We start from the raw sequence: 52,429 nt of genomic DNA, 5'->3' as shown, positions 1-52,429 counted from the left end.
ATTGCTTGCGCTTCATCGCCAACCTCCCGTTCCTATTGGGAAAATTGCCTCCGAAACACTAACACTCATTTGTGTCCAGGATTTCTAGAGCAGATCACTCCTTGGCAGTGAACTCTTTCACGAACGACCTTGTCGATCTTGATGCAATCGACGGGCAGCCGTGCGAGGTATGTGATGCTGAAGTAGTCGGTGCCGAAATCGTCGAGCGAGACGGTCACGCCGAGCTCTCGTACAGCCGAGAGCGCGCGCGACGCGGCGGCGAAGTCACTCATTACGACTGTCACCGTCACCTCGATGTCGAGTGCGGAAGCGCATACACCGGCCGCCTCCGAAACCAGTGCGGCGAGATCGCACTTCTGGATCGTCGTGGCTGAGAGGTTGACGGTGACCTTGAACCCCATGCGGTTCGCTGCCTGCCATTTCGCCGCTTGGCGCGGTGCGAGGCGAATCAGCCAGTCGCCCGTCGCCTCGTCTGCAGTCGATTCAAGCAGCACGTCGCGGAAATCGGCCGGCGTGAGCACACCCAGTTGTGGATGGTTCCAGCGCAGCAACGCCTCGGCCCCGTAGACGCGGCTAGTATGCAGGTGCAGTTGTGGCTGGTAGTGCAGTTCGAACTGACGCGCGACGCTCGCACTTTCCCTATGTTCGGACACAGGCGAAACCGTCGGCGTAGCGGTCACCTTCCTCGACGCTGCGAGCTTCAGTGGTCCTGGCGCCTCAATGCCCTCAAATTAGCAGGCGCGCCTGGTCGTGCACCAATCACCCCAGAGCAGCGCGCTGCATAGGTGCGACAGTTCAAGCACTGCCCTCATTCGTTTCCTGCGATCGGCGAACCCGCAAAATTGTCTGTCGTGATGTGTTCAAGGCGCGGGCAACTTCCGAGACCGTGCTTCCTGCTGCTAGCGCTGCGAGCGCTTCACGCCGCAATTCCGCGCTCAGCGAACCAGGGCGCCCAAGTTTCGCTCCGCGGTCACTCAACCGCCGAGAGGCGTCTCTCGCTCGTATTGTCCGGATTTTTCGATCCATGTCCGCAACCAAGGTGAGAGCGGCAACCAACGTTTCGTGTCGAACGATCGTCCATCCTGCATCTGTCCGGCTGAGGCAGGCAACCGCCGCGCTCTTCTCCGCGACCATCCGTAACGTATCTAGAACATCGGAGTAGCCGTTGCCTAGGGACGCCAGATCGAAAACGAGCACCATGTCGTTCGGCCATAGTCGATCAATTACGCACCGCAACGTCGGCCTTTCGCGCGCTGGGGTCGTCACTGATGAAGCGCCCACGAATACATCATCCGCGCACACTTCGAGGTCGACAGCGCGTAGGGCTTGGGCTGCGTACCCGTGCCCGACACTTCCCTCATTCCCAAACACAATGATCATGTCATTGTTGATCAACGACCAGCACAATCTCAGTCGGGCCTGTCAGCCCGCGGCCGCTCCGGCGCGACGCCATCATTAGCAGGAAGAAGGCGCACGTCCATGTCAGGACCCACCGATCGCGCTAAGGCGAGCGCCTCCTGCTCCGTATTCACTGTCGTAATACGGATCCCCTCAGAGGACGGAACCTCGACCTGCCATCCGCCACCGGTGCGCGGCCGGACGATTATTTCGGCTTCGTCAGCGCCCTCTCGCGTCAGCATTCGAACCCTCGCCGGTGTAATTCCGTTGACGACATTTTAGTACGTTTCCAGAAGGGGTCTTATACGGACGCCCCGCTTCTCGGCCGTTACGTCAAAAATGCGCCTTTGGGCCAACGTATGCGGTTCACAACGAAAACTCGACCTTCGCCATGATTGCGACAATCGCAGCGCATCGAGCAGCGCCGAACGGTGACCCGCATCTTCACTTTTTCACTTTCGACGTGGACGGAGGTCGAATCTTGCGTTCGCATCAACTGTGGGTGCGCACCGCTCGAGTTTTCGCCCGCGAACTTGCCAGCCGCACGACGCTTGACGAACTGATGCGGGCTCACGGCCGAGCCGAAGACGTACGATGCGCTGGTCGGTCGCCAGTTCAACGATCTCCGATGTGAGAGAGCAAGTTCGGCAAATCCGTGATTGCTACGTAGAGATGAACCTCGCCAAACGTCCGCACGGGGCCGAGGAGCGCGCACCAGTGCGGCGGTTTCTGAAGACTACCGGTCGTTCGAACGACCACCGTATGGCCGATGCCAATGGCCGAAACTGGCCGACTCCGGAAGTTCCACGAGGTTGCCATCACAGCGATCCGGAGCCGCTTCCGCTTTGCACGGGGCCGCAACCGACTGCATCATCAAGACACGGCTAATGGGATAAGGCAACAGCTCTTAATAGCCGTTTTCTGGCTGGGCGGGTTCTACGGGCGGATTGTGACCCACCGATGGGTCCGCTGCTGCGCTGGCCAAGCGGGAGCGGGCGTTGAGCCACTCGGCTTCTTGCGTGAGCGTTGCGGGTGCTCATGCACGCCAATGTCGTCTCGCTGACTTTGGTGCCCGAGGACGTGGCAAAGCGAACCCTTTTGCCCAATCCGGCTCGTGCTACGCGTCGAGAACAGCGCGGCTTTGAACGGCAGACAAAGGATGGAGCGCAACGACGCGGTTCCCGCGTAAGCAGCCCCACGGCACAGTCGCCGCCAGGTGCCGGTGGCCCTTCGGCGCATTGCGCCGCATTCTATTTTTGAGTTTGAAGGGCGCCGTCAGGCGCCCGCCTCGGTTGGCGGGTTTGCTGCTTTCAACTTGGAAAGAGTTTTGAGTTGGTCGCGTTTTCGCGTCTATGCTGCGCCCGCTGACACTGGATTGTGTAGCTGCAGACGCAGCGTCAGTCGATGAGCGCGGGTTCTGCCTCTTCGGGTCCGCCGGGGTCGTCTTTGCGCGGCGGTGGCTTTAGCCCTGCGAGCGCACGCTGACGGAGGGCCTGTTCATTGAGCAACAGCCGGATCTTTTCAAGGGCCACGAGCTGACCGAGATTTTCCTCAATCCATACCTTGTGCAGGCAATTGAAGTATTCGCCGAGCTCGAGCATCACGGCGCGCGACTGTGCAATCTCAAGCAACATGCGCTCTACGTCGGCGTTGCCGCGATACTTCCGCCAAAGCGCACGCCCCTCGTCCAGTCCGACGGGCTCAAAGCGCGGTAGTTTGCGAGCCATCGAGCGCGGCAGCCGTGAGAATAAGCACGTATATGTACCGCGCATGCGCGCGCGCAGGACCGACGGCACGAAGGCCGGTCAATCCATAGTGAAGTTGCACTCCATCGGTGTGTGCGCGATCGGCTGGTGTTGGCTTACGGCAGATGCCCATCACGGCTCCGAAGATGTCTTTCGCGACATGCTATTGAGAATCAGGACAACCGGCGTCTGCTTTCGTGGCAAATTCAACAATTCGCGCAAGAAGGCAACATCTCTGGGCGGACAAGCATGGTTGCTCACGGTCATATGACAGCCGTGTGGCCCGGCATTCTCGGAATTGAGGCGCGACTGCCCTCTAAATCGGACAATCGCTCAAGCTGAGCTTCGCCTATGATGAACCTGTCTCCTCGCTCCGTCTCGACGATGAGCGATTCGGCGTCATGGGTGCGAGAGCCCATGACGCCTTTTTTCTTCGAACCTCGCGCTGTCCCCGATGCCAGGCGCCGTCACCATCAACGCGCTCGCTCATCCGATCGGCGGTTGGCAGATCAGCGAGGTGCGAGCATCGTCCCTCGGCACTTCCGCGCGTCGCATCGACCAGAGTAGGCGGCCTTCAGCGCCGCAGTCCTGCGCCCTTCGACCTCAAGGCTATAGTCGATGAATATCTCCGTGCCGATAGGGATATCACGAAGCGCGCGAATGAACACGCGGCTCCCATCTTCTTCGGCCTCAGCATTGGGGCGACAACTGTGGTTGATCCAGCGCGCGGAATTGCCACCGTGAGCGCCGTCGATCACGCTTCCGTCGGCCAGGCCAAAGAAAAATGTGTGTCCGTCCTCTGCCGAGCTGCGCTCGAACCTGCGCTGCGCTTCCTTTCCTGATATGACCTGCCCGGCATACTCGATGATCAAGTCGCCTGCGCCGATGCTTTTGAGTGTGAATACGCCTCGGCCATGAACCGGTGATGTACGAACTGCGATGCGACGCATGAGAACCTTGAGACTGAAAGTCGGTTGAGTCGAATGGAGGCCGTCGACGATCCTCTGATCGACGTTGCATCTTCTCATGGATCAAGGCATCGCAATCACTTCGGAATGTCCGTTGCGACGGATATTGCTTTAGCGCGAGGGATTGTTACGCGGTCGAGAAGACTGAATGTCATCGGCCGACACTCCGCTGATCGCGGTTGGCGCCTATCAGTTCTCGGCGGTCTGGCGGTCTCCGATGTGCCGCTCGATGCCCATCAGCGCGCTGCTTGCGAGGGTGGTGCACATGAGCACCGCGGACATAAAAAAGCCCAGTGCGCTGCACCGGGCAAGCCATCGATTCGATCGGTGGCGGAGGTTCGAAAATGCAAACTGGCCGTCTATCTCTCCCGATAGCGGCCAGCATGTTGTACTTGAGGACGAGGCCTTCGCAGCGCATGGACCGGCCCGGCGGCAACTGCCGCGCCAAACCACTTCGATCAGCCCCGACCGAGATTAATGACCGAAGTAGACCGGGGCCACGCTGTTGCCCGTGTGTGCCGGAGCACCGCCCGAGGCCGACGAGCCGTCTGCCACACCACCGTAGCTTTGGCCGTTTTGAGCGGCAACCTTAGCTTCCGCCGCTTGGATCTCGGCCGGATAAGTCGTCCGATCCATACTCGGGTTGTATCCAGCGCGTTCAAGTTGCACGAGCTGCGCCTTCACTTCAGCACGAGTCGACGGTTGGTTCGATTGTGCGAACGAGGAAACTGCCGGGATTGCGAGCGCAGCGGCGACGATGATGGATGCGAGTTTCATGGTGCTTACCTCCGAGTCTTTGTTTCGCAAACAGCCCTGTTTGCGTTTCAGTGATTCCAGTCTAAGCAAACTGATCTCTAGGGTTAACCACTAATGCAACAAAGCATTATTGTCGGTTCGCGCAATAAAGGCCGACCGTCACTACGCTGTCGGGCACCCGGCACCGCCGTCAGGCAAATATCTCTGTTTGAGCGCGGCACCTCTCGGTCACGCGCTCAAGAACGCGACCGCCTCAGAGGCCGGACTTGCACAAGATGGCGGACCCCGCGCGGTCCCGCGGTCCGTGCATCCCAACGCTGAAGAAGCGCGCGCCGAGCACTCACCGCGAACGGAGCCGCCGTGCACATTGCACGCAGTCGCGACCCTTTTAATTCGAAATTATCACGCCTCGTTAGGTTGTCCGGACCGGCCACCAACGGACCGCTTGATTCCAGATCAAGGTGCTCAGTACGATGTCGTGGATGCGAGCTGATGCTCGACCATACTGGGGAGGAAAAGTCATGACGCCATCCGATACGGCGAGCGAATGGCGACGAGCGAACGAGTATGTCGGCCGCGGTGGCGTGGTCATTGTGTTTCGGGGCAAGGTGCAGAGCTGGGTGAACAGTCTTCGCAATCCCGAGCACTGGCAGCCGGGATGCATCGCAGTCGATGAAGAGGGTCACACGTGGACGACCGTCGCTGGCGATGAACGCAAAGGCGCGCTGTTGTGGCTGCCGAATGACCCGCTGTGACGCTGCATCGCGCGTGAAAGACTTCTATGAAGCGAGTCGATTTCGTCACACGGTCGGTCGCGAGCATTGCGACCAAGGCGGGTGCTTGCCAATGCCCGGCTATTCGTGATCGCGAAGGTTGGAGAGCGCATCTTCGAGGACTTCTGCTGCCTCGAAGTGAAGGTCGACGCCGGCATCATCGAGCGGTTCACCGGACGGCATACGGCGACATTCTGCCGAGTCGCGCAGAACGTTGATCGCCGCGCGTAGTGCAAGTGCGGTTGTCAGTTCAGTCATGCGATTTCCTCGTTGTTTCGTTCTGTGCGATCGGAGCACGAACACCTTCCGCGCATGTGCATCTATGCAGCAAGTCGATGCTCGTAATATGGCCGGTCTCGATCATCGAGAATGGCGTACAAGGCATCTAGATTAAGCGCATCGGGGTTCAACCACGCTTCGACGTTCTCCGGCTTGATCGGAATGATGCAACGATCATGTCCCGCGGCCTCGATCTCTGGCGGAGGCTCGTCCGTGATCGCGGCGAAAGAAAGTAAGTCGGGTTGGCCGGGCGCGCTCCAGTGCGACCACAGACACGCGACGTACATCAGCTGACCGTTGCTCGGGCGAAACTCCAGGACGAGGTTTTCGTCTTGCTCGTGCGTCTCAAGAGGTGTGTTCTCGTACCGTGCTCGCTTGACGTTCTCGTAGAAGACGTCGACCAGCATCAAACCATGCGACACGCCAAAGCATGGCTTCCAAAAGCCCTCGAGATTGTCGCGTCGCGCGTTGTACGTGCCAGGAAACCGCGTGTCATAGTTGGCGGGCTTGCCTGCAATGCGACACTGATAGCGCATCGGCTTCACCACGTACTTGCCATCTTCAACGACGAGCACCGGCGCATAATGCCCAGGAAAGATCCGCGAGTCGCGATCCTTGGGTGCCGTTCGACGCAGATCGTCGAGTCGACGCAAAGCAGAGTCGATCTTGTCGGTGGCGATACGCCGACTTTCGGTCGCGGCTTTTGTCACCTTCGTCTGCAGCGCACGCTCGGCGTCGGCGAGGCGCTTGCGCTGCTTAAAGAGATCCTGTTCGAGTGTGTTCGCCTGCTCGGCGTTGACCCAACAGACCGCCTCTGCCGGTAACGCGCCCAACAACAATTCACAGCGATGAAGAGCCTGATCGAACTTTCAGCCAGCAGTGATCTGATGTCTTTACGGAACCCAGCAACAAGCGACCTTTTCCTGTATGTCATGCAGAATGCCCACGGGCTCATCAAGATCGGACGTAGCGACAATCCGCAACGACGAGTTTTGGAAGCCTTTGATCGAGAAGTGCAAGGATCGGATCGAGAAATTCCTTGGGATCTTGCGGAAGACCCAGTTGCCCGTAAAGATTGTTGCGTTTGGCGATCCACTCGCCCATCGGAATCAACATGCGCGTTCGACTACGGAACGCGAAACTATGCTCCACATAGACGGATCCGTTGCGAAGCGCGACGCGCAGGGCGAACAACGTGGCCCATTCGAACGCCTTCATGGCTTTGATTCGGTCGAATCCGTCGATCGCTTCGCGCCACGCGCGACCCAGACGAATATTCAACCCATCGGGCAGTAAGTAAGCGTGACGGCGATAAAGATCTCGAAGCAGAACGATCGCGTCGAGTACGGGCTGAGTGGAATCAGCCTCGAAGGGCAGTTGCACTATCCGCATCAATAGGTTCCGTGCCGAGTGTCGCTTGCCGATTAGATGCTGCCGCATGAGGCTGCGGCGGCTTTGCGGTGGGCAGAGAACCTTGTCGGCCAGTTCACAGAGCGCGCTACCAAGCTGTTCGCGCGACAGGGACTCGTCAATCGCCAACGCCTTCACAGCCAGGGCGAACTCGCGAAGCTGATCGTCAAGCTTGTTCTTCGCCGCGTCGAGCGCGCGAGATGCATCATTCACGACTTTCTGCACCCAGCGCCGGAGCATCGTGAGTACGTGATCGGTCGCCGTGCACAGCGAATAACGCATGAAACAGGCGGCCTCGAGCCTCCGGCTTTGCGGCGCGATCCGTTTGCTGATGGATGGAGAGCGGTTGGCACAGCGACGAGCGTAGTAGCGAACAATTGCATCGTTGCATGCGCGTGGCCATGGGGATGCGACGCCGTGCATGGTAAGGAGATTAATCTTGTCCAGCATTTCACCCATCTGCTGAGTCGAACCACGGAGCGGCACAGCCCAAAGCCAGCCCTGCAGGCTCACGTACTCCTTGTGTGGCTGGGGTAAAAGGCGTGCCCAGCTGTCCAATTTCTCCGGGCCGAAGGTTCGCTGAAATTCCTCGTGGAGCGAACTCTCGATATCGCGAACTGCTTGGACGATGAACTGTCGGATTGTCCGTTCGTTGGGTATGACGATCCGATGTTCGTAGAACCATTGCTTCAGGTCGTTGCCCAATTGGCCGCGCTCTGGGCGACCCGTCAATTGTTCTTTCAGCCAACGGATCACGTATCGACGTTGGTGCTCTGAGATCGTGCGGAAGTTCGCGATGATTTGAGCAAATCGTTGATGGTCGGACAGCGTATCGAAGCGTCCGTCGTAGATCGAGCGCAGCGTTCCGAGATCGGGCGGCTGGACATGCAGTTGTCGACCGAGGTGCCGCCACAGCATCGCAGGTATCTGGCGATATGAATCCAGCGATCGGCCGGACATTCGTATGAACCCGACGTGCAACGCAACGGCGAGACGATATAAATCAGATCGCCGCGTCTCGATGAGCGCGATCTCTTGCTTCGAGAACGTGAAGAAAGTGTTGAGCTCAAACTCGCTCAGATCGCGGGGTACTTGACGGATCCCAAGATAGCCTGTTCGCCAGCTTTCCATCGTCTGTGCTCCGCGGCGATCACGAAGCGATCCAGCCTAGCGGCGCAAAATCGGCGGCGCTACGGTACAAATCGGGATGCCGACCTGGCATCGGCTGTCCAGCCGACAGCACCAGCGGCGATTCGTGGGAATTGACATAACGTGACGCGTAACGAGCCTGGTCAGCAGATGGTCCTTAACATAAGGCCTCTCGAAATTAAAATGCGATAAGGTTATGTCAAATCAAGGTGCTCATTAGTGACTGTGTACGGCTCCGCGGCGAGCCTACGATCAAGCAATAAGACGCGCAGTTGTTCAGTCGATAGACCCATCTGCTCAAGAAAACGGGTTTATCACGGTCAGCTGGTCGAAGATGACTTGACCGTGGTGCATGTCTTCGCTGTAGAGCACTTCGCAATCCGCGAGCAATGCGAAAGCAATAATGCAGGAGTCGTAAAACCTGAATCCGTAGTGCGCTGCAATCCGACGTGCTTCTTTATGAACTTCAAGTGTCAGCGGCACGACTTCGCAAAACACTTCGACATCGTCCAAGATGTGCTCGATCTCAGGCCACGATAAGCCCATCTTCCGGCTCATCACAAGCGTGACCTCGTTCATCACCTGAGTACTGATGACTGGCCTGAAATTTCCGCTAGCCACCAATGCCTCAGCCCTGTCAGCCTTCGCGGCATCGTCCGAAAACAGATAGACGAGTATGTTGCTATCGACGGCGAACCGAGTCGGTGCGGCCACTGTCATTCGGCGTTATCCCCGGTCGCTGAGCGATTCCCGATCAAACTTGAAGTCCGCGGGCAGACGTCCCCGATACTTGCGCAGGCGCTCAATCCGCTCGGCAACGGTCGGCTTTTTGCTGACCGAGAACGCGCCAGAATCGGCAGCGAAAATTTCAATATCGTCGCCCTCCTTCAAGCCCAGCGCATCGACGACACTTGCGGGCAACCGCACGGCAAGGCTATTACCCCATTTCGCGACCTGCATGATCACTCCCATGGCATGGATACACATTAATATAATTGTATATCCGATCCGGGGTGGTATCAAGTCCAAGCCCGTGGTGACCTCCTGACCAGCGAACACTTACCCTGCGAGCGCGGTTTTCAACACACCGCCGATGCTCGTCGGCTCTCCCGCATACACCCGTCTTAAGATCGGGTCGAGTCAGTGCGCATCGCCGGGCAGAAAAGGACCGACCTCCCGTGACGACCGTGGCAGCGATCAGAACTTTCGGCCGGTCGGAAGAACGTCGAAAAAAATAGGAATGTTGACCGAGATGCTGATCGCTGATTCTGCTTCAAGTCCATTAAAGGTCGTACACGGCCGACGCCTGCAGGCCCGACGTATGCTTGCACGGAATGATTCGTTTCTCAGAGTGCATCACAAACGCAACTCATCGAGCGACGGCCAACGGCGGGCACGGATTTGCATAGAGAAATACTTTACTGGTCGATCCGACCACGGAACTCAATGCGGCCACACGCGTTCGTGATCGCCGATTTGAGCGCCTTTTCCTCGGACAAGTCTCCCGCAATAACGGGATACGGCTCCACGCATGAATAAATCACGACTCCAGTAGCAACATGCCGAATCGTCACGTCGATCCAGACGTTATTCGTCTCTCGAAGCGGCTGCACAATGTCGAGCAAAACTTCATAATCCCCGTGCACAATGGTCTTCGCCAATGTGTCTCTCCTCTAATCGGGATGCAAGCGAGGCTGACAGACCGAGCGCGAACCGAGCCCTTCCCTCAAACTCCTGCGCGCATTCCGTGGTTGCCCCGATGCTCCATTGCTCCATTGCCCCGTTGCCCCGTTGCCCCGTTGCCCCGTTGCCCCGTTGCCCCGTTGTCCTCGGAGCCTACCACTTTCTTCTTCGACACTTAAACCTATCTTAAGTCGCTTTGGCGTTTAAGCGCCGTGGACCTTTGGACGTCGATTCACTTCGAACAGCCAGCCGATGAACGGCTAATTGGTGTATGCCGAAAGCGGTTTCAACATACGCTCAGCACGCTTTGCGTGCGCGAGCATTTCAAGCATGCCACATCGGTTGACGTCGCAAAAAGGGCCTTGTCGCAGCGGGCGCCCTGGCGGGCCATCGAACTTTTACGACTAATTAATTTACGGAACTCTTGCATCGTTGTACAGACAGACTGTAAGTGACAGTAACGATAAGAGGAGAAGTTACCGATGCAATGGTTCAGTTCGGCAAAATGGTTCGATCTCGGAGCGGTGTTCGGCATACCGCCTGTCGAATGGCTCTACGCAGCAGTCGCCGTTGTGGCGAGCTACCTGATCTTGTCAGGACTGCTTCGCATTTGCGTCGCGCGTCTTGGCAGGATCGCGGCGAAGACGTCAACTCACTTTGATGACATCGTTGTTGATGTGCTTGACCGAACACACCGATTGACGATTGTGATGGCCTCACTGCTGATCGGCACCGAGTTCATTGATCTGTCGGCGAAGTGGGATAGTCGAATCAGCCATTTGTGGTTTCTCGTCGTTGGTTTCCAGCTGGCGCTCTGGGTTAATCACGGCGTCTCGGTCTGGACCCACCGGCGCCTCACCAGCGCTGCGGCAACGGCTCACAATCCGGTCATCACGACAATGATGTCATGGATGCTCCGAGCGCTGCTGTGGTCTGTTCTTCTGCTCGCCGTTCTCGCCAACATGGGCGTGAATATCACCGCGTTCGTCGCCAGTTTGGGCGTCGGCGGTGTTGCCGTCGCACTGGCCGTCCAGAGCATTCTCAGCGATCTGTTCGCATCCTTGGCAATCGGCCTGGACAAGCCGTTCGAGATAGGCGATTTCATCGTGTTCAATGACGTCGCTGGAAGCATCGAGCACATCGGCCTCAAAACCACCCGCATTCGCAGCCTGAGCGGCGAGCAGATCGTCTGCAGCAACACGGAACTGCTCAAAAACACGATACACAACTATAAGAGAATGTCGGAGCGTCGCATCGTGTTTGCCTTCGGAGTGACCTATGACGCTAAACCCGAGCAACTGAAAGAGGTCCCGCAGATAGTGAAGGCGGCCGTCGAATCCGCGGGGAACACACGTTTTGACCGCGCGCATTTTAAGCAATTCGGTGAGAGTTCCTTGGACTTCGAAGTGGTGTACTACGTCACCGATCCTAGCTTCAATCTGTACATGGATATTCAGCAGACAATCAATCTGGATCTCATGACCGGGTTAGCGGAGCGCGGCATGGATTTCGCGTTCCCCACACGTACGCTCTACGTTGTCGGCGACGCTGCAGAACAGGCGCAAGAAGACGAACCAAGCAAATCTACTCGGCCACGCGTGCGCGCTGTTGGCACCGCCTCGACGCCGCTCAAACGTTAGGCCGCGCGGCTCTGGCGAGCACTGCACCGCACTTGTGCGCCTGCCCCGCTTTTAACCTCGTACAGAACCTGCGTAAAGAGGATCGACAGTGCTCGACATCGTCGCAATCAGCATCTCGATGACCGCGGTATTGGCCTACTTGAATCATCGATTCATCAGACTCCCGACAACCATTGGCGTCATGGCGACATCGCTGGGGGTGACGTTCTTGCTCGTGGTGCTCGATGGGCTCGGATGGGACCTGCTTGGGTTCGTCCATCGTCTGAAACTTGCCGAAGCGGGCTTCCTTCACTCTGTTGACTTCAGTCAGTTGCTCTTGCAGGGCATGTTGTCGCTTCTGCTTTTTGCGGGCGCCATGCATGTTGACTTTGCCAGACTTGCGAACTATCGCTGGCAAGTCCTGGCGCTCGCCATCGTGAGCACGAGCGTCTCAACCGCCGTGGTCGGGGTCGCGATATGGCTGTTGCTGCCGCTTCTCGACATGCGACTGTCTCTGCCCTATTGTTTGGTGTTTGGCGCGCTGATTTCCCCGACCGATCCAATTGCAGTCATGGGCATTCTAAGATCCGCCGGCGCGCCACGTAATCTGGAAATTGTCATTACTGGGGAGTCTCTTTTCAACGATGGCGTGGGGGTCGTGCTTTTTTCGTTGATGCTCGCCCTCGCAACAAGCGGTGACGCACCGAGCGTTTCGAGCGCTTCGCTCATCCTGCTGCGTGAAGCTGGCGGCGGAATTGCTTTTGGGTGGGTATTAGGATATGCCTTATATCGACTCCTCGCATCAGTCGACCATTACCAGATTGAGGTCTTGCTCACCCTGGCAGCCGTCCTTGGGGGTTATTCGCTGGCCAGTCACCTTGAGATCTCTGGTCCGCTTGCGATGGTTATTGCCGGTGTGATGACCGGCAACCGTAGTCGCGAGCATGCAATGTCTGAGACAACGCGCCACTATGTCGACATGTTCTGGGAACTCATCGACGAGATTCTTAACGCCTTGCTCTTCGTACTAATTGGCATGCAGGCCCTGATCGTCCCATTCACCTCGAGGATGATACTTGCCGGCGTTGTCGCTTATGTCATTGCGCTAGCTGCTCGGCTTCTAACGGTAGGTGCTCCAATTGCCTTTTTCCGGCGCGCCGCAGGACTGCCGCGCGGCTCATGGCTGGTTTTGACGTGGGGTGGCTTGCGTGGAGGCATTTCCGTCGCGCTCGCCCTCTCACTTCCGAGCGGCGATGCACGGGAAGTCATTTTGGCCATGACCTACCTCGTGGTCATGGTCTCAATCTTCGGACAGGGACTGACTATTGGGCACATCGTACGTAAGTCCGTCTGCCAAGGAGAGGCGGCGCAACCGATGCAGACCGATGCTAGAACCTGACCGCCGAATTGCCGACGAGCATCTGAGACTTGTCCGGCTACGCGCGAGGCGACATCCCTTCTCAACGGCCCACTCCTCCGGAGACGTCGAATGCAAATATTTGGTCTTCAACTGAACAAGCCTTCATTCTGGGATATCACGCTCACAATGGCCGGCTGTTCGCTCTTGATTCTCATCGTTTTTGCATGTTGTTTGGCGCTCGGTTACTTTCCCGACCTCGTCACGAAGCTACTGTTCACTGTATCCTTGATGTGGGGCGCGTTGTGCAGTCTCTTTGGAGTGCGACCGTATTCAGGACGCCGCCATGTTGTACTCTTCATAGGAGGCTGGGTCCTTCTGGGTACGCTGTCACTTTTTGCGGCGCAAGCAGCAACCGTCTAGAGAGGACAATTTCACCTGATCGGACGCTGAAACGAGCGTCGCTAGAACGCCCAGACAGATGCCGAAGGCGCAGCGCGGAGAAAGCAGTGGACCTGCAATCGACTAGCAAGTCGATCGGCCGGCTGAAACGTTGCCGTGCACGAGCGCCTTGTCGATCAATGATGCAAATACAAGCGCTTTCGCTGAGCCTTGGGATGCCTTGAGGACGACGAGGCCCACAATCCGCCATACGTGAAACCGTAGCCCGACAGCTTTGGTCCGGGTACAAACGTATTCCAGTCTGACAACCCCTCTGCTTGCAGCTTCGGATGAAACAGTCCGAAAGTATCTGCTTGCGCACCTGCCCCCCTGCGATCCCCCGCGCCTTGCGTCGCGTTCTTGTCAGAGGCGAACGACGCAGCAGAAACCAAAAAAGCGATGAAAAGTGCAGCGGTCAAAAGGCGTCTCATTGTGTCTCCTGCGTTTGTTCTGCGTCTCTCATGTTAGGTCGATCAAATTGAAGTCCCACGGTTCCCATCAAGGAGCAGGTCTTGCGCAGTACAGTGTCCGATCCGCTTTGCTGATCATCAGTGACGCTACTGTCGAGTGCTACCCGCACGCGAGGTCCCGGCGCCTTGCAGGCCTGTGAGATCTTGCTCAGCGCAGCCTTAAGACAGGTTATCAACTTGACCGCTACCTGGTCTCAAATGACAACCGTGCTCCTGTCCGCTCAACAGAGACGTGCTACGCTTACGCCTCACCTTATCGAGGTGCGATACAGATCGCGAGCCGACTAGTAATGCGTCATTGTCGGCAGGCACGTGGCACCACCTTCGGTGGCGTTTATTTTACGCAGCAACAATCGGCTTGTCAGCGTTATTAAAGTCATGGGTGTGAATGCGATCATCGCCAAAAATCTCGAAGACGCAGCAGCGTCTGGCCCTCATGCTAGCCCTCAGCCTGACCCTGTTCGCTTGCTCCCGTGAGGACGGTCCCTTTGCCATGTCTCCGCTCTTATCGGCGCACACAGACGCGTCCGCCGCAATGGTGGCTACTTGTATCGAGTCTCGCTGGGCCGACGCGACGCGCAATGTGCGCATTGCCGTGGCGAAACATTCTATCCGACTGAGTGCGAAAACCTTCTTCGCCGGCGTCCGAATCGGTGCACGCTTAACAGAAGAGTCCGATCACACAACAGTTGAGTATTTTGAAAGGCGGCTTGCCGATCGTCGCTATTTGGCTATGGTGCGGGCGTGCCTACATCCAGAAATGCTGGGCAGACCCTAGTAGAGTGACTCTGCATCCGCACCATGAGCCGCAATTTACTGAATTCTACAAATAACTTACTCAACGGCACGCACCTTCAGAGCCAGCCGCCGCAATTGAATTTTATCCTCCTCAAGGTCGAGCGCAATCTCGGCTCGCTTCAGCGCGAGCGCAGCGTGACGCACAGCCGCCAACTCGAACGAAGTGTCCCCATTCCGAGCAAGCAACGCCAATGATTTCTGCAACCGGATGCCTACTTCCAGCATGCTTGCTGCGTCGCGGGACAATGGACCGAAGAAGTCGTCGAAGAGATCAGCAAGGGATAGACCAGGGACGAAAACTTGGTCGCAGCCCTGCAACGGCTCCTCATTTAACTCCGATCGCCGGTCCCACCGTGAAAGGATGCGTACCCCTCTTCCAATGACGTCGATCGCGGTGCCGGGATCATTGATAGCCGGAGAAAGCGCACGCGACGCAATCTCAGAAAGAACCGATATGCCGAAACGCGGATCCTGATCGAACGAGCGCCGCACGCCGACTGTGAACGCGGCCCGAATGGACTCGACATCCCCGCCATCCAATCTTTCGACGTGGGTCAGAACAGTGTGCTCATCGACGAAGCTTCCCGGAAGGACACGAAGGGCGATAGCGGTGGACGACGCTTGACTGATTTCACCGAGAGCCTTAATGTCAATATGCTCAATGTAACCGATCGAATTAGAATACACAGCGCGGCCGGATGTTAGAAACTCATCGCCCGGAAACGGACTGCCGCCTAGATAGGGATGCTTGAGTCGCTGATCAAGCGCGGCGATTGCCGCTGCCTCGACGCGATCGGACGTTTCACCAAGTCTGCCCAGACGGGCAAGATGGTCAATCCATCGTAGGAGTGTATAAACGATCAACACGATGACCGCAATTGTCACTGCAAACAACACGACCCGGCCGTTCCTGCCATAAAGGCCGGTACTTAAGGCGATGATGCCCACCAGGCTAAACAAGAACGAACCGATGAACGTGGCCAGGACATTCTGAGTCGTGGTGTCTTCAACAAGCAGTGGCGTGGCCCGGGGCGTCACATTTGTAGTCGCAGACCCATAGGCCGACACCATAATGTTCAGAGAGAATGTCGTCGCAGCCAGCATGCTTGAAGCGATGATGCCGAGAATATTGTCGACTGCATCGGCGCCGACGCGTGCGGAGAGGTCGTCTGGAATATAAGGCTTGACTGCCAGCGCTAGCAAAGCCGTTGCGACGCCCAACACCGAGAAAAGTCCTGTCCGGAACCACAATCGCTTGCTGATCCTTTTCAACACCCACTGCCATCGAGCGATCATAACGAGACACCCCTGAATTCTGCTTAACGTTAGGATATCCCGAAGGCCTGAGTCCTTTCCATCGGCGGAGTAAGTTCACACGAGATGTGAGGCGCGAGGTCGATATTCTCTGCTTCTCTGATGCAGCGACGACCGCGACGACCTTGTCGTTGAGCGGCATAACCTGCTTCTTTTCTAAACGTTCGCGGAGATTTCTAACGTTCCAGCGACGATCGGCGTCGATAGCGTGATTTTGAACAATCGGCGCGCCCACGAATTTAAGTGCCATGTTGCGTCGACTCGGCGCCCGATGCACCGCATCGCCGGCCGCTCCGGCCCTGCAACGCAACAGGTTCGGTACTGCCGTGATCGCGTCTTCGGCCGATTGCAAGCCCAAATCGTAGCCGATCACGAGCCGCTTTTCGATTGCCTAGAGACAACATCAACGCCTCACGAGCAGATCGTCTATCGGCGCTGAAAATAGAACGGCTGACACAAGAATATCGTGAAGGATTGTAGTGAGAGACGATTTGAGATCGATGATTGTTGCGAGGACAGTCGGCCGCCGCACGAGAAGACGAAGGAGGCAAGGTCGCTTGCAACGTGGCCGAAGATCTCGATGTACGGGTAGCTTGCCGATCGCTCCGCAACATCTCGCTGTGCGTGGCCCTTCGGTCGCTGGTGAACGTCAATTGTAGCGCTCGGCGCGCGTTGCCTCGATCAGCGTCAAGAGCGATGGTAGGATTGGCTCGTCAGAACCTTCCATTCTTCAACCACCCTCCTCAATGGTGCGCTCCCATTGCTGCGCAGATACGCCGAGAGCATTTATTACGAAGGATTCCTCAGATGCACGCGCCAGGTTCCGAGCTCCGCATTACAGGTGCACCACCGGGTTTCCAGGAAGCCAGGCGCGAACTGAGTCGCCCGCCCCCGCCAGCGCATTTCGCCCCCACGCCACCCGGTAGGTCAACGTTTCGTAAAAGCGATTCACCTGGAATCGAGACTGGACGATTGCCTCACCGGCTCCGGTGTCACCCTCGAACAGCCGCAAATGCACGACGGCACCATTATTGGCCTTTCCTGTATAAATGACCGTATGGTCGTAGCCATCGGCGTGACAAACACTCGACAACAGTAGAGTCGAAATCGACAGTAGCGCGGAAGTTCTGACCATGCTTAAAAACTGGATTCACTACAAGCCGCCGATCACGGATCGTTTTCGAAGGGATGAATGGCGGAAGGAGCAGAATAGCCCAGCGCTGTCAGCGCGCAGCTTCCGCCGCCAAATCTTACTCGCTGCATAAAGGTCGCGCCGGCACCGTACAAAGTTGCGTCATCCAGCGAGGCAGAACGGTCCGGACCGATTGCACTCGCCGGACGAGCGTGCTCGACAGTCACGAAAAGGTCGCGATGCTGAAGGTCGTATGTCGAAAAGTAACGTCGGCTTGCCGATGCTTGGTCATTCAGCTGCGCCACTTCGTCACAAGTCAATGCTCCGTGGATGAGTCCCGGGGCAGTGTTGGCGACTTCAACAAAGCCACACAAAGCGTCGACGATCCATAGCTTCGGCAACCAAGAAAGGTACTTCATCGAGATCCTCGCCAAAGCATTATCGGTCGTTTCCGCAGGTATCGGGCGTTTTCCGCATCCATTAGGCTTCTATGCCGTGTACGACCGTGACGCACAATGTTGATATAGCACAGTGTGCCATATCTACCTGTACGGGTGATATTGGGGTTTGCTCCATCGCAGCTAGAAGTGGGAGATGTGAGGCGCACCGTCGTAGCTACGACACCAGCGGGACCTGATCACCCCTGCGAGCAGTTTTGTCAAGCGCGGCAGCGGTGCAACGGTCCGCAGGGCCTCGGCCTCGGCTCCACGCTCTTTCAGCGCCATCGCGCACCGGTGCAAGTTCCTCGGAGTCGCCTTACCTCTTTCTGCTATTCCAGTGGGAGCCAGTGTCGGTGTTCCGGGGCGGCTCGAAACGGAATAGGTCGACAGAAATGTTGTCTTGAGCTCTCATGTTTCGACTGTTTGGCGAGCCCCAGCGACTGCGCCGCCGAACCTCCCGTCGGGAGGCCACTACTTATGAATCTCCGAGCGAAGCCGCTCGACCTGTCGGTCGGAGACCGGCGCCGCATGATTTCCCCATGTGCTCCGGATGAAGCTGATCACCTCCGCAATCTCGTGCGACGTCAGCTCGTGATGGAAGGCAGGCATTTTCTGCGCTGCGGGGCCGGTTTCGGTGGCAGGGCTTTTACTGCCTTCAATGACGATGCGCATGATTGAGGTCGGATCTTCAGCCAGAACGAGAGGGGCGCCGGCCAAGGCCGCCACTTTGCCTGGTTCGCCGCGCCCGTCGGGCTGATGGCAACGGGCGCAGAACGACAGGTATATACCTGCGCCAGGCCGTTCGTTTTCTCCAGTCTCAAGGCTGCGCGCAGTTTGTAGCTTGGCACGCGCGTCGTTGTCGTAGGCACCGTACGCTTGCTGCGGGGGGAGCGATTTGAGATACTCGCCAATGGCGTTAAGGTCCAAATCGGTAAGATACTGGGTACTGTCCTCCACGGCGGGCGCCATCGCGCCGAACGCGATCGTGCCAGCGCCGTGGCCCGTGCGCAAGAAGTTGACGATGTCTTGCCGTGACCAGCGCCCTAATCCGCTTCCCGGATCGCCGGTGAGGTTGGGTGCTAACCAATGGTCGACCACCCCACCGGTTAGGTATAACGGCGACGCCTCGCTATATCCGAGTTCGTTATACGCTGGGCCACGCGGCGTGTGACAGGCGCCGCAATGCCCGAGCCCTTGGACTAAGTACGCGCCGCGATTCCACTGAGCACTTTGTTTGGGATCAGGTGAAAACTCATCGCGGTTACCGAAAGCGAAAGTCCAGAACAGCATACCCCAGCGTTGATTGAACGGGAACGGCAAGTGCGTCCGCGGCGCGCGTTTCGCTGCGGGCGTCACGCCATGCATCAGGTACGCATACAGCGCCGTCACGTCAGCGTCGGTCATTTTCGCGAACGACGCGTACGGCATTGCTGGATAAAGGCGCTTTCCATCGCGGCGCTTGCCGTAGCGCAGGGCATCGGAAAATTCCTTCAACGAGTAGCGGCCGATGCCGAATGTGGGATCAGGCGTGATGTTACTCGCATAGATCGGGCCGAAAGGCGAGTTGACGGGCAGGCCTCCACCCAGCGGGGTATGGTCAGCCGCGTCGTGGCATGCGCTGCAGTCGCCCGCCTTTGCAAGATATTCGCCACGCGCAACGAGCTTCGGATCGCTAGTCGCGGGCGACTGCGCGGTGACGGCAGTCGGCAAATGATCATCAGCGCTTCCGCTACACGCGCCAACGGCGAGTGCCACAAGTAGCAACAGCAGGACGGTGGTCGGCTTCGAGCTTCTTGGCGCGTTCATATCAGTGCCATTGACTGCAAGAATCGAGGAACACTTCCGCGAGGATCGTGAACACTAGTCCCACCACAAATCCACAACCGATCAATGCGCTGCATAGCGCGATGAATCGTTTTCGACTAATCTCTTCCTGTTCGCGCCGCGGTTGCTCCTTCAGTTCGTTAGGATCGCCCTGCGCTCTGATACTGTTTTGCCTCGCGTGCAAGAGAGCGAAGCCGTACGTGGACAGTGCCGCGCATACGATCGAAATCGCAAGTGCCAGGGCCGATGTCGCGTACAACCATGTGTGCATATGGGTGACACCCGGCGACCGGAGCGGTGTTGTCGTTGCATCGCACGTCTGCGCGGAAACGGTCTCAGAAACGATGACCTGCAAGAGCCATGCACCCGGTGAGATAAAGAATCCCGCACCAGCATAAATCCATAGGCGGCGTTTCTCCACCTGTGTCAGTCCTTCGTCTGTGGGGACGTGCGGATGCATCACTGACCCCTGAGCCAAATCGGCGTCACGTAGAGCGCGGTGAAAATGAACAGCCACACCACGTCGACAAAGTGCCAGTAAAGGCCGCCGATGCGCATCGGCGCATTGCGCGCTTCGTCGAAATAGCCCAACGCGATCCATATTGCCAACAAGATCAGGATTACCAGTCCCACTAGAACGTGCGCCAAGTGAAAGCCGGTGATGGTGAAGTAAAGCGAACCGTAGAGGTGCGCAGTCAATCCATACGGATGGTTGTGCCATTCCTTCAGTTGTACGCCGACGAAAAGAGTCCCGAGTACGATTGCGACCAGCAACCATGCGAAAGCCCACCATCGCTTGTTCTTCTTGAGCGTGCGCTCGGAGAACCACGTGAACACGCTGCTCAAGACAAGCACGCCGGTACTCAGCGCGCCAACGCCGATCTTCGGTATGCCCTCGGGGGGCCATGGCAGCTGCGTTTGGGATTGCGAGTAAAAGTAACTAAAGAGCAGATAACCGAAGAGGCTTGCCTCTGTGGCGACAAGCGCGAGAACACCCCACCACCCGCCGGAGTGTTCGCCGGCGCTGCCCACGGGAAGTGCATCATCCTTTAGCGCACTCGGCGCCGCAGTCACCTGTTTGGGCGTGGGCGGTTCGCGCTGCGCCAATGACCGACGCGGCCACATCCACGCAATCAGCGTCGCGCCGCTCGCGGCGAAAGAGATGATCGTGAATGAAGGTGAACGCAGCAGCAATGCGAGGAACATGAATGCGGCGAAGACGCCAAGGAGGAAAGGGGACCATGCGTCATCCGGCATCTTCAAGATGACGTCTGGCTTGCCGCTGAACGGATGGACGCCCAACGCCTCCCGGCCGTGATGCAGCAGGTACCCTTCCTTCAGATGCGAACGCCGGCCAGTCGGTTGAATTCGATCTTCCCACATGGGATGGCGTGATTCAATGATCGGAAGCATGGCGAAGTTATAGGGCGGCGGCGGCGACGAGACGGACCACTCAAGACCTGAGGCGTCCCACGGGTTGGGCGGGGCTTTACTTCCGCGGCGGGCTGAGAGCAACGCATTGATGGCAAATAGCACAATGCCTATACCGAGCAAAAATGAGCCAATGGTCGTGACGAGATTGGATGTGTCCCACCCCATTCCTTCGGGATAGGTATAGACGCGTCGGGGCATGCCAAGCAAACCCGATATGTGCATCGGGAAAAAGCCCACGTTAAAGCCAATGAATACGATCCAAAAGGCGATCTTCCCGAATCGCTCATTCATGAGGCGCCCGGTGAATTTGGGGAACCAGTAGGTAATGCCACCGAGCACGGGGAAGACATTGATACCGAGCAAGACGTAGTGCAAGTGCGCCACAATGAAGTACGTTTCGTTCAGCTGCCAGTCGAGCGGCACGGCGGCAGTCATCACGCCGGAGACACCACCTATCACGAACATCAGGACAAAGCTCGCGAAGTAAAGAAATGGGACCGTAAAAACTGGGCGGCCCATCCATATCGTCGCGATCCACGCGAACACCGCCACCGCACTCGGAATCGAAATGAGCACGCTTGCCGCGCCGAAGAACGCCAGTGCGAGCGGCGCGATGCCTGTCGCAAACATGTGATGAATCCACACCTCGAAGCCGATTATCATCGTGGCGACTGTTGACATTGCCACGGCGGCGTACGCAACCAGCGGCCGCCTGCAAAAGGTTGGCAATGCATCGGAGACGATGCCCATCGCCGGGAGCACGACGACGTACACCCAAGGGTGCGCGAACATCCAGAACAAGTGCTGCCAAAGGAGCGGTCGGCCGTCGGCGGCGACGTCAAAGAAGTGCGTGCCGACATTGCGATCCATCCACAGCAATAGAAATGCAAGACTCACGGACGGCACGGCGAAAAGATTGGCAAACGAGATCGTGAGCGTTCCCCACACGATGATCGGCAGGCGATCAACTGACATGCCGACCGCACGCATGCGAAAGAGTGTAACCACGAAGTTCACCGCGCCTACCGTCGTCGATATGCCTAGCAGGACCATACCGAGCGAGTACACATCGATATTGGGTCCGCGGTTATATTCGAGCGAGGAGAACGGCACGTAGTTGAACCACCCCGCATTCGGAGCCTCGCCGAACGGAAAGCTGCAATAGAGGAAAAGTCCCGCAAACAAGAACAACCAGTAGGACAGCGCGTTCAGGCGCGGGAACGCCATGTCACGTGAACCGAGCATGAGCGGCCAGAGGAAGTTAGCGAAGCCGCTCAGCACCGGCAGGGCGTAAAGAAATATCATCGTCACGCCGTGCATAGTGAAAAGCTGCGCATACTGCTCAGGCGACAGGAGCGTCTCGTTCGGTCGCGCCAGTTGCAGGCGCATCAGCAAGGCCTCGACCCCACCGATAAGAAGAAAGGCAAAAGCTGTAACGATGTACCGCAAGCCGATTTTCTTATGATCCACCGTCGTAAAAAATCCGCGCCAGCCAGACTCGCCTTCCCAAGTTTCACGCAGACGTTTTTCCGCGTCCGAACCCTCGGGCACGCTGCCGTATTCCGGTTCTCGCCGGAAAGCCACCCGCCCCGACTGCACCACGCTGCGATCACTCGTCGCGGACATCGTTATTCCTTACCTGAGAGTAGCGAGATAGGCCGAAAGATCGCCCGCTTCCGCAGGCGAAAGCTTCATGTCCGGCATGAGCGCACCGGGCTTGATTTCCTGCACGTGCTGCACCCACTGCATCAAACTTTCCGGCGAATTAGCGACCGTACCGGCGGCGATCAATCGGCGGGACAGCACATGTGTGAGATCGGGCGCTTGTACGCCAGCGGAACGGGTGCCACGAACCGTATGGCAGCCCGCGCAACGCTTCTCAAACAGCGTGGCTCCCCTCGCCGCTTGAGCATTGGCCGGGACGGGCGCCGGCATTCGCTGCGCTGCTATCCAATGCTCAAAGTCCGTGTGCGGCTGGGCGTACACTTCGAAGGCCATATGCGCGTGCTGCAGGCCGCAGTACTGGGTACATTGCCCTCGGAATACGCCGGGGCGGTCCGCCTGAATCCACTGACGGTTGGTCACGCCAGGTATGGCTTGCGTCTTGCCTGATAGCTCGGGCACCCAGAAGGCGTGGATGACGTCCGCGCTTTTCAGCAGGATGAGCACCGGCACGCCCACTGGAATATGCAGTTCGTTCGCGCTCGAGAAATGACTTGGACCATCGCCGTAGTCGACTTTCCACCACCAGTCGTAAGCCGTGACAGTGACAGTCATCGCCGGTTCGTTCGGTGGTTGGGCGACACGTGCGAGCACGACGAGCATATACACCGTAATGCCTAGGAGGGCGACTGTGGAGATTGCCGTGCCAACATAAACGAAGCTCGTGCCTCCTTCGGTGCTCAGCGACCTTGGATCTTCAGGCTTACGGCGCCGAAACATCCCGATGATCAGCATAACGGTAATGATCGCGCACACGGCGGTGCAGATGGTCGCGAGTATCCATCCTAGGTAAAGGACCGGCTCGGTCGCAGGACCTTTGCTGTGAAGGAAGTAAGCGAGCGGTGTTTGTGTGCCGGCAAGGGACGTCGCCACATGGGCCGTCGCGTCAAATCCCGCCCGAGCCTTGTCGTGAGCTAGCGCAATCGTCAGCGCCAATCCACAACGGGCGGACCGAGCAGTGAGGCGAGGTGCGCTGCTCACATCTTCTCCTTCACGCCACGCTTGATCAGCCAGTAATTGACCGGATAGGTCGTGACGAAACCTGCGACCATTGCCACTTGCATGCGCACCCAATATGCAGCGCTCGTCGGCTCCAGCGACGCGGCCCATTCGGAGAAAGCAATCATGCAACCGAACATACCGATTTCGTAAGCGAGCAGGGAAAGCGTATCTGCCTTGACAGCCGCAACGATGCCGTCGCGCAGTCCCAAGCTACGCATCGGTGCAATAGAGAAATACTGGAAAGCGATGCCAAGCAGGTAGGCGAGCGCGAAGGCCAACGCTAGTTTCCCAGCCAACGCGGAGCCGGCAATAGTCACTGCGAACCCAAACGCGAGCCATTCGCCTATGAAGTCGCCCAGGGCACATCCGGCGCCACAGTGGGTCGCGCCGAGAAAGGTGGCCTGCCACATCGGAGGTTCAGCTTTCTCAGCACCCGGCGTTGACCGCCCAAACCAAAAATAAAAGATCAGGCCAACAGGACCCCAGTAAAGCATCGTCAACGGCCAGACGACGGACATAATGACCATCGGCTGCCGGTGTCCGCCTAGCCATACGTCGAAAGCGACGATAATGGCCGATAGCACGGATAGCGCAAGCCATATCGACGCCGCGGCGGGCGATCCGTATATTGGCATCGAAGGTTCTCCCGTGCACATGAGACCAGACGAAGGTGACGCTAAGGTCTCCAACGCTCGCTTGCCCTGCACACCCAACGGGTCCGCATCAGGGTGCAAACACGCAGCAAGCGGTGTTCCGCGTACGTAGTCTTGGAAGCCATAGGGAGCCGGCGGGGGCGGCCGTGCAAGACGGTAGGCTCGCTACATGTCACATCGTGCCGCTTTCACTTGCGCTCTTAAGCGGTATGCTCGATAAAGGTCGGGCTCTGCTAACATGTGGCCAGTTGAACGACCGGGAGCCATTGTTTCCGCCATCTCGAAACGAGACTTACCCTCATGAATCAGCGAAAGAGTCGCGCTCAGGGCGGCCTTCTTACCAAACGAGACCTCGAGTCGATGTCCAATTTCCGGTATCAGCTCCGGAAATTTCTCCGATACTCCGAGGAGATCACTCACGCAGCCGGCATTACACCGCTCCAGTATCAACTGCTTCTGCATGTGCAGGGCCTTCCGGGAAAGAGCTGGGCGACTGTTGGCGAGATTGCAGAACGCCTCCAAGCAGCGCCCAACGGCACCGCAGCGCTAGTCAATCGATGCGAGGCAGCGGGACTCGTGCTTCGCAAGCCCGGTGAAGCCGACCGGCGGCTAGTTGAAGTTCACCTCACACCGAAAGGCGAACGCTGCCTGCTGGAGCTGGCCTCCTTGCATTTCGCCGAGTACCGCGCGTTTGGCTGGTTAGCCAGCAGCGTCGAGGCACAGGGGTAGGCCCGCTCGAGGCTCGGGGCGTCTTTGGCGATCCTTTACGGCCCCTCGCGACACCATCAGCCTGCCGACTCATACTTTTGAGCGAGCGCTTCATAAAGCGGCGGAGCAAAAAACTTCGAGACCTGGCTAGATATCAACGCAGTTGCCATCAGAGAGATGACCAGTGCGTGGCCATTAATCATCTCGATAACGATGATAAATGCAGTGATCGGGCTCTGTGTAACGGCAGCCAGATAACCCACCATGCCCAAAGCCACTAGCATCGGCAGCTGCATCTGTCCGAAAAGCAGATGCAGTGCATTGCCAATCCCGGCGCCGATAGCAAGCGATGGAGCGAAGAGTCCGCCTGGAGCGCCAGGCAGGTAGGAACCGATCATCGAAGCCATTTTGAGGATCGGATACTCGACGCCCAACTGCACCCTCCCCTCGAGCATGCCGCGTGCTTCCGCATAACCACTGCCAAAGGTATGGTTCGCTGTTGCGACGCCGATGACCGCAATGACCAGGCCGCAAAGCCCCCCGAAGAGCACAGGGTAGCTTGCCCGCCAGGCGAGGTGCGCCTCGGGCATCCACCGGCGCGTATTGAGCAATAGCCAACAGAAGACGCCACCCAAGACACCGGCGAGCACGCCGATGAGAACCACCGCCGCGGCTAGCAGATCCGGAAAGTGGCTACCCACATCGATCGAGCCGAAATACGTATAGTTGCCCTGCAGCCCAAGGGACACGATGCCGGCAAAAATGATTGCGGTAATCAAGACGCCGCTGGTGCGCTGCTCGAAGCTGCGCGTGAGCTCTTCAATGGCAAAAACAACCCCGGCAAGGGGTGCATTGAACGCGGCAGAGAGCCCTGCGGCGGCGCCTGCGAGCGCCAGCCTGCGCTCAAGACTTGCCCCGCCCATGCGTCGCAGGCGCGCCGGATAGAGGCATCGAAGCGTGAACATCAGTGAAGCACCCACGTGAATAGTCGGCCCCTCACGTCCGATCGTGAGCCCACCCAGAATCGAGAGAAACGACACGGCGATCTTGCCGACGAGGATGCGAAGATTGAGCAGGCGCGGACCCATCTCACGCCCTGCGTGAAGTGTGGCGATCACCTGAGGAATTCCGCTACCTTCGGCGCCTTGGAACCACTTACGCGTGATCCAGACCCCCGTAGCAGCCATCGTTGGCGTCAATACGAGCGGCAGCCACCAGAATTGCTGCGTATAACGCAGAAATGTGTCGTAGCCGAAATCGATCACGCGCGCATAGAGCACAGCGAGCAGCCCCGTCGCTACCGCTCCGAGCCAGAACACCCCGTAGTGGAGCCAGAGTCGCCTGCCGTGCAGTATCGTTCTTCGGTCTATCCAGCGCGGGAATTTCATTGCAACCTGCGGTTTGAGATTCTGCGCAGATTGTGACACAAATGGCCTTCTCACGACACCGCGCGAACCACGGCCCCGTTACAACACGATATGTCACAACATGCCTGATTTACAAACGTTTGGAAGTTTTGCAAAGGCGTCGCCGGACACATTATCGATCGCCGCGTCAGGTGGATCGACGTTACTCGTGAGCCGGTCATCAAGCTTTCTCGAATGAGAGGGAAAAATGCTCGCGCGGTGACGCGCGACGGCATAGGTATTGCGTCAAAGAGACCGTCGTGCCTACGCTCTCTGATCGTTATGCAGTTGTAGGCCAATTACCGAGGCGATTTTTGGAGAAAGCGATGGCTGCGACTGTGGGCGACTTCCTTGTCGATCGTTTGCATGCCTGGGGCGTGCGTCGCATTTACGGTTATCCCGGCGACGGCATCAACGGCGTATTCGGCGCGCTCAGTCGCGCTAAAGGCAAGATCGAATTCATTCAGGCGCGTCATGAAGAGATGGCTGCATTCATGGCGTCGGCGCATGCGAAGTTCACGGGTGAGCTGGGCGTGTGCATCGCGACATCGGGTCCGGGCGCGGCGCATCTCGTCACCGGTCTCTACGATGCGCGTCTCGATCACATGCCCGTCCTCGCCATCGCGGGCCAGCAGGCGCGCGCGGCATTGGGCGGACACTATCAGCAGGAAGTCGATCTGCCCGCGATGTTTAAGGACGTCGCCGGCGCCTTCGTTCAACAGGCGAGCGTGCCTTCGCAGATTCGTCACCTCGTCGATCGCGCGGTGCGCATCGCGCTATCGGAGCGCAAGGTAACGGCGCTCGTACTGCCCAACGACCTGCAGGACCTCGATTACGAGCCGCCAGGCCGCAAGCACGGCACGCTGCATTCGGGCGTCGGGTATCGCGCGCCGAAGACCGTGCCGCAGGACGACGACCTGCAACGCGCCGCTGACGTGCTCAACGACGGCAAGAAGGTCGCGATACTCGTCGGGGCGGGCGCGCTGCACGCAACAGATGAAGTCATCGCGATAGCAGAAAAGCTCGGCGCGGGCGTCGCGAAGGCGCTGCTCGGCAAGGCTGTGCTACCCGACGACCTGCCCTTCGTCACCGGTTCTATCGGTCTGCTCGGCACCGAGCCGAGCTATAAGATGATGACCGAATGCGACACGCTGCTCATGATCGGCTCGGGCTTTCCCTATTCCGAATTCCTGCCGAAGGAAGGCGCGGCGCGCGGCGTGCAGATCGACATCAAGGCGGACATGCTGTCGATCCGCTATCCGATGGAGGTCAATCTCGTCGGCGACAGCGCGGAGACCTTGCGCGCGCTCCTGCCGCTTCTGCAACAGAAGACCGATCACGCGTGGCGCGAGGACATCGAAAGCTGGATCGGCGACTGGTGGAAGAAGCTGGAAAAGCGCGCGATAGAGCCCGCGAAAGGCGGCGTGAATCCGCAGCGCACGGTGTGGGAACTGTCGCCGCGCGTGCCCGCGAACGCAATCGTTACGAGCGATTCCGGATCGGTCGCGAACTGGTACGCGCGCGATCTGAAGGTCAAGCGCGGCATGATGTGCTCGCTCTCGGGCGGCCTCGCATCGATGGGCGCGGCCGTGCCTTACGCGATCGCGGCGAAATTCGCGCACCCTGCGCGGCCGGTGATCGCGCTCGTCGGCGATGGCGCGATGCAGATGAACAACATGGCCGAGCTCATCACGGTCGCGAAGTACTGGAAGCAATGGTCGGATCCGCGCTGGATCTGCATGGTCCTCAACAACGAAGACCTGAATCAGGTCACGTGGGAACAGCGCGTGATGGAAGGCGATCCGAAGTTCGAGGCATCGCAGGACATTCCGTCGGTGCCTTATCACAAGTTCGCGGAACTGATCGGGCTGAAGGGCTTTTATGTCGACGATGACGAACGCATCGCCGCCGTGTGGGACGAAGCGCTCGCGGCGGACCGTCCCGTCGTGATCGAAGTGAAGGCCGATCCGAACGTGCCGCCGCTGCCGCCGCATATCACGATCGCGCAGGCGAAGGCGTTCGCGACCACGCTCATGAAGGGCGATCCGAGCCAGAGCCATGTGATCGTCGATACGGCGAAGCAGGTGCTGGGCGCAGTGCTGCCGGGCCACAAGGAAAAGTGATCGTTCATGCATCTGTCCAAGCGCGAGGCGCCGATCGAAACGATTCGAACGCGCGCCTACACCATTCCCACCGACAAGCCCGAAGCTGACGGCACCTTCGCATGGAATTCGACGACGCTCGTCATCGTCGAGATTGTCGCGGCGGGCAAGACAGGCATCGGCTATACGTACAGCGATGCGAGCGTCGCGAAGTTCATTGAGGCGACGCTCGGCTCCCTGCTCATCGGCGAAGACGCCTGGCATATCGACGCGCTCTGGCTGCGCCTGCAACAGCGCGTGCGCAACATCGGCCGCTCGGGATTCGCGGCCACGGCGATCTCCGCGATCGATTGCGCGCTGTGGGACGCGAAAGCGCGTCTGCTCGACATGCCGCTCGCGCGGCTGCTCGGCATCGTGCGCGCGCGCGTGCCGCTCTATGGCAGCGGCGGCTTCACGACCTATACCGACGACGACATGCGCGATCAGCTCGCGCATTGGGTACACGAAAACGGCTGTCGCTGGGTCAAGATCAAAATCGGCAGCGAACCTTCGCGCGATCCGGACCGCGTGCTTGTCGCGCGTGAAGTGATCGGCCGCGATGCGGGACTCTTCGTCGATGCGAATGGCGCGCTCGATCGAAAGCAGGCGCTCCATTACGCGGCCTTGTTCGCGGAACACGACGTCATGTGGTTCGAAGAGCCCGTTTCATCCGATGACATCGCCGGACTCGCATCGATAAAAAATGCGTTGCCCGCGCACATGGAACTCGCGGCGGGCGAATACGGCTACACGCTCGACGACTTCCGCGCGCTGCTCGCGAATCAAGCGATCGATGTGCTGCAGGCCGACGTCACGCGTTGCGGCGGCATCACCGGATTTCTGCGCGTCGCGGCACTGTGCGATGCGTTTCATGTGCCGCTCTCCGCGCATTGCGCGCCCGCGATGCATTTGCATGTCGCGTGCGCCGCGCCTCGCTTGCGGCATCAGGAATGGTTTCACGATCACGTCCGCATCGAGCAGATGCTGTTCGACGGCGCGCCCCGCGCGATCGATGGCGCCATTGCGCCGGACCTCTCTCGGCCCGGCTGCGGACTCGATTTCAAACACGCGGACGCGCAACGCTTCGCCGCGTAGACGACAACGGAATGATCGATGAAGCACATCACGTCAGGGAACATCGCGATTGCCTGCGGCATCGCCGCTGCGGGCGCGGCCTTGATCGGCAGAAAAACGCGCACGCATGAAACGCCGATGGGGACGCATATCGATACGGCGCGCACCTTCAATCGCAGCTCCGCGCTGCTCGCGCTTTCCGTGCTCGCGGATAGCGCGATGGAGCACTACCGCGGCTCCTTCGACAACCCCGCGATGTTCACGCCGCTCGTCGCCTCCACTCTCTCCCTGCTGGCGGGCCTGCACGGCGGACGCGATCACGAGACGCAGCGCCATCTGGTACGCGATTCGGTCTATCTCGGCGCGGCGCTCGCGGGCGTGGCTGGCACCGGATTTCATCTCTACAACATCACGAAGCGTCCCGGTGGATGGAGCTGGCATAACCTCTTCTATGCCGCCCCGATCGGCGCCCCAATGGCCTTGCTGCTTTCGGGCGCGCTGGGTGCCGTCGCCGAAAGACTGCGCGACGAGCCCGCGCATGAGCCACGAATGTTCGGCATGCCGGCGGGACAGGCGCTCGCGCTGATGACGAGCGCGGGCATCGCCGGCACGCTCGGCGAAGTCGCATTGCTGCATTTTCGCGGCGCGTTCCAGAATCCGGTGATGTATGCCCCCATCGTGATTCCGCCGGTGGCGTCCGCGTTGCTCGTGAACGCCGCGATCGCGGCACCGCGCGAGCGCTGGTTCACGCGGCTCTGGCTGCGCATGACGACGGCGCTCGGTTTCATCGGCGTGGGCTTTCATGCGCGCGGCATTGCGCGCAATCAGGGCGGCTGGCGCAACTGGAGCCAGAATCTCTTCAACGGTCCGCCCTTGCCCGCGCCGCCGAGCTTTTCGGCGCTCGCGCTCGCGGCCCTCGCCGCATTGCGCCTGCGGGAGACCGAGCGATGACGCTGCCTCGCTATCCCGGCTACGACGTCACGAAGAAACGCGATACGCCCTCATGGGACGACATCACGCGCAAGGTCATCGACGAACGTCTCGCGACGCCGGAAGAAGCGCGCTTCTTCGATGCCGTCGAATGGATCGCGTTGCGTGCGCTGTGCGCGTGCATCGTGCCGCAGGACGACGAGCGCGAGCCCGTGCCATTGCCCGCATTGCTCGATGCCAAGCTCGTGAAAGACACCGGCGACGGATATCGCGATACGCGTCTTCCACCGATGCGCGAAGCATGGCGCATCGGCCTTGCCGCACTCGATGCCGAAAGCCGCGCGCGTCATAAACTGCCCTTTGCGAGCATCGGCAAGGAAGCGCAGAACGCGCTGCTGCGCGACATGCAGCAAGGCACGTTGAATCACGGTGCATGGCGCCGCATGCCGCCCGCGCTCTTCTTCTCGATGCGCGTGCTGCGCGACATCTGCGGTGCGTATTACTCGCATCCGCGCGCGTGGAGCGAGATCGGTTTCGGCGGACCGGCGAATCCGCGCGGCTATGTCCGCATGGTGTTCGATCGCCGCGATCCGTGGGACGCGGTCGAAGCGAAGCCAGGCGACGAAGCACGCGCCAAGAAGGAGAACCAGCGTGTCCGATGATCCGCAACATGCGCCGCGCGGCAAGCACGGACGCGCGCCCGATGTCTTCCATCATGGCGCGTGGCTGCCGATGCGCGAATACGACGAAGACGATGCGGTCGATTTCGCGATCGTCGGCACGGGCGCGGGCGGCGGCACGCTCGCATGCCGTCTCGCGGAGAAAGGCTTTCGCGTTGTCGCGTTCGATGCGGGCGCATGGTGGCGTCCCCTCGAAGAGTTCGCATCGGACGAGACGCATCAATCGAAACTCTTCTGGACCGACGAGCGCATCTGCGACGGCGACGATCCGCTCAAGCTCGGCAACAACAATAGCGGCAAGGCAGTTGGCGGCAGCACCGTGCACTTCGCGATGGTGTCGCTGCGCTTTCGTCCCGAGTGGTTCAAGTCGCGGACCTTGCTCGGTTATGGCGCGGACTGGCCGCTCGACTGGCGCGAGATGTGGCGCTACTACGCGCAAGTCGAGAATGCGCTGAAGATCGCGGGACCGGTCACGTATCCGTGGGGACCGAAAAGGCCGCGTTATCCGTATCGTCCGCATGAGCTGAACGCGGCTGCGCTCGTGCTCGCGCGCGGCTGCGAAGCGCTCGGCATCGACTGGACGCCGACGCCGCTCGCGACCGTATCCGCGCCGCGCGGCGAAGCGCATCCGTGCGTCTATCGCGGATTTTGCGTGTCGGGTTGCGCGACCAACGCGAAGCAAAGCGCGCTCGTCACATGGATACCGCGTGCAGTGCGCGCCGGTGCCGAGATTCGCGATCTCGCGATGGTCGGCCGCATCGTCATGGGCGACGATGGCCGCGCGACCGGCGTCGAATACTTCCGCGAAGGACGATGGCGCTTCCAGCGTGCGCGCAATGTCGTCGTCGCGGGCTATGCGATCGAAACGCCGCGTCTCTTGCTGATGTCCGCGACGGACCGCTATCGCGATGGCCTCGCGAACAGCTCCGGCCTCGTCGGAAAAAATCTGATGGTGCAGTTGAATCAGGCCGCGTGGGGCACGATGGAAGAAGAAGTGCGCTGGTACAAGGGGCCGCCGTCGCTTTCGATGACCGAGCACTGGAATTACGAAGACAAGGGCAAGGACTTCTTCGGCGGCTATTGCTACATGAGCCAGGGGCCGCTGCCGGTCGCTTGGGCCGCCGTGCAGAACGGGCGCGGATTGTGGGGCCAGGCGCTCGTCGACGAGATGCGCAAGTACAACCATCAGGCGGGCTTGAAGATCGTCGGCGAAACGATGCCGCAGGAGCGCAACCGCGTGACGCTCGCCGACGAGAAGGATCAGTACGGCCTGCCGGTCGCGCGCGTCACCTATTCGCTATGCGACAACGACAGGCGTCTCGTGAAGCATTCGCTCGATTACATGAGCATGGCGCTCGATGCAGCCGGCGCGCGCGACGTATGGCGTCAGGACGACGATACGTGTCATCTGAACGGCACCGCGCGCATGGGCGACGATCCCGCGACGAGCGTCGTCGATGCGGACTGCCGGAGCTGGGACATCGACAATCTGTGGATCTGCGACGGCTCTGTGTTTCCGACCGTCGGCGGTGTGAATCCTTCTCTCACCATTCAGGCGATCGCGATGCGTACCGCGGATCGCATCGAGGCGTTAGCGGCAAGGGGCGAACTCTAGGACGAGGTTATTATGAAGAAGGTAGTCGTTGTGACGGGGGCAGGCGCGGGAGTAGGACGAGCCTCGGCCGAAGAGTTCGCCCGTCATGGTTTCGATGTCGCGCTGCTGTCGCGCGACGCCGGGCGGCTCGAACGCGCAGCCAAGGAACTCCGCAACGCCTACGGCGTGCGCGCACTGCCCATTTCAACTGACGTAGCCGATGCAGGCGCGGTCGATGCCGCGGCAACAGAAGTTGAAGAGACACTCGGGCCGATAAGCGTCTGGGTGAACGTCGCGATGGCGACTGCCTTTGCGCCGGTGTCCTTGTTGACCCCCGAAGAAATCGAACGCGCCACCAAAGTCACCTATCTCGGACAGGTGCACGGCATGATGGCCGCACTTTCACGCATGCGTGTGCGCAATCGAGGCACGATCGTGAACGTCGGTTCTGCCCTAGGGTACAGGTCGGTTCCCCTTCAATCGGCCTACTGCGGCGCAAAATTCGCCATTCGCGGTTTCACCGATTCGTTACGATCTGAAATCATTCACGACCGGCTGAACGTTCATCTGACCATGGTCGACCTGCCTGCCGTGAACACCCCCCAGTTCGACTGGGCGCTCAACAAAATGGGCAAGCGTGCGCGGCCCGTCGCTCCTATTTTCCAGCCTGAAGTCGCCGCGCGCGCCATTTACTTCGCCGCGACTCACCGTCGGCGCGAGGTCTGGGTGGGCTTCCCGACAGTCAAGGCGATCCTCGCCAACCGTGTCGCGCCTGCGCTCATTGATCGCTATCTTGCGAAAAGCGGTTACAGCGGTCAGCTGACCGCCGAATCATTAGTGCCGGGTTCGCCCAACAATCTCTTCGAACCGGTACCTGGAGACTTCAGCGCACACGGACGCTTCGATGAGCAGGCCAAGCAGCAGAGCTGGGAAATGTTCACGGAACGCCATCGCACGTTGTTCTGGTCGCTTGCTTGCCTTGGCGCCGTGGGTTTGGTGAGTCTTTTGCGGCGCTCGGGGTCCTCGAAATGACCCGCCAGATCGAAGACTACGCACTGCTCGGCGACGGAAGCACGGCGGCCCTACTGAGCCGCGACGGCTCGATCGACTGGCTTTGCTGGCCGCGCTTTGATGACGATGCGTGCTTCGCAGCGTTACTTGGCACCCCCGAGAACGGCTCCTGGTCTCTAGCACCGGACGAGGCAGTGGTCCGGCAAGACCGCCGCTACCAGCCTGACACCGTCATCGTCGAAACCGACTTTGAAACGCTTGGCGGCCATGTCCGCATCATTGACTTCATGCCGGTCGGCAACTTCCCCAGTTCGGTAGTACGCATCGTCGTCGGATTGCGAGGGACCGTCACGATGCGTTCTACTTTGCGTCTGCGCTTCGACTATGGGCGCCTCTCGCCTTGGGCGGAGCGGATCGACCGTACGCTACAGGCTAGCATCGGACCTGACCAGGTCGTCTTGCGCACCGATGTGCAACTGTCATTAGCCGACGACATCATCCAAGCTGTATTCGACGTTGCCGCCGGTGCCCGTATCTCTTTCGTCATGAGCTACGGTAGGTCGCATCAGCCGCTACCGCGCGCCGTCAATGCAGAGGCCGCGCTTCTCGATACGCAAACTTATTGGCGTGGCTGGATCGGCAAGTTCGATACCGCGCGCACCGAGTGGCCTGGCGCCGTGAAACGCTCGCTCCTCACCTTGAAAGCGTTGACTCACCATGGTACCGGCGCGATCGTTGCTGCGCCCACCACATCGCTACCTGAGGCGCCCGCGGCCGAACTCAACTGGGATTACCGATATAGCTGGCTGCGAGATACAAGCTTTGCCATGGTCGCGCTCCTGAATGCCGGCTTCGATGCAGAGGCATACGCGTGGCGCAATTGGGTATTGCGCACCATTGCCGGCTCGCCGGAGCACATCCAGGTCCTGTACCGCGTCGATGGTGGGCGGCACGTGCATGAATGGAACGTTGACTGGCTACAGGGCTTCCGTTACGCCCGCCCCGTACGCATCGGCAATGCCGCTGCGGGTCAGCACCAGGTGGATGTCCTCGGCGAAGTCATAGACTGCCTCGACGTGGCACGTCGCGCGGGCATGCCGCCGTCAAGCCAGGATGATATTGTGCAACGGCGCATTGTCGAGCATCTTGAGTCCGTCTGGAACACACCCGGTTCGGGGATCTGGGAGTCGCGCGCCAAACCACGTCACTTCACCTACTCTCGGGTGATGGCATGGGTCGCGTTTGATCGGTTCGTCGAACATCGATCCTCGATCGAAGGCGTAGACGCCCATCTCATCGCGCGGTTCACCGCATTGCGTGAGACCATCCACGCGGAGATCTGCCGTGAAGGCTGGAACGACGGACTCGGCGCCTTCACCCAGTTCTACGGAGGTGAGGAGTTGGATGCAAGTCTGCTTTTGATGCCGCTCGTCGGCTTCCTACCTGCCGACGATGCTCGCATGGCCTCGACCATCGAAAGAATTCGCTGTGACTTGGATGAGAAGGGTTTGATACGTCGGCACAAGAAGGCTTCGTCCGAACCGAACGAAGGCGCTTTTTTGGCGTGTTCGTGTTGGATGGCCGATTGTCTGCAAATGCAAGGGCGCACAGCGCAAGCTAAGATGCAGTTCGAACGCGTACTCTCCGTTGCAAACGATCTTGGCCTACTTTCAGAGCAGTACAACGTCCCGAGCAGGCAACTCGCTGGAAACTTCCCACAAGCCCTCACACACCTCGCTATCGTCAACACCGCGTTAGGACTCTGCGGGCCGACTTTGCAACGAGGCGGCGGCTAAGAGAGAGCATCCATCGGTGCAAGCCGCCTTCACATTACCATACGCCCCGAAGCGGTAGGCAAAATCGGTACGTCGAGTCCGACCGGTTGACCATCGCGGATAGCGGCCCGCAACGCAGTCGTTTGCGCTGGCGGTAGGCTTCTGACGAAGGCCGCGACGCTACGACGGTTGCTCAACTGGTTCGCTCGACGCACACCATGTGCACACGCGTCTAGTAGGCAGCGCTCAGGAACTCGACGTTCCAACTCCTCACCCAATAGTTCACGGGTTCATTTGGAACCTGAATCAGAATCGCCGCCGGGTCAGCCACACCGTCGTCGGTAACGATACATGCGAGAGTTCCATCCGGAAGCATTTTGACCTGCTGCGCAGCGATGAACGATGGAAGCTTTCGCGCATCGACTGGTCGACTCGCCTTGAAAACGTCGTAGCTAATCGCGGCAGGCGCATCACCGACGATGCGTACCTCTTGCGTTTCACTACAAGTAGCGGCGTGCGCGCACACTGGACCGACAAGACACAGCAACGCAAGCAGCTGGCGCGCGCTCACTCTTGTTTCCTGAAGCTTTCTCCGAAATGGTATATGCATATGCCGTGGCGTAAATCAGGTGGGTCTACTTCATGTTAAGGCGTCGAGCAACCTCCCGGTGCGACCGTCATGTCGCTCGCCGACCAGTGAGTGGCGCTACATCGTGGCCTGGACGCCTGCCTTCTTCCCGGTGGACTTGTCTGGCGCGACATTCAAGACTTGCATCGCTTGCGTTGCGATCGTGACAAATGGCGGCCCAGCAACGGCGCCGCCGAAATGTGATCCATGCAGTGGCCGGTCAATCGATACCGCAATCACCACTCTTGGCCGCTTAGCAGGCACGATTCCGATGAACGAAGCCCGATATTGCTGACGGTCGTAGCCCTTTGTCGTCCATTTGTACGCGGTTCCCGTCTTACCGGCCACGGAGTAACCTGGCACGGCGGCCTGCGGCGCAGTACCGTCGGCGGAAACCACATTCTCCATCATCCCAAGCACTTGTCGTGCAACCCGTTCCGAATAGACGCGCCGTCCCACGGGCATCGATAGTCCTGAATCTCGGCGATAGATTGTCGCGGGCACAATCCGCCCGCCATTCGCGAAGCTCGTATAAGCTTGGGCAAGCTGCAGCAGCGAGGCGGAAAGTCCGTATCCGTAAGCCATCGTCGCCTGCTCGATCCGGTGCCAGTGGCGATAAGGGCGCACCCTTCCTGCCGCCGCGCCGGGAAGTCCAGCACGAGGCGCATGACCGAGCCCCAGCTCGTGAAAGTTTCCGTACATGTCAGCAGCCGAGAGCAGCAAGGCAATCTTGGTCGTGCCCACGTTACTCGATTTCTCAACGACCCCTGCGGTGGTGAGAGTGCCGAAGTTCTTGTCGTCGTGAATGGTTCGCCCATCGAGTCGAAGTTTCCCACCGTCGGTAGGGACGATTGTGTTGGGCGCAATTCGTCCTCGCTGCAACGCGAGCGCAATAGTCAGCGGCTTCATCACCGAGCCTGGCTCGAAGACGTCCGTCACGGCGCGATTGCGCACTTCCATGCCACTTCGTGCATCGTGCTGATTCGGATCGTAGCTCGGCCAGTTGGCCATGGCAAGAACTTCGCCGGTGTGTGCATCCAGTACGATAGCGGAACCTGATCTCGCATGTGATTGCGTCACCGCGTCGCGCAAAGCGCCGAACGCAGCATACTGCAATGAACGATCAATCGCGAGCGCGAGGTCGCGGCCGTTGCGGGGAGCTTGAACGCTGAGGGTGTCAATCACCTGTCCGCGCGCATTGCGAAGCACTCGTCGATGTCCGTCCGCTCCGCGCAGGCGCTCTTCAGCGAAACGCTCCATCCCTTCCTGCCCGCTTCCATCCTGGCCCGTAAAGCCGGTGATCTGGGCGGCGATCTCGCCTTCCGGGTACGACCGTCGATAGTCATCCTGCGCAAAGAGTCCGGGAAGGCCGAGACGCAGCGCACGTTCGGCGACATCAGGTGGCACTTCCCGCCTCAGATACGCGAATCCGCGATGTGCCGCGTAAATCTGCTCGATCGCAGTCGGCTCTACGTCTATAAGTCGAGCGAGCGCGTCGATCTGCTGTCGCGAAACGCGCTCGTCGGTGCCTGATGCGTCCACGCAGAGCGAACGAGTTGGACTGCTGATGGCAAGCGCCAATCCGTTACGATCAAGAATCCTACCGCGTGAAGCATGCGTTGGCCAGTCGCGCACCTGCCGCAATTCTCCCTGTTGGCGGTAAAACGCATCGTTAATGCCTTGTACCCAAAATGCGCGTGCGATCAGTGCTACGAACAAAACGGCAAAGCCGCCGCTGAGCACGCTCGATCGCCAACGTTCAAGCACATTCGGATCAAGGGTGTGGCTGGACAAGCGCACGATTTTTCTGGACGTTCTCATAACTTGGACACAACACGATTGCGATCGCCTGTCGATTAATGCCTTGAGAAGAAGAGTTGTTTGCTCTGTTGCGCAAAGCTCGCGGGAAGCCACAACGTTACCAAAGTAACCCTAAGGGAAACTACACGCGAGTTGAGATCGGCTAACAGGCATTGCGAGCACCAGCCTTCAGAAGAAGCACATTGTGCCATAAATGCCTAGGGCCGCTTTTCGCGTCCGGAGTGACGGGTTCGCAATCCCGAGCTATCCAGCCAAAGCCACTCACGCGGATCTTAGAGACGCGACACGTTCCGCCCGCTCACCTCGCTGTTGCTTGCACGTTGATCGCAATTGAGGTTGCCAGCGGCGAGGTTGTGCGCGTTGTAGGCGCGGTCAATAGCAGATGCTAGCCGATACCGTATTGGCACGGGTCCGCTTCCTCCACGATCGCCGCATCAGTGACGTTGTAGCCCTGAGAAAGAGGTAACAACGCGTTGATAGCTCCTCTTGGGTATCGCCGCTCGTGTCACGAACTGCCTCAATGGACTGGCGCCCGTCCGCTTTCCGCGGTGAATGGTTGTTGTAAGATATGAATACAATGAACTCGCGGGTTCGCTTCCGCACGCGCTTTCCACCAATGCCTCATTTCATTGAAATTGCTGCCGCTGTCATTTTCGCACTCGCACTCATCCATACTTTCGCCGTAGCGCGAATCGAGACACTTGGCCGGCGCTTTCCTAAGCACTCAGGTCTCTTCCACTTTCTTGCAGAGGTCGAGGTCATCTTTGGCTTTTGGGCGCTTGTGCTGTGTCTTGTCATGTGGGTGCTTGTTGGGGCCGAGGCGACCGTCGGCTACTTAGAGCATCGCGAGTTCACAGAGGCGCTCTTTGTCTTTGTGATCATGGTCATGGCGGCGAGCCGGCCGATTTTGGTGCTCGTCACGAATGCGGTGATTGGGCTGTCTCGTTTCCTTCCGGTGCGCACGGAAGTGGCGATCGTCTGGTTCTCCTTGTCTGTCATCCCGCTTCTCGGTTCCTTCGTAACGGAGCCGGCTGCTATGACGCTCGCTGCGCTCTTGCTACGTGACCGGTTGTTCGTTGCTCAGACGCCGGAGCGCGTCAAATATTTTGGCCTTGCGTTGCTCTTCGTTAATGTTTCGATCGGCGGCGTTATAACTGCATATGCGGCCCCGCCAGTATTAATGGTTGCAAATGCGTGGGGATGGAACACCGCGTTCATGGCGGCGACATTTGGCTGGAAAGCGGCGGCCGCTGTGCTTCTTAATGCGACTGTCTTCGTTGGGCTAACCGCGAAAAGCATACCGAGGCTACAGGTCAGCAAAGACGATGAGACTTCGGGACTGAAGCGCGTCCCTGTCGGCGTGACACTTGTCCATCTAGGATTTCTTGCGCTGGTCGTCGTCAATTCACATCATGCGGTCGTTTTCATCGGAGCATTTCTCTTTTTCCTTGGATATACCCAGGCTTACGAGCACCATCAATCGCCGCTCATGCTTCGTGAAAGCCTCCTGGTTGCATTCTTCCTCGGCGGCTTGATTGTGCTCGGCGGACTGCAACAATGGTGGCTGGGGCCTGTCGTGGGTTCTATGGATGCGCTGACTCTCTTTTTTGGCGCTACCGGGCTGACCGCGGTGATGGATAATGCCGCCATCACTTATCTGGGGTCACTATTATCTGGTTTGTCTGACAGCGCAAAGTATCTGCTCGTGGCAGGAGCTGTTACTGGGGGCGGATTGACCGTAATTGCTAACGCGCCCAACCCGGCCGGCTTGGCGATAGTGGGACATCGGTTCTCTGGAGGCGCGGTAAGCCCCCTGAGATTGCTCGGCGCCGCGCTCGCACCAACCATCACCGCAGGCGCGGCATTCCTCTTTCTTTAAAGACGGGCAATCCGCGGCTGCGGCGCTCGGCAACGGCGGTCTTTCATCCCGATCCACATCCGCTCTGAGGCTTCAACAGTCCGTCCTTCCGATTTTGATGCCAGCTTTCGCGACGATGCCTGTGGTTCGCCGGTTAATTCATGCGAACGGCTTGGGAAAACATGAGGTACGAATACATTGGGCCAAGTCTGCGGCATCAGAAGAAAGGTCGGACGCGCAGCAAACAAGCGCGAGCTCAACCGCCCGTCCTGAAATTGCGCGATTCACAACACCCGTCGCACAAGTCCCGGCGCACCGCATGCCGCCACGAAGCAAGCATCGGCAGGAAGCCGCAGTTCCTGTATCCGCTTGCGACGAGACCAATACGTACGCGCCTGTCGCCATCGACATCGAGCCGGCTGCCAATCCGGCCTGGCCGGTCAGCACCAGATGGCCGTGTTCGGCATGCGCGGACGCGACGCCGATTATCAGACTTGCCGTCGAAATGATGCCGTCGTTCGCGCCAAGGACCGCAGCGCGTAGCCACCCGATCGCCTTGATTCGATGCGGTTCCTTGTGAGTGTTAGGCATTGGCGGACCCTAGCGGTCTCGACCCTGATCAGGCGACGGCCTTGCGTGGGGCAGCATCCTTTGCAGCACATGGTCCTTCAGGACAAAGCGGTGGAACAGCGCTGCGACGACATGCAGACCTATCAACGCGAAGAGCACCCATGCGAGGATGCCGTGCACATCCCCCATCGCGTGCCCGAAGGCCGAGCCCGGTTCGCTCAGCGCCGGATAGGACACCACGCCCGGCAAGCGGACCGTCCAGCCTCGTGAGGACGCGTTGATCCAGCCGAGCAGCGGCACCAGCACCAGGGCGGCGTAGAGGAGAACATGCGTTATGCGCGAAACGACGCTGAGTAGCGGTGGCAGTTCATCCGGCGTGGGCCAATGCGTCAATCGCCAGATCACCCGGATTGCAATGACGGCGACGAGCGTCGCGCCCACCCCAAGATGCCACGCGATCAGATCAACCGGCTGCGTGTCTTTGTGAACGTCCGGCATCGTCCAGCCGATCACAAATTGCATTGCGACCAACAGGACGGTTAGCCAGTGCAGTGTGCGTGCGACCGCGTCATATGCCGGACGCTGCATTTTGTAGACCTTCGCCATTCTTGCTCCTCAAGTTGTCACGACTTGATGAATTGATGGGGATGCGCAGCCTGCGAATCTTGAGTTGATGGCCTGAAAAAAGCACTACGCAAATCCGATAGATGCTAGCGACTTTATCTTAAGGAAAGCTGACGCCGGGGAGGAGCGATTCGGATGCTCGACTCCGCTGCTGTTCCCGCACGACCGCCAACGGGGGTCAGCACGACCGAAGCCGGGAGCCCGAGGTTTTCCACTTGAATCACGGAATAGTTTGCGCATTTAACAGGCAACGTCATGGCCGGTTTATTGCTGTTCGTCCCGTGCACCGTCGATTAACGCTCTTCACTCGGAACCTACATGCGCCTGCTAAACCGTCTGGCTATTTCACTGGTTTTGCCGCTGGCCTCTTGTGCGATTGGGCCATCAGCTTCAAGCAACGCCGGCTTCGGCTCGTCGCCCGTCATGCCGGCTCCGGAATCGTCCTTGATTCCGATGGTCAACATCGCGCCTGTTCAGGCGCGCCCCGACGGTTTCACGCCCACTGCTCCCGCAGGCTTTCGCGTCACGGAGTTTGCCGGTGGCCTCGCCCACCCGCGCTGGCTTTACACGCTGCCCAATGGTGACGTGCTGGTCGCGGAAAGCGACGCGCCAAAAGAACACGATAAAGGCAGCGGCCTGTTCGGCTGGCTCAGAAAGCAGGTCATGAAGCGCGCCGGCGCCGGTGTGCCGAGCCCCGATCGCATTGTGCTGTTGCGCGATGTGGATGGCAGCGGCGTCGCGAGGACTCAGACCGTGTTTCTGGGTGGCCTCCACTCGCCGTTCGGGATGGCGCTCATCGGCAATCACTCTATGTTGCCGATACGGACGCTCTGCTGCGTTTCAACTATGTGACGGGCACCACCCAGATAACAAGCCCCGGGGTCAAGGTTGCCGACTTGCCGGCAGGGCCGATCAACCATCACTGGACCAAGAACATCCTGGCCGATCGGTCCGGCAAGCATCTGTACATCACGGTGGGATCGAACAGCAACGCGGGGGAAAATGGAGTCGACGCCGAAGAAGGTCGAGCGCGCATCCTCGTGTTCAACATCGACACCGGTCATGTGCGGCCCTATGCGACTGGATTGCGTAACGCCAACGGACTTGCCTGGCAACCGGACAGCGGCGCGTTGTGGACGGCAGTCAATGAGCGAGACGATCTCGGCAACAATCTTGTCCCCGACTACATGACCGCCGTGAAAGATGGCGCTTTCTATGGCTTTCCCTACAGCTATTACGGCCAGCACATTGACACCCGCGTCAAACCGCAATGCCCCGATCTGGTTGCAAAGGCCATCGTGCCGGACTATGCGCTCGGCAATCATACGGCTTCGCTCGGTCTGGTCTTTTACGACCGGACGCTTTTTCCGCTTCATTATCGTGGAGGTGCATTTGTTGGCCAGCATGGATCATGGAACCGTAAACCGCGTACCGGCTACAAGGTGGTGTTCGTGCCATTTGTTGATGGAAAACCTGCTGGCTTGCCTGAGGATTTCCTGAGCGGCTTTCTGACGGCAAACGGCCACGCGGTGGGCCGACCCGTTGGCGTCGCACTGGACGCGCATGGTGCCTTGCTTGTGGCTGACGACGTCGGCAACGCGGTATGGCGAGTAGCGACGCGTACCGACGACGATCAGCTGACGTCGCGCCGACAGGTAAATGACACAGCCCTGGCCGGTTTGATCGGCAACCGGGCGACCGCAAGGTTACCGTGCCGATTAGAACCGCTCCATCAGTCAGAGCAGCACGCCCGTGGCGTCACTTCAAAAGACGGAGACCCGGAACTGGGTCCCGGTGACGCTCTGCATTAAAGAGCCAGCGTTGTCGTGATTCGGCAGTTTGTGGTGATTGATCGGACATCCGCCTCGCTGCGTGAGCGATCTCTCTGAACGAAGGCTGGTTGGGCGCCTCCCCGTCCGGTTGGAGGCACACAATCGACCGAAAGCGGAGCTCCTGTAAAGTTGAGACATCAGTAGTACTGATTTGAGGAGAAACGGAAAGATCGGTGGCGAGGGGGCGCACAATCATGAGGTACTTCCTGAAAGCGTTGAACCACGCGCCGGCCTGGTGTTCTCGACGCCACGCCAGGCAAGCACTGCATCAAACAGCATTGAGCGGGATCTTGAGGTAACGGATTCCGTTTTCTTCCGGCGGAGGAAGGTCGCCCGCCCGGACGTTGACCTGTACCGCCGGCAATATCAGCGTGGGCATCGCCAAGGTCGCATCGCGTGCCTGACGCATCTCCACGAACTGCTCCTCACTCACGCCCTCATGCACATGGATGTTGCCATCGCGCTGCGCACCCACTGTCGTTTCCCATGTGGGTTCGCGCCCCACGGGCGGATAGTCGTGGCACATGAAGAGCCGTGTGTGCGACGGCAGGTCCAGCAGTTTGCGTATGGAGCGATAGAGCTCGTGCGCATCGCCGCCCGGAAAGTCACAACGAGCAGTGCCCACGTCCGGCATGAAGAGCGTATCGCCGACGAATACGGCGTCGCCGATCCGGTAGGCAATGTCAGCTGGCGTGTGACCCGGCACATGCATCGCCTTTCCTGTCAAGCCTCCGATGGCAAACGTTTCGCCATCGGCGAAAAGATGGTCGAACTGCGACCCATCGAGGCGAAACTCAGGCTCCAGGTTGAAAAGCTTCTTGAACACGCCTTGCACTCGGCAGATGTTCTTGCCGATCGCGATGTGGCCACCGACTTCTCGCTTGAGATACGTGGCGGCGGAGAGATGGTCGGCGTGCGCATGGGTCTCCAGAATCCACTCGACACGCAGCCCGCGCTCGCGCACGAAAGCAATCACCTTGTCGGCACTTGCCGTAGACGTGCGGCCCGATTTCGGGTCGTAATCCAGCACTGAGTCAATAATCGCGCACGCTGAATCACCTTCCTCGTAAACCACGTAGGTCACGGTCCAGGTCGCTGAGTCGAAGAACGGGTGAATGATGGGCTTCATGTGTAGCTCCTTGGATGCGCCCATTCTATTCACAAACATTATGTTTTGCAATATAATATGTTCAGATAGATCGTGAACATTTTATGAAACCCTCCAATCCCAATCCGACGCTCGATTTGGCCACGATGCAGGCCGGCGCCGCAAATGCATGCGCCCTGTTGAAGGTTCTCGCCAACCCGGACCGCCTGCTCCTGATGTGCCAGCTTTCCCAAGGAGAGCTGTCCGTCGGCGAAGTGGAGCAACTGCTCGGCATCCGGCAACCCACCCTCTCGCAGCAGTTGGGCGTGTTGCGGGAAAGCGGCCTGGTGAATACGCGCCGCGAGGGCAAAAACATCTTCTATTCGGTGGCCAGTCCGCAAGCCCTCGCGGTGATGGCGGTACTTTATGAACAATTCTGCCCGCAGCAGTAAGGGGATCCATCATGCTGATCGACGTCATCCATTTCACACCCGGCATGTCGCTGGCGGGGGGACTCGTGCTCGGCATCGCCGCCGCAGTGCTCGTGCTTTGCAACGGCCGAATCGCGGGAATAAGCGGCATCATCGGCGGCCTGTTGAGCTGGCCGCGCAATGACGTTGGCTGGCGGATTGCATTCCTCACCGGTCTGCTAGGCGCGCCCGTCGTAGCGAGCATCCTCGGCAGGTCTACTCACGTGGACATTGAAGCAGGCTGGGGAGCTATCCTCGCTGCCGGGTTTCTCGTGGGTATTGGCACCCGCTACGCCAGCGGCTGTACAAGCGGTCACGGCGTCTGCGGCCTGTCGCGTGGGTCGGTGCGCTCGCTGGCCGCAACCGCTACCTTCATGTTGGCCGGAATCGTGACTGTTTTCGTGCAACGTCACCTGATCGGAGGCTGATATGACTGCCCTCATGACACGCCTAACGGCACTACTCGCTGGTTCACTTTTTGGTATTGGGCTGATGGTATCCGGCATGGCGAATCCCGCTAAGGTGCTGGGTTTCCTCGATCTCGCGGGCCGCTGGGATCCATCGCTTGCCTTTGTGATGGCCGGTGCCATCGCGGTCGGCTCTCTGGCATTTTTCGTCGCGAATCGCCGAAACGGTTCGCTCCTTGGAGCGCCTATGCAACTTCCGGCCGGCACGGCCATCACGTCGCGACTAATTTTCGGCAGCGCTGTTTTTGGTATCGGCGGGGGCTTGGCCGGATTCTGCCCAGGCCCGGCATTGGTTGCGCTCGGCGCGGGCTATCCGAAAGCCGTCGGTTTCGTGGCGGCGATGATCGCTGGCATGGTCATCTTCGAACTCGTGGAGCGGGCGAAAGCGACCATGCAACGGGCGTGAATAGGCACCTCGTCAACGTCCCAGCATGGAATAACCCATTTGCACGAAACAGCGCTCACGGGGCGAATGAACGGGCAGGTCGGTGTGCCTTTCGCCGCAGGCGCGATGATCGGCATGCTAGGCGGCAGGCTTATCGGGAATCGTTTAAGCGGTCAACGACATTGGTGCCGGCAAACCCATTATGCAGATTGAACACGCTGTTATACCGCTGCCTCCGTTGATTTTCTTGTTGGCGGTGATTGCCGCTCCCTCGGTTGCCGATGTGCTTGGCCTCGGGCGCGCTACCGCCCAGGCAGGCGTCGCGATTGGGATTTGTGTCGGCTCGCTTGTCGCTCGAGTAGCATTCGTTGCACGCTATGTTTCCGACTACGGTGACCTTTGGCAAGTCTGGATGTACGAGACCGCGGATTCGACGCTCCGGCCGGATTGCTTGGATCATTGCTTATCTTAGCCTGACGTCTGACAAGAAAGGATGCTCATCGTCTTTCAGTAATTGTCGCACTCCTTGCCGACACGGCCGTCTTAGCGAAGCAGCGGCTCCGACCCGCTGTCCGACTCGCCAGCGCTGCGGGTGGATCGCCGGTCGGTAGGCACAACGCGTTTTCTGGTAGACAGCAAACCTCTGATTTTAAAAATTATTAATTTAGTGCCGGAAGGCAAGGCCTTCTCGGACATAGAGCGCCCTAACCCGGAAATTACACGGAAATCAAAGCCACCCCCACCTGTCAACGTTCTACTCGTCATCCGGCGCAAGCGCCGCCTCATAGTCCTGGCCGCCGTAGAAGACGCCCACGATCGAGACGACCTCCGTCTCCAACGTATAGGCGATGATCGCGCGCTTGCGGAAATGCGTGATCCGAAGTCCAGGCAGCAAATCGTCGCGTGCGACCCCTCGCGCTGCAAATGTCTCGAGCTTCATGCAGAAATCGACGATCGAATCAACGTATCGTTCGGCCGCCATCGGCGCGCCCGCGTTGGCGATGCGCTTTTCAAGTCTCCGCAGTTGATCGAGCGCTTCGGGCGCAAACTGAACGCGCCAATTCATTCGTGGCGCGTGCGAGATTTTTTCAGCTCAGCACGTACCTGATCGGCTGACAGTGCACGGCTTGGATCGATCCGAAGAGCTTGCGCTGCAGGAACGACTTCGTTTCGCAACCACGCTTCGACGGCACGGTCACGCTCGCGGAGCGCGCGAAGCGCGTCTCTCAGCACTTCGCTGTCAGACGCGTAGTCGCCGCTTGCGACTTTTGTGCGGACGAACTCGGCCATCTCGTTGGGTAAAGTGATGCTCATCTGCTGCGTCGTTCTCATGGGAGCCTCCGGCGAGTAGGATTTAATCCTACTCGCTTGCGCCCTTGACTGCAACAATCACAATCCTCTGCCCGCTCAATTTCTCGCGGCCCGACCGAAAACAGGGACAAATTTAATGTCAAGTCAGGTCTGCAATTGAAGTGTTGTTTGCCGGTCAACGCGGTTGATCTTGACGATTTTTTGCAATCTGCTCCCGTCTACGCGCGAGCCGAGTCTTCTCCTGATTTTTGCCGTAGTCTGCTTCGACAGCGGTGACAACGCCAGAGATTGCCCCGGTAAGATCCACGCGCATATCGCCTTCAACGAGGCAGGTCCAATAGCGTTGGCCGCGGCACCAGAGCTTCACGCCATTACGAGCGTCTCGCTGGCTCAATCCAAGCGACGCCGCTCGGGCAAGCACGTCCTTGAGAATCCCAACCTTCAGAGGAACCTTTGGTGCGGGACGGTGCGGAAAGGCGCGCGGGAAATGTCGTTGCAGCGCGGTGACTGCGCACGCGGCCGCGTCAGCCGACGTTCGTGAACGCTTCGGTGGCTGCTTGATTTCCCGTGTGGCATCCACTGTCGGTGACGTCAAGCGTGAAGCAACTTCTTTGCGGTCCGCGCCTTGGTCCAGCTGCGCCTTGAGCGCAGCGAGCTGTTCGAATCCCATCGTGCGTGCCTGAAATCAATCGATCAATTTTAACAGTCGCCTTCGAACATGGCCGTCATCAGCCCTCGTCACGTCCTCACCGAACTGCCTCGCTACCAGAGTACGGTGAGCTAGAATACGGTGCATTCGTCACCAAAGAGCACCTCACCATGCAGACGGAAAGCTGGGTAGGACAGATTGAACGTGAATGGCAACGGCTTCGCAGCGCCGACCCGATGCTGGACGTCGAGAAATTCTTTAGGCACGTGATTGCCGCGAACAAGACCGGCTTTCTCTCGCTTGAATCACTGGCTGCAATAGCGAACGCGCTCTTGACCAGCACCCTCTTAGGCGCGCCAATCCTGGGACGTCGCCTTCTCGATCGTGTAGGCGTGAATCGCCATCCGTCGTTGCGGGTTGCACTTGCCATCTCCCTCGTCACGTCGACCGGCGGTGACGCGGACTACGCAAGTGGCAATGCGATCCTTGAAGATGTGATGAAGGACGACACCGCCGACGGTCGGCTTCGTGGCATCGCGGCGGCGGCGCTCGCGGACAGCGCGCGGATCGGCCGGGGGATAGATGCGGACGCGGATCTTGCACGCACGCTGTATGAACGGGCGATTGACTTGGGCCACAAGGCTTCCGCACACAACTTGGGGCTGTATTGGGAGGGAGTGTGGGGAGCGCCGAGCACTGGAGCGACGCTCAATCGTCAGAAGGCCATCCAGATGTATCGGCGCGGAGGTGATGACGCCCGGTGCCTACGCCGACTTCAAGCGCTACGGTAGCCCTGTCGCCTTCCGTCGTTCTCTTCGACCCCAACGTAAAGGGCGTTAAAACCTTGCGCGCTTCGGGCAAGAAGAGTCCTTAAAAACGTTCGGCAAGCGTCTCGAACAACGCTCGCATGCTGAGGCAGCGTTGCCATGATGGTGTTCCTTTCGTCTCGCGAATGTGTCTCGAGGCTCGCGCCTAAGCTGCCTAGTTTTCCGATTTCCGACAACCTCTGGTGACGCAAAAGGCTGAGTCGGCAAAGTCGCCCCGTAGGTCTACGAGGGAGCTGTCAACACCATCAACTCTGCCAATTGGTCCTGACCTGCACCGGGACGGGTTGGTCATTTCCTATGTATCGCCGCCGCCCGCCGAAACAGCGCCAGAGCGGATACTGGGGTTGCTATCGCCCTATCCCGTAATTAGGATAACGATATAAACACCGATCTTGTTACTTATGTCAAATATTGGACGCTATCACTTCTCGAAGTACTTGCGAAATCATTGAGACCGGTGTCTGCCAATTTCTGTTATCGACGCGAACGGACACCTTCCTGCAGCGCTTTTCGCGGCGGTGAGTAATTTCAATCCGACGACAGAAAGGAGCGGCGCATTGCAAGTTTGGGGGCAATGGCGTTAAAGAAGTGTTCGACGTTCATCGCCTCATCTTCGCCGCCTGGCGTCGCGCGTGAGCTGAGCCGCCTTCGTAGGCCTCGTCCTCCGTCTCAAAGCGAAGGTGGCTGTCGCAACGAAGCTGGCTGACGTTTGGCCCGCTCAAATCAACGTCGACACATGCATAAGTGAAGCCACCGGCAACTAGCGGTTGAGCAACAACATGGAATCATGGCTTCTAACTTTTAACATCTGTGACATTGCGAACCCCTGTAGTGGAGAACGAGCGTATCACGTGAGCAGCTACCAAATGGTCTACGATGTCGCTCTCTTGCACGATTTTCCCCTCGCTGTAAGGACAGTTGATAGGTCAAAAGCGAACCTTTGCATTGACGCCCTCCAATGTCTAGCGATCAATGAACGAGCGTAGCTTATCTGCGCGACTAGGATGCATCAGTTTGCGGATAGCCTGGCTCTCGATCTGACGAACGCGTTCCCGCGACACGCCCAGATGCGAGCTTACTTCGCCAAGTGTGAATTCGGTGGGCACATTGATGCCGAAGCGCATGCGAAGCACTCTTGCCTCGCGTGGCAAAAGCGTGTTCAACGCATCGTCGATGGCGACACGCATTCCGGTCCGCACGACGACCTCAAGAGGCGATTCCACGTCCGCATCCTCAATCAGGTCCCCGAGCGTTGCGTCAGCGTCATCATTCGCCGGCGTTTGAAGCGAGATCGGATGCATCGCCATCTTCTGAATGCCCCGGATTTGAGCCTCTGGTAATTCCATACGTTCGGCCAAAGCTGCGGGCAGCGCGGGCTTGCCAGTGTGCTGCCGAAGTTCATTCGAAATCCGGTTGAGCTTGTTGATAATCTCCACCATATGCACAGGTATGCGGACGGTGCGCGCCTGGTCCGCGACCGCGCGCGTGACCGCCTGGCGAACCCACCAAGTTGCATAAGTCGAGAATTTCCAGCCGCGCTTGTATTCGAACTTGTCGACGGCCTTCATCAGGCCGATGTTGCCTTCCTGAATCAAGTCCAAAAAATGTGCGCCGCGATTCACATATTTCTTGGCGATCGAGATCACGAGGCGCAGATTGGCCTCGATCATCTCGTCTTTTGCGCGCCGCAAGCGTGATTCAGCAGCGAGCAGATGCCGACTGGTTTGCTTTAACCGCTGAATCGGCATTGCCGCATGCCGTTCGATATCCATCAATTGGTACTGCTCGGCCCGAACAGCGGCCACGCTGCGTTCCAGCGATGCGCCATAATCGAGCGATTTCGCAGCGGTTTTGGTCGTCCAGTCGAGGTCGGTTTCGTGGCCGGGGAACAATGCAATAAACTGCTCACGCGGCATGCTACACCGGTCGATCGCAATGCTGGATATTCGCTGCTCGATTTGACGCACGCGCGCCAGACGCTGCTGCATGTCGTCACAAGCCTGGCCCACTATGCGAGCTGTGAAGCGCACGCGCCCCAGTTCCTTTCGAATGGTCTCTTGAGCATTCGGGGCATGGGTCTCTCCCGCTTCGCGCAACTGATCGACGCACTCGCGTACCCGCCCAAAGAGCGCAAGTCCGTCGGTCATTAGTCGCGTCAACCGCAACTGGTCCGCATTGTCCTCGGCTTCAGAGTCGCTTTGGCCATTGTGGGGCGCAGATTCGTCGATCTCCGCCGCTGCTGGCATGCTCTCGTCATCGATACCGTCGATCATTTCGTCGATGCCAAGCTTGCCCTCCGCAACTAGTTGAGCGCTTGCGAGGATCATCGAGATAGTGGGGGGACAGGACGCGATCGCCTGAATCATCTCATTCAGACTATCTTCGATACGCCGGGCAATCTCAACCTCGGCCTTACGCGTCAGCAACTGCTTTGCGCCCATCTCGCGCATGTACATGCGCACTGGATCGGTGGTCCGGCCGAATTCGCTATCCACAGCGGAAAGCGCAAATTCATCGTCTTCGCCCGACTGATCGTCAAGGGTATCGTTCAAAACCGCGTCGTCGAGCAGCAGCGTTTCGGTGCTGGGCGCGTGCTCGTAGACGGCGAGACCCATTTCATGGAAGGCGCGTGAAATATCTTCGACCATGGTCATTTGCGCAAGGTCGCCGGCCAAATGATCATTGATCTGGGCATGTGTGACAAAGCCTTGATCCTTGCCGATACGGATCAAGGCGCGTATCGCCCATTCGTGTTCGTCTGTGCCTTGCTGCCGATCCGACTTCACGGGGTCTGCAGAAATAGGCGTTTCGACCAGCGGCCAACCTGCCCTTTTTAATCGTCGCGATGCTGACATTTTGCGCGTAGCTTGCGGATCTTTCGCTGCTTCCTTTCGATGCGAACTGGACATTCTCTTCTCACGACGAGCGTCTTTGCTAATGTGAGAACGTCAACCAGAGGCGTGATGGCCTTCGCAGACGAGATCACGGCGTTTCAATCCACGGACGCCAACTCAACCGAAACGAACTTGAAGCCATTCCTGCGCCCAGTTCTTGGCAAAGGCAACGGCTTCATCACGCAGGTCGAAGCCGGCGAGGTCGCCGCTCACAAAAAGCTCCGTTTCACCTCCGTCCTCATTGTTGGTGCTAATGCGCGCATGCGCCATATACTCCCCATCGGCTCGGCGTGGTGTCGGATCGATGCGAAAGTTGCAGGTGTTGGGTTGCATATCGTTTCCTCCCTGATCGCCGCGAGAAGCTCCGAATCGCGGCTATTACTGGTTACGACACGAGGCTTTCCAGCAGGTCTCGATTGAAGCGACTCACGTCGTGCTGGCCATTCCGTGTAGTACTTGACGCCGCGAAGGGTACTCGCAGTTCGAGTCAAGGAACGTCCTTTCCTGCGGACATGAATCGATCATCTGCTCGGCGTATTCAATCGATGCGCGCCGCGCGTCGCCGGCGCTCTGGAACGGCTCGTCAGGACTTATCTTGAAAACACGACCGCGCGATGTGCCGGGCTTCGCCGAGGGTTCCTGAATGCGCACGGCAGCATCAAATTCGTCGTCGTAGTGGTGTGCCTGTCTGGCGGCGGTGGGCCGATGCGGAAAGACGAGCGGATAAATTTCCAAGCCGCGATAAAGACGGACTTCGGGTGTCATTGAATGATCTCGCGCCGCACTCATGCGGCAAATAGGTAAAGGTGAGCAGAGCAGTATCGGCAATGCTGGCAAAACTGACCGCGTTGCACGGTCTCCGATCTGAGGCCGATCCCGTTCAGGGCCGGCGGTTGAGCGCTGACGAATGCTGCGAAAAGGCGCTCGGCTCTCTGGATTCACCCATCCTACGCCGTTCGAAGATTTTGTATAGCGAAATTTCTCTCTGAATCCTCGTCATCGTGGACAACGTGGGCGCCCGTGGGCCTGCGCGCTGTTCTGTAGCTCAGAATCATCTGACTCGGCTCTCTAAACGCGAGAGAGTCGGCACGCCGGTCCTAATCGGGAATCTCGACCTGTTAGACTGACAAGCGTCGATACTTCTGACAATGTACAAGTGGAACAATGCCCCAGGCGGATACAATGAAAACCCAGGCGACTTTTGTTCACGATCGCGGACTTAGAGGCGTTAACAGAATGACTTTTGCAGGTGTCGCCAGCATATGATGCAGCAAGCGATTTCGAGCAAAGCCTCGTGGATGAAAGCGAGGCGCTCGAAGC

General features: G+C 58.9%; 47 protein-coding genes and 4 pseudogenes. 17 read left to right on the top strand and 34 right to left on the bottom strand.

The genetic code is table 11. From position 1 onward, the window contains the following. Positions 1-65 precede the first annotated feature (65 nt). From QCE58_RS32750 to QCE58_RS32735, 5 genes are all read right to left on the bottom strand, one after another. Positions 66-680, bottom strand: a complete 615-nt coding sequence (locus QCE58_RS32750) for an EAL domain-containing protein (RefSeq protein WP_250522516.1) — start codon at positions 678-680, stop codon at positions 66-68. A gap of 115 nt (positions 681-795) precedes the next feature. Beyond that, positions 796-1,380, bottom strand: coding sequence for a helix-turn-helix domain-containing protein (locus tag QCE58_RS34200; RefSeq protein WP_075644186.1), 585 nt, complete (start codon positions 1,378-1,380; stop codon positions 796-798). Positions 1,381-2,795: 1,415 nt separating this feature from the next. Then, positions 2,796-3,125: a hypothetical protein gene (locus QCE58_RS32745; RefSeq protein WP_250522517.1), complete on the bottom strand. Its 330-nt coding sequence runs from the start codon at positions 3,123-3,125 to the stop codon at positions 2,796-2,798. A gap of 527 nt (positions 3,126-3,652) precedes the next feature. Then, positions 3,653-4,093, bottom strand: a complete 441-nt coding sequence (locus QCE58_RS32740) for an SET domain-containing protein (RefSeq protein ID WP_250522518.1) — start codon at positions 4,091-4,093, stop codon at positions 3,653-3,655. A gap of 492 nt (positions 4,094-4,585) precedes the next feature. Then, positions 4,586-4,888 (bottom strand): DUF4148 domain-containing protein, encoded by a 303-nt coding sequence (locus QCE58_RS32735; protein ID WP_250522519.1) that lies wholly within the window; start codon positions 4,886-4,888, stop codon positions 4,586-4,588. A 500-nt stretch (positions 4,889-5,388) separates the two neighbouring features. Here QCE58_RS32735 and QCE58_RS32730 point away from each other — a divergent pair, with 500 nt between their 5' ends. Further along, positions 5,389-5,622, top strand: a complete 234-nt coding sequence (locus QCE58_RS32730) for a hypothetical protein (RefSeq protein WP_250522520.1) — start codon at positions 5,389-5,391, stop codon at positions 5,620-5,622. 99 nt (positions 5,623-5,721) lie between these two features. On the opposite strand, the gene QCE58_RS32725 is transcribed toward QCE58_RS32730, so the two are convergent. The 6 genes and pseudogenes from QCE58_RS32725 to QCE58_RS32700 form a co-directional block, all read right to left on the bottom strand. After that, a complete protein-coding gene (locus tag QCE58_RS32725; protein ID WP_233392305.1) occupies positions 5,722-5,898 on the bottom strand; it encodes a hypothetical protein in 177 nt (58 codons plus the stop codon). A gap of 62 nt (positions 5,899-5,960) precedes the next feature. Then, positions 5,961-6,752 (bottom strand): SOS response-associated peptidase family protein, encoded by a 792-nt coding sequence (locus QCE58_RS32720; protein WP_250522521.1) that lies wholly within the window; start codon positions 6,750-6,752, stop codon positions 5,961-5,963. Between the two features lie 154 nt (positions 6,753-6,906). Continuing rightward, positions 6,907-8,460 (bottom strand): annotated as a pseudogene (locus tag QCE58_RS32715) (DUF4158 domain-containing protein); the annotation flags it as partial. Positions 8,461-8,775: 315 nt separating this feature from the next. Beyond that, a complete protein-coding gene (locus QCE58_RS32710; RefSeq protein ID WP_250522522.1) occupies positions 8,776-9,198 on the bottom strand; it encodes a PIN domain-containing protein in 423 nt (140 codons plus the stop codon). Between the two features lie 6 nt (positions 9,199-9,204). Next, on the bottom strand, positions 9,205-9,438 hold the full coding sequence (locus QCE58_RS32705) for an AbrB/MazE/SpoVT family DNA-binding domain-containing protein (RefSeq protein ID WP_250522523.1): 234 nt from the start codon (positions 9,436-9,438) through the stop codon (positions 9,205-9,207). 458 nt (positions 9,439-9,896) lie between these two features. Continuing rightward, complete coding sequence (locus QCE58_RS32700) at positions 9,897-10,139, bottom strand: hypothetical protein (protein ID WP_250522524.1); 243 nt, start codon at positions 10,137-10,139, stop codon at positions 9,897-9,899. Positions 10,140-10,643: 504 nt separating this feature from the next. On the opposite strand from QCE58_RS32700, the gene QCE58_RS32695 reads away from it, so the two are divergent. After that, the gene (locus tag QCE58_RS32695) at positions 10,644-11,801 is read left to right on the top strand and encodes a mechanosensitive ion channel family protein (protein ID WP_250522525.1); all 1,158 of its coding nucleotides are present in this window, start codon (positions 10,644-10,646) and stop codon (positions 11,799-11,801) included. An 88-nt stretch (positions 11,802-11,889) separates the two neighbouring features. Continuing rightward, the gene (locus tag QCE58_RS32690; protein ID WP_250522526.1) at positions 11,890-13,179 is read left to right on the top strand and encodes a sodium:proton antiporter; all 1,290 of its coding nucleotides are present in this window, start codon (positions 11,890-11,892) and stop codon (positions 13,177-13,179) included. 536 nt (positions 13,180-13,715) lie between these two features. On the opposite strand, the gene QCE58_RS32685 is transcribed toward QCE58_RS32690, so the two are convergent. The 9 genes from QCE58_RS32685 to QCE58_RS32645 form a co-directional block, all read right to left on the bottom strand. Next, positions 13,716-14,009, bottom strand: a complete 294-nt coding sequence (locus QCE58_RS32685; protein WP_250522527.1) for a hypothetical protein — start codon at positions 14,007-14,009, stop codon at positions 13,716-13,718. Positions 14,010-14,882: 873 nt separating this feature from the next. After that, positions 14,883-16,142, bottom strand: a complete 1,260-nt coding sequence (locus tag QCE58_RS32680) for a DUF2254 domain-containing protein (protein ID WP_250522528.1) — start codon at positions 16,140-16,142, stop codon at positions 14,883-14,885. An 853-nt stretch (positions 16,143-16,995) separates the two neighbouring features. Next, positions 16,996-17,295 carry a hypothetical protein gene (locus tag QCE58_RS32675; RefSeq protein WP_250522529.1) on the bottom strand — a complete coding sequence of 100 codons (300 nt, stop codon included), beginning with the start codon at positions 17,293-17,295 and terminating at the stop codon, positions 16,996-16,998. A 32-nt stretch (positions 17,296-17,327) separates the two neighbouring features. Further along, a complete protein-coding gene (locus QCE58_RS32670; protein WP_250522530.1) occupies positions 17,328-17,711 on the bottom strand; it encodes a hypothetical protein in 384 nt (127 codons plus the stop codon). Positions 17,712-18,203: 492 nt separating this feature from the next. After that, positions 18,204-19,538 (bottom strand): cytochrome c, encoded by a 1,335-nt coding sequence (locus tag QCE58_RS32665; protein ID WP_250522531.1) that lies wholly within the window; start codon positions 19,536-19,538, stop codon positions 18,204-18,206. Position 19,539: 1 nt separating this feature from the next. Beyond that, positions 19,540-20,016 carry a hypothetical protein gene (locus QCE58_RS32660; protein ID WP_250522532.1) on the bottom strand — a complete coding sequence of 159 codons (477 nt, stop codon included), beginning with the start codon at positions 20,014-20,016 and terminating at the stop codon, positions 19,540-19,542. Further along, positions 20,016-22,616: a cytochrome c oxidase subunit I gene (ctaD, locus tag QCE58_RS32655; RefSeq protein ID WP_250522533.1), complete on the bottom strand. Its 2,601-nt coding sequence runs from the start codon at positions 22,614-22,616 to the stop codon at positions 20,016-20,018. Before ctaD ends, QCE58_RS32660 begins: the two co-directional genes overlap by 1 nt. Positions 22,617-22,625: 9 nt before the next feature. Next, entirely contained in the window at positions 22,626-23,693 is a 1,068-nt protein-coding gene (gene coxB, locus QCE58_RS32650) for a cytochrome c oxidase subunit II (RefSeq protein WP_250522534.1), read from the bottom strand. Further along, a complete protein-coding gene (locus QCE58_RS32645; protein ID WP_008344645.1) occupies positions 23,690-24,349 on the bottom strand; it encodes a DUF4396 domain-containing protein in 660 nt (219 codons plus the stop codon). Before QCE58_RS32645 ends, coxB begins: the two co-directional genes overlap by 4 nt. Before the next feature lie 318 nt (positions 24,350-24,667). Here QCE58_RS32645 and QCE58_RS32640 point away from each other — a divergent pair, with 318 nt between their 5' ends. Next, on the top strand, positions 24,668-25,096 hold the full coding sequence (locus tag QCE58_RS32640) for a MarR family winged helix-turn-helix transcriptional regulator (RefSeq protein ID WP_250522535.1): 429 nt from the start codon (positions 24,668-24,670) through the stop codon (positions 25,094-25,096). A gap of 56 nt (positions 25,097-25,152) precedes the next feature. Here QCE58_RS32640 and QCE58_RS32635 read toward each other — a convergent pair whose 3' ends face one another. Further along, a complete protein-coding gene (locus tag QCE58_RS32635) occupies positions 25,153-26,463 on the bottom strand; it encodes a chloride channel protein (protein WP_250522536.1) in 1,311 nt (436 codons plus the stop codon). Between the two features lie 344 nt (positions 26,464-26,807). Here QCE58_RS32635 and QCE58_RS32630 point away from each other — a divergent pair, with 344 nt between their 5' ends. Genes QCE58_RS32630 through QCE58_RS32600 form a run of 7 tightly spaced genes read left to right on the top strand, consistent with a single transcriptional unit; the run spans position 26,808 to position 35,707 of the window. Next, positions 26,808-28,604, top strand: a complete 1,797-nt coding sequence (locus QCE58_RS32630; protein ID WP_250522537.1) for a thiamine pyrophosphate-requiring protein — start codon at positions 26,808-26,810, stop codon at positions 28,602-28,604. A gap of 6 nt (positions 28,605-28,610) precedes the next feature. Further along, a complete protein-coding gene (locus QCE58_RS32625; protein WP_250522538.1) occupies positions 28,611-29,717 on the top strand; it encodes an enolase C-terminal domain-like protein in 1,107 nt (368 codons plus the stop codon). Positions 29,718-29,735: 18 nt separating this feature from the next. After that, positions 29,736-30,647, top strand: coding sequence for a hypothetical protein (locus QCE58_RS32620; protein WP_250522539.1), 912 nt, complete (start codon positions 29,736-29,738; stop codon positions 30,645-30,647). Further along, positions 30,644-31,288, top strand: coding sequence for a gluconate 2-dehydrogenase subunit 3 family protein (locus QCE58_RS32615; RefSeq protein ID WP_250522540.1), 645 nt, complete (start codon positions 30,644-30,646; stop codon positions 31,286-31,288). The genes QCE58_RS32620 and QCE58_RS32615 overlap by 4 nt, the downstream gene beginning before the upstream one ends. Further along, entirely contained in the window at positions 31,278-32,921 is a 1,644-nt protein-coding gene (locus QCE58_RS32610) for a GMC family oxidoreductase (RefSeq protein WP_250522541.1), read from the top strand. Before QCE58_RS32615 ends, QCE58_RS32610 begins: the two co-directional genes overlap by 11 nt. A 12-nt stretch (positions 32,922-32,933) precedes the next feature. Further along, positions 32,934-33,932 carry an SDR family oxidoreductase gene (locus tag QCE58_RS32605; RefSeq protein WP_250522542.1) on the top strand — a complete coding sequence of 333 codons (999 nt, stop codon included), beginning with the start codon at positions 32,934-32,936 and terminating at the stop codon, positions 33,930-33,932. Continuing rightward, complete coding sequence (locus QCE58_RS32600; protein ID WP_250522543.1) at positions 33,929-35,707, top strand: glycoside hydrolase family 15 protein; 1,779 nt, start codon at positions 33,929-33,931, stop codon at positions 35,705-35,707. Before QCE58_RS32605 ends, QCE58_RS32600 begins: the two co-directional genes overlap by 4 nt. A 211-nt stretch (positions 35,708-35,918) precedes the next feature. On the opposite strand, the gene QCE58_RS32595 is transcribed toward QCE58_RS32600, so the two are convergent. Then, the gene (locus QCE58_RS32595) at positions 35,919-36,257 is read right to left on the bottom strand and encodes a hypothetical protein (RefSeq protein WP_250522544.1); all 339 of its coding nucleotides are present in this window, start codon (positions 36,255-36,257) and stop codon (positions 35,919-35,921) included. 135 nt (positions 36,258-36,392) lie between these two features. Next, positions 36,393-38,108: a penicillin-binding protein 2 gene (locus QCE58_RS32590; RefSeq protein WP_250522545.1), complete on the bottom strand. Its 1,716-nt coding sequence runs from the start codon at positions 38,106-38,108 to the stop codon at positions 36,393-36,395. Positions 38,109-38,751: 643 nt separating this feature from the next. On the opposite strand from QCE58_RS32590, the gene QCE58_RS32585 reads away from it, so the two are divergent. Further along, positions 38,752-40,014: a putative Na+/H+ antiporter gene (locus QCE58_RS32585; protein ID WP_250522555.1), complete on the top strand. Its 1,263-nt coding sequence runs from the start codon at positions 38,752-38,754 to the stop codon at positions 40,012-40,014. A 327-nt stretch (positions 40,015-40,341) separates the two neighbouring features. Here QCE58_RS32585 and QCE58_RS32580 read toward each other — a convergent pair. Next, positions 40,342-40,584, bottom strand: a pseudogene (locus QCE58_RS32580) (VIT1/CCC1 transporter family protein); the annotation flags it as partial. A 9-nt stretch (positions 40,585-40,593) separates the two neighbouring features. Next, entirely contained in the window at positions 40,594-41,169 is a 576-nt protein-coding gene (locus tag QCE58_RS32575; protein WP_250522546.1) for a cytochrome b, read from the bottom strand. Between the two features lie 336 nt (positions 41,170-41,505). On the opposite strand from QCE58_RS32575, the pseudogene QCE58_RS32570 reads away from it, so the two are divergent. Continuing rightward, positions 41,506-42,812 (top strand): annotated as a pseudogene (locus tag QCE58_RS32570) (PQQ-dependent sugar dehydrogenase); the annotation flags it as partial. Between the two features lie 133 nt (positions 42,813-42,945). Here QCE58_RS32570 and QCE58_RS32565 read toward each other — a convergent pair. Together QCE58_RS32565 and QCE58_RS32560 are read right to left on the bottom strand one after the other, a co-directional pair. After that, positions 42,946-43,215 carry a beta-lactamase hydrolase domain-containing protein gene (locus QCE58_RS32565; RefSeq protein ID WP_250522547.1) on the bottom strand — a complete coding sequence of 90 codons (270 nt, stop codon included), beginning with the start codon at positions 43,213-43,215 and terminating at the stop codon, positions 42,946-42,948. Positions 43,216-43,287: 72 nt separating this feature from the next. Then, the gene (locus tag QCE58_RS32560; protein WP_250441838.1) at positions 43,288-44,148 is read right to left on the bottom strand and encodes an MBL fold metallo-hydrolase; all 861 of its coding nucleotides are present in this window, start codon (positions 44,146-44,148) and stop codon (positions 43,288-43,290) included. 83 nt (positions 44,149-44,231) lie between these two features. Here QCE58_RS32560 and QCE58_RS32555 point away from each other — a divergent pair, with 83 nt between their 5' ends. Genes QCE58_RS32555 through QCE58_RS32545 form a run of 3 tightly spaced genes read left to right on the top strand, consistent with a single transcriptional unit; the run spans position 44,232 to position 45,449 of the window. After that, a complete protein-coding gene (locus tag QCE58_RS32555; RefSeq protein ID WP_250441839.1) occupies positions 44,232-44,558 on the top strand; it encodes a metalloregulator ArsR/SmtB family transcription factor in 327 nt (108 codons plus the stop codon). A gap of 11 nt (positions 44,559-44,569) precedes the next feature. After that, positions 44,570-45,004, top strand: a complete 435-nt coding sequence (locus QCE58_RS32550) for a YeeE/YedE family protein (RefSeq protein ID WP_250522548.1) — start codon at positions 44,570-44,572, stop codon at positions 45,002-45,004. Positions 45,005-45,017: 13 nt separating this feature from the next. Then, positions 45,018-45,449, top strand: a complete 432-nt coding sequence (locus QCE58_RS32545) for a DUF6691 family protein (RefSeq protein ID WP_250522556.1) — start codon at positions 45,018-45,020, stop codon at positions 45,447-45,449. 733 nt (positions 45,450-46,182) lie between these two features. Here QCE58_RS32545 and QCE58_RS32540 read toward each other — a convergent pair. From QCE58_RS32540 to QCE58_RS32530, 3 genes are all read right to left on the bottom strand, one after another. After that, a complete protein-coding gene (locus QCE58_RS32540; protein ID WP_250522549.1) occupies positions 46,183-46,494 on the bottom strand; it encodes a type II toxin-antitoxin system RelE/ParE family toxin in 312 nt (103 codons plus the stop codon). After that, positions 46,491-46,760 (bottom strand): type II toxin-antitoxin system ParD family antitoxin, encoded by a 270-nt coding sequence (locus QCE58_RS32535; protein ID WP_250522550.1) that lies wholly within the window; start codon positions 46,758-46,760, stop codon positions 46,491-46,493. Before QCE58_RS32535 ends, QCE58_RS32540 begins: the two co-directional genes overlap by 4 nt. Positions 46,761-46,914: 154 nt before the next feature. Then, positions 46,915-47,409, bottom strand: a complete 495-nt coding sequence (locus QCE58_RS32530) for a ProQ/FinO family protein (RefSeq protein WP_250522551.1) — start codon at positions 47,407-47,409, stop codon at positions 46,915-46,917. Between the two features lie 149 nt (positions 47,410-47,558). On the opposite strand from QCE58_RS32530, the gene QCE58_RS32525 reads away from it, so the two are divergent. Next, positions 47,559-48,179, top strand: coding sequence for a sel1 repeat family protein (locus QCE58_RS32525; RefSeq protein WP_250522552.1), 621 nt, complete (start codon positions 47,559-47,561; stop codon positions 48,177-48,179). Between the two features lie 998 nt (positions 48,180-49,177). Here the strand turns inward: QCE58_RS32525 and rpoD are convergent. The 4 genes and pseudogenes from rpoD to QCE58_RS32505 all read right to left on the bottom strand — a co-directional run. Then, positions 49,178-51,124, bottom strand: a complete 1,947-nt coding sequence (gene rpoD, locus QCE58_RS32520) for an RNA polymerase sigma factor RpoD (RefSeq protein WP_250522553.1) — start codon at positions 51,122-51,124, stop codon at positions 49,178-49,180. Positions 51,125-51,226: 102 nt separating this feature from the next. Next, positions 51,227-51,442: a hypothetical protein gene (locus QCE58_RS32515; protein ID WP_033536732.1), complete on the bottom strand. Its 216-nt coding sequence runs from the start codon at positions 51,440-51,442 to the stop codon at positions 51,227-51,229. Positions 51,443-51,535: 93 nt separating this feature from the next. Further along, on the bottom strand, positions 51,536-51,874 hold the full coding sequence (locus QCE58_RS32510) for a hypothetical protein (RefSeq protein ID WP_250522554.1): 339 nt from the start codon (positions 51,872-51,874) through the stop codon (positions 51,536-51,538). Positions 51,875-52,337: 463 nt separating this feature from the next. Further along, positions 52,338-52,429 (bottom strand): annotated as a pseudogene (locus QCE58_RS32505) (IS5/IS1182 family transposase); the annotation flags it as partial.

Origin of the sequence: Caballeronia sp. LZ028 (assembly GCF_031451415.1) — a bacterium.
Classification (GTDB): domain Bacteria; phylum Pseudomonadota; class Gammaproteobacteria; order Burkholderiales; family Burkholderiaceae; genus Caballeronia; species Caballeronia zhejiangensis.
This window is presented reverse-complemented; position numbering and strand designations above follow the sequence as displayed.

Coding starts and splice junctions, on each gene's coding strand:
- QCE58_RS34200 (WP_075644186.1), bottom strand. CDS start 1,380: ATGATCATTGTGTTTGGGAATGAGGGAAGTGTCGGGCACGGGTACGCA.
- QCE58_RS32745 (WP_250522517.1), bottom strand. CDS start 3,125: ATGGCTCGCAAACTACCGCGCTTTGAGCCCGTCGGACTGGACGAGGGG.
- QCE58_RS32740 (WP_250522518.1), bottom strand. CDS start 4,093: ATGCGTCGCATCGCAGTTCGTACATCACCGGTTCATGGCCGAGGCGTA.
- QCE58_RS32735 (WP_250522519.1), bottom strand. CDS start 4,888: ATGAAACTCGCATCCATCATCGTCGCCGCTGCGCTCGCAATCCCGGCA.
- QCE58_RS32730 (WP_250522520.1), top strand. CDS start 5,389: ATGACGCCATCCGATACGGCGAGCGAATGGCGACGAGCGAACGAGTAT.
- QCE58_RS32725 (WP_233392305.1), bottom strand. CDS start 5,898: ATGACTGAACTGACAACCGCACTTGCACTACGCGCGGCGATCAACGTT.
- QCE58_RS32710 (WP_250522522.1), bottom strand. CDS start 9,198: ATGACAGTGGCCGCACCGACTCGGTTCGCCGTCGATAGCAACATACTC.
- QCE58_RS32705 (WP_250522523.1), bottom strand. CDS start 9,438: ATGCAGGTCGCGAAATGGGGTAATAGCCTTGCCGTGCGGTTGCCCGCA.
- QCE58_RS32695 (WP_250522525.1), top strand. CDS start 10,644: ATGCAATGGTTCAGTTCGGCAAAATGGTTCGATCTCGGAGCGGTGTTC.
- QCE58_RS32685 (WP_250522527.1), bottom strand. CDS start 14,009: ATGAGACGCCTTTTGACCGCTGCACTTTTCATCGCTTTTTTGGTTTCT.
- QCE58_RS32680 (WP_250522528.1), bottom strand. CDS start 16,142: ATGATCGCTCGATGGCAGTGGGTGTTGAAAAGGATCAGCAAGCGATTG.
- QCE58_RS32675 (WP_250522529.1), bottom strand. CDS start 17,295: ATGGTCAGAACTTCCGCGCTACTGTCGATTTCGACTCTACTGTTGTCG.
- QCE58_RS32670 (WP_250522530.1), bottom strand. CDS start 17,711: ATGAAGTACCTTTCTTGGTTGCCGAAGCTATGGATCGTCGACGCTTTG.
- QCE58_RS32665 (WP_250522531.1), bottom strand. CDS start 19,538: ATGAACGCGCCAAGAAGCTCGAAGCCGACCACCGTCCTGCTGTTGCTA.
- QCE58_RS32660 (WP_250522532.1), bottom strand. CDS start 20,016: ATGCATCCGCACGTCCCCACAGACGAAGGACTGACACAGGTGGAGAAA.
- ctaD (WP_250522533.1), bottom strand. CDS start 22,616: ATGTCCGCGACGAGTGATCGCAGCGTGGTGCAGTCGGGGCGGGTGGCT.
- QCE58_RS32645 (WP_008344645.1), bottom strand. CDS start 24,349: ATGCCAATATACGGATCGCCCGCCGCGGCGTCGATATGGCTTGCGCTA.
- QCE58_RS32640 (WP_250522535.1), top strand. CDS start 24,668: ATGAATCAGCGAAAGAGTCGCGCTCAGGGCGGCCTTCTTACCAAACGA.
- QCE58_RS32635 (WP_250522536.1), bottom strand. CDS start 26,463: ATGAAATTCCCGCGCTGGATAGACCGAAGAACGATACTGCACGGCAGG.
- QCE58_RS32630 (WP_250522537.1), top strand. CDS start 26,808: ATGGCTGCGACTGTGGGCGACTTCCTTGTCGATCGTTTGCATGCCTGG.
- QCE58_RS32625 (WP_250522538.1), top strand. CDS start 28,611: ATGCATCTGTCCAAGCGCGAGGCGCCGATCGAAACGATTCGAACGCGC.
- QCE58_RS32620 (WP_250522539.1), top strand. CDS start 29,736: ATGAAGCACATCACGTCAGGGAACATCGCGATTGCCTGCGGCATCGCC.
- QCE58_RS32615 (WP_250522540.1), top strand. CDS start 30,644: ATGACGCTGCCTCGCTATCCCGGCTACGACGTCACGAAGAAACGCGAT.
- QCE58_RS32605 (WP_250522542.1), top strand. CDS start 32,934: ATGAAGAAGGTAGTCGTTGTGACGGGGGCAGGCGCGGGAGTAGGACGA.
- QCE58_RS32600 (WP_250522543.1), top strand. CDS start 33,929: ATGACCCGCCAGATCGAAGACTACGCACTGCTCGGCGACGGAAGCACG.
- QCE58_RS32585 (WP_250522555.1), top strand. CDS start 38,752: ATGCCTCATTTCATTGAAATTGCTGCCGCTGTCATTTTCGCACTCGCA.
- QCE58_RS32575 (WP_250522546.1), bottom strand. CDS start 41,169: ATGGCGAAGGTCTACAAAATGCAGCGTCCGGCATATGACGCGGTCGCA.
- QCE58_RS32565 (WP_250522547.1), bottom strand. CDS start 43,215: ATGATTGTGCGCCCCCTCGCCACCGATCTTTCCGTTTCTCCTCAAATC.
- QCE58_RS32560 (WP_250441838.1), bottom strand. CDS start 44,148: ATGAAGCCCATCATTCACCCGTTCTTCGACTCAGCGACCTGGACCGTG.
- QCE58_RS32555 (WP_250441839.1), top strand. CDS start 44,232: ATGAAACCCTCCAATCCCAATCCGACGCTCGATTTGGCCACGATGCAG.
- QCE58_RS32550 (WP_250522548.1), top strand. CDS start 44,570: ATGCTGATCGACGTCATCCATTTCACACCCGGCATGTCGCTGGCGGGG.
- QCE58_RS32545 (WP_250522556.1), top strand. CDS start 45,018: ATGACACGCCTAACGGCACTACTCGCTGGTTCACTTTTTGGTATTGGG.
- QCE58_RS32540 (WP_250522549.1), bottom strand. CDS start 46,494: ATGAATTGGCGCGTTCAGTTTGCGCCCGAAGCGCTCGATCAACTGCGG.
- QCE58_RS32535 (WP_250522550.1), bottom strand. CDS start 46,760: ATGAGAACGACGCAGCAGATGAGCATCACTTTACCCAACGAGATGGCC.
- QCE58_RS32530 (WP_250522551.1), bottom strand. CDS start 47,409: ATGGGATTCGAACAGCTCGCTGCGCTCAAGGCGCAGCTGGACCAAGGC.
- QCE58_RS32525 (WP_250522552.1), top strand. CDS start 47,559: ATGCAGACGGAAAGCTGGGTAGGACAGATTGAACGTGAATGGCAACGG.
- rpoD (WP_250522553.1), bottom strand. CDS start 51,124: ATGTCCAGTTCGCATCGAAAGGAAGCAGCGAAAGATCCGCAAGCTACG.
- QCE58_RS32515 (WP_033536732.1), bottom strand. CDS start 51,442: ATGCAACCCAACACCTGCAACTTTCGCATCGATCCGACACCACGCCGA.
- QCE58_RS32510 (WP_250522554.1), bottom strand. CDS start 51,874: ATGACACCCGAAGTCCGTCTTTATCGCGGCTTGGAAATTTATCCGCTC.